The 55,891-nt window shown below is 59.7% G+C and carries 57 protein-coding genes, 1 tRNA gene, 1 rRNA gene and 3 pseudogenes (2 of these 62 only partly in view); 47 read left to right on the top strand and 15 right to left on the bottom strand.

The features are described 5' to 3' along the window. The 12 genes from ORD17_RS02080 to ORD17_RS02030 all read left to right on the top strand — a co-directional run. Positions 1-188, top strand: partial view of a cryptochrome/photolyase family protein gene (locus tag ORD17_RS02080; protein WP_308389259.1) — the 3' portion only. Its footprint begins 1,351 nt before the window's first position; the window shows 188 of its 1,539 coding nt (coding positions 1,352-1,539); its start codon lies off the left edge, out of view; its stop codon occupies positions 186-188. Between the two features lie 78 nt (positions 189-266). Beyond that, complete coding sequence (locus tag ORD17_RS02075) at positions 267-1,157, top strand: magnesium transporter CorA family protein (protein ID WP_308389258.1); 891 nt, start codon at positions 267-269, stop codon at positions 1,155-1,157. Further along, positions 1,154-2,089 (top strand): magnesium transporter CorA family protein, encoded by a 936-nt coding sequence (locus ORD17_RS02070; RefSeq protein ID WP_308389257.1) that lies wholly within the window; start codon positions 1,154-1,156, stop codon positions 2,087-2,089. Before ORD17_RS02075 ends, ORD17_RS02070 begins: the two co-directional genes overlap by 4 nt. Further along, entirely contained in the window at positions 2,080-3,027 is a 948-nt protein-coding gene (locus tag ORD17_RS02065; RefSeq protein ID WP_308389256.1) for a CorA family divalent cation transporter, read from the top strand. The genes ORD17_RS02070 and ORD17_RS02065 overlap by 10 nt, the downstream gene beginning before the upstream one ends. A 9-nt stretch (positions 3,028-3,036) precedes the next feature. After that, a complete protein-coding gene (locus ORD17_RS02060; protein WP_308389255.1) occupies positions 3,037-3,951 on the top strand; it encodes a CorA family divalent cation transporter in 915 nt (304 codons plus the stop codon). Between the two features lie 379 nt (positions 3,952-4,330). Further along, the gene (locus ORD17_RS02055; protein ID WP_308389254.1) at positions 4,331-5,476 is read left to right on the top strand and encodes an outer membrane beta-barrel protein; all 1,146 of its coding nucleotides are present in this window, start codon (positions 4,331-4,333) and stop codon (positions 5,474-5,476) included. 46 nt (positions 5,477-5,522) lie between these two features. Next, positions 5,523-6,740, top strand: a complete 1,218-nt coding sequence (locus ORD17_RS02050; protein ID WP_014003049.1) for an ISL3 family transposase — start codon at positions 5,523-5,525, stop codon at positions 6,738-6,740. A gap of 85 nt (positions 6,741-6,825) precedes the next feature. After that, entirely contained in the window at positions 6,826-8,409 is a 1,584-nt protein-coding gene (locus ORD17_RS02045; RefSeq protein ID WP_308389253.1) for an APC family permease, read from the top strand. Between the two features lie 559 nt (positions 8,410-8,968). After that, on the top strand, positions 8,969-9,130 hold the full coding sequence (locus tag ORD17_RS13415; protein ID WP_374693396.1) for an aldehyde dehydrogenase family protein: 162 nt from the start codon (positions 8,969-8,971) through the stop codon (positions 9,128-9,130). Positions 9,131-9,369: 239 nt separating this feature from the next. After that, positions 9,370-10,929, top strand: a complete 1,560-nt coding sequence (locus ORD17_RS02040) for an APC family permease (RefSeq protein ID WP_308389252.1) — start codon at positions 9,370-9,372, stop codon at positions 10,927-10,929. Positions 10,930-11,105: 176 nt separating this feature from the next. Further along, on the top strand, positions 11,106-11,258 hold the full coding sequence (locus tag ORD17_RS02035) for a type II CAAX prenyl endopeptidase Rce1 family protein (protein ID WP_308389251.1): 153 nt from the start codon (positions 11,106-11,108) through the stop codon (positions 11,256-11,258). Positions 11,259-11,339: 81 nt separating this feature from the next. Then, a complete protein-coding gene (locus tag ORD17_RS02030) occupies positions 11,340-12,959 on the top strand; it encodes a class I SAM-dependent DNA methyltransferase (protein ID WP_308389250.1) in 1,620 nt (539 codons plus the stop codon). A 126-nt stretch (positions 12,960-13,085) separates the two neighbouring features. On the opposite strand, the gene ORD17_RS02025 is transcribed toward ORD17_RS02030, so the two are convergent. The 5 genes from ORD17_RS02025 to ORD17_RS02005 all read right to left on the bottom strand — a co-directional run bounded on the left by ORD17_RS02025 (position 13,086) and on the right by ORD17_RS02005 (position 15,051). After that, the gene (locus ORD17_RS02025) at positions 13,086-13,370 is read right to left on the bottom strand and encodes a type II toxin-antitoxin system Phd/YefM family antitoxin (protein WP_308389249.1); all 285 of its coding nucleotides are present in this window, start codon (positions 13,368-13,370) and stop codon (positions 13,086-13,088) included. A 138-nt stretch (positions 13,371-13,508) separates the two neighbouring features. Further along, positions 13,509-14,006 (bottom strand): GNAT family N-acetyltransferase, encoded by a 498-nt coding sequence (locus ORD17_RS02020; RefSeq protein ID WP_308389248.1) that lies wholly within the window; start codon positions 14,004-14,006, stop codon positions 13,509-13,511. Beyond that, positions 14,003-14,284, bottom strand: coding sequence for a DUF1778 domain-containing protein (locus tag ORD17_RS02015; RefSeq protein WP_308389247.1), 282 nt, complete (start codon positions 14,282-14,284; stop codon positions 14,003-14,005). Before ORD17_RS02015 ends, ORD17_RS02020 begins: the two co-directional genes overlap by 4 nt. 74 nt (positions 14,285-14,358) lie before the next feature. Beyond that, positions 14,359-14,730 carry a transcriptional regulator gene (locus tag ORD17_RS02010; protein WP_308389246.1) on the bottom strand — a complete coding sequence of 124 codons (372 nt, stop codon included), beginning with the start codon at positions 14,728-14,730 and terminating at the stop codon, positions 14,359-14,361. An 18-nt stretch (positions 14,731-14,748) separates the two neighbouring features. After that, positions 14,749-15,051, bottom strand: a complete 303-nt coding sequence (locus ORD17_RS02005; RefSeq protein ID WP_374693381.1) for a type II toxin-antitoxin system HigB family toxin — start codon at positions 15,049-15,051, stop codon at positions 14,749-14,751. Positions 15,052-15,110: 59 nt separating this feature from the next. On the opposite strand from ORD17_RS02005, the gene ORD17_RS02000 reads away from it, so the two are divergent. From ORD17_RS02000 to dcd, 14 genes are all read left to right on the top strand, one after another. After that, entirely contained in the window at positions 15,111-15,290 is a 180-nt protein-coding gene (locus tag ORD17_RS02000) for a hypothetical protein (RefSeq protein WP_308389244.1), read from the top strand. Between the two features lie 144 nt (positions 15,291-15,434). Next, a complete protein-coding gene (locus ORD17_RS01995; protein WP_308389243.1) occupies positions 15,435-16,691 on the top strand; it encodes a restriction endonuclease subunit S in 1,257 nt (418 codons plus the stop codon). Next, the gene (locus ORD17_RS01990; RefSeq protein WP_308389242.1) at positions 16,684-17,724 is read left to right on the top strand and encodes a PDDEXK nuclease domain-containing protein; all 1,041 of its coding nucleotides are present in this window, start codon (positions 16,684-16,686) and stop codon (positions 17,722-17,724) included. Before ORD17_RS01995 ends, ORD17_RS01990 begins: the two co-directional genes overlap by 8 nt. Further along, positions 17,721-20,906, top strand: a complete 3,186-nt coding sequence (locus ORD17_RS01985; protein ID WP_308389241.1) for a type I restriction endonuclease subunit R — start codon at positions 17,721-17,723, stop codon at positions 20,904-20,906. The genes ORD17_RS01990 and ORD17_RS01985 overlap by 4 nt, the downstream gene beginning before the upstream one ends. A gap of 74 nt (positions 20,907-20,980) precedes the next feature. Further along, positions 20,981-21,217, top strand: coding sequence for a 50S ribosomal protein L28 (gene rpmB, locus ORD17_RS01980; RefSeq protein ID WP_308389240.1), 237 nt, complete (start codon positions 20,981-20,983; stop codon positions 21,215-21,217). Between the two features lie 10 nt (positions 21,218-21,227). Then, on the top strand, positions 21,228-21,383 hold the full coding sequence (gene rpmG, locus ORD17_RS01975) for a 50S ribosomal protein L33 (protein ID WP_308389239.1): 156 nt from the start codon (positions 21,228-21,230) through the stop codon (positions 21,381-21,383). 79 nt (positions 21,384-21,462) lie between these two features. Beyond that, positions 21,463-22,497: a heat-inducible transcriptional repressor HrcA gene (gene hrcA, locus ORD17_RS01970; RefSeq protein ID WP_308389238.1), complete on the top strand. Its 1,035-nt coding sequence runs from the start codon at positions 21,463-21,465 to the stop codon at positions 22,495-22,497. A 56-nt stretch (positions 22,498-22,553) separates the two neighbouring features. Beyond that, positions 22,554-23,075 (top strand): nucleotide exchange factor GrpE, encoded by a 522-nt coding sequence (gene grpE, locus ORD17_RS01965; RefSeq protein WP_308389237.1) that lies wholly within the window; start codon positions 22,554-22,556, stop codon positions 23,073-23,075. 42 nt (positions 23,076-23,117) lie between these two features. Then, a complete protein-coding gene (gene dnaK, locus ORD17_RS01960) occupies positions 23,118-25,025 on the top strand; it encodes a molecular chaperone DnaK (RefSeq protein ID WP_308389236.1) in 1,908 nt (635 codons plus the stop codon). A gap of 66 nt (positions 25,026-25,091) precedes the next feature. After that, positions 25,092-26,216: a molecular chaperone DnaJ gene (dnaJ, locus tag ORD17_RS01955; protein WP_308389235.1), complete on the top strand. Its 1,125-nt coding sequence runs from the start codon at positions 25,092-25,094 to the stop codon at positions 26,214-26,216. A gap of 1 nt (position 26,217) precedes the next feature. Further along, a complete protein-coding gene (dapB, locus tag ORD17_RS01950) occupies positions 26,218-27,042 on the top strand; it encodes a 4-hydroxy-tetrahydrodipicolinate reductase (RefSeq protein WP_308389234.1) in 825 nt (274 codons plus the stop codon). 30 nt (positions 27,043-27,072) lie between these two features. Further along, complete coding sequence (locus ORD17_RS01945) at positions 27,073-27,378, top strand: antibiotic biosynthesis monooxygenase (protein WP_308389233.1); 306 nt, start codon at positions 27,073-27,075, stop codon at positions 27,376-27,378. A gap of 28 nt (positions 27,379-27,406) precedes the next feature. After that, the gene (gene apbC / locus ORD17_RS01940) at positions 27,407-28,483 is read left to right on the top strand and encodes an iron-sulfur cluster carrier protein ApbC (RefSeq protein WP_308389232.1); all 1,077 of its coding nucleotides are present in this window, start codon (positions 27,407-27,409) and stop codon (positions 28,481-28,483) included. An 11-nt stretch (positions 28,484-28,494) separates the two neighbouring features. Next, a complete protein-coding gene (dcd, locus tag ORD17_RS01935) occupies positions 28,495-29,061 on the top strand; it encodes a dCTP deaminase (RefSeq protein WP_308389231.1) in 567 nt (188 codons plus the stop codon). Between the two features lie 29 nt (positions 29,062-29,090). Here the strand turns inward: dcd and ORD17_RS01930 are convergent, their stop codons facing one another. The 3 genes from ORD17_RS01930 to coaBC are packed head-to-tail and all read right to left on the bottom strand — an operon-like array spanning position 29,091 to position 31,319. Further along, complete coding sequence (locus tag ORD17_RS01930) at positions 29,091-29,684, bottom strand: YqhA family protein (RefSeq protein ID WP_308389230.1); 594 nt, start codon at positions 29,682-29,684, stop codon at positions 29,091-29,093. Further along, positions 29,662-30,114 carry a dUTP diphosphatase gene (gene dut, locus ORD17_RS01925; protein ID WP_374693380.1) on the bottom strand — a complete coding sequence of 151 codons (453 nt, stop codon included), beginning with the start codon at positions 30,112-30,114 and terminating at the stop codon, positions 29,662-29,664. The genes ORD17_RS01930 and dut overlap by 23 nt, the downstream gene beginning before the upstream one ends. Then, positions 30,114-31,319 carry a bifunctional phosphopantothenoylcysteine decarboxylase/phosphopantothenate--cysteine ligase CoaBC gene (coaBC, locus tag ORD17_RS01920; protein WP_308389229.1) on the bottom strand — a complete coding sequence of 402 codons (1,206 nt, stop codon included), beginning with the start codon at positions 31,317-31,319 and terminating at the stop codon, positions 30,114-30,116. The genes dut and coaBC overlap by 1 nt, the downstream gene beginning before the upstream one ends. Positions 31,320-31,374: 55 nt before the next feature. Between coaBC and radC the strand changes: the two genes are divergently transcribed. The 7 genes from radC to ORD17_RS01885 all read left to right on the top strand — a co-directional run bounded on the left by radC (position 31,375) and on the right by ORD17_RS01885 (position 35,098). Further along, the gene (gene radC, locus ORD17_RS01915) at positions 31,375-32,049 is read left to right on the top strand and encodes a DNA repair protein RadC (protein ID WP_308389228.1); all 675 of its coding nucleotides are present in this window, start codon (positions 31,375-31,377) and stop codon (positions 32,047-32,049) included. After that, positions 32,046-32,429: a diacylglycerol kinase gene (locus ORD17_RS01910; protein ID WP_308389227.1), complete on the top strand. Its 384-nt coding sequence runs from the start codon at positions 32,046-32,048 to the stop codon at positions 32,427-32,429. The genes radC and ORD17_RS01910 overlap by 4 nt, the downstream gene beginning before the upstream one ends. A gap of 42 nt (positions 32,430-32,471) precedes the next feature. After that, positions 32,472-32,825, top strand: coding sequence for a hypothetical protein (locus ORD17_RS01905; RefSeq protein WP_308389226.1), 354 nt, complete (start codon positions 32,472-32,474; stop codon positions 32,823-32,825). A 33-nt stretch (positions 32,826-32,858) separates the two neighbouring features. Continuing rightward, on the top strand, positions 32,859-33,224 hold the full coding sequence (locus tag ORD17_RS01900) for a YtxH domain-containing protein (protein WP_308389225.1): 366 nt from the start codon (positions 32,859-32,861) through the stop codon (positions 33,222-33,224). Between the two features lie 96 nt (positions 33,225-33,320). After that, on the top strand, positions 33,321-33,698 hold the full coding sequence (locus ORD17_RS01895) for a DsrE/DsrF/DrsH-like family protein (RefSeq protein ID WP_215873357.1): 378 nt from the start codon (positions 33,321-33,323) through the stop codon (positions 33,696-33,698). 9 nt (positions 33,699-33,707) lie between these two features. After that, positions 33,708-34,256 carry a hypoxanthine-guanine phosphoribosyltransferase gene (locus ORD17_RS01890; protein ID WP_308389224.1) on the top strand — a complete coding sequence of 183 codons (549 nt, stop codon included), beginning with the start codon at positions 33,708-33,710 and terminating at the stop codon, positions 34,254-34,256. After that, positions 34,253-35,098, top strand: coding sequence for an S-methyl-5'-thioinosine phosphorylase (locus tag ORD17_RS01885; protein WP_308389223.1), 846 nt, complete (start codon positions 34,253-34,255; stop codon positions 35,096-35,098). Before ORD17_RS01890 ends, ORD17_RS01885 begins: the two co-directional genes overlap by 4 nt. Before the next feature lies 1 nt (position 35,099). On the opposite strand, the gene gorA is transcribed toward ORD17_RS01885, so the two are convergent. From gorA to mfd, 5 genes and pseudogenes are all read right to left on the bottom strand, one after another. Continuing rightward, entirely contained in the window at positions 35,100-36,311 is a 1,212-nt protein-coding gene (gene gorA / locus ORD17_RS01880) for a glutathione-disulfide reductase (RefSeq protein ID WP_308389222.1), read from the bottom strand. A 59-nt stretch (positions 36,312-36,370) separates the two neighbouring features. Next, positions 36,371-36,457: pseudogene (locus ORD17_RS01875) on the bottom strand (hypothetical protein); the annotation flags it as partial. Positions 36,458-36,510: 53 nt separating this feature from the next. Further along, entirely contained in the window at positions 36,511-37,254 is a 744-nt protein-coding gene (locus ORD17_RS01870; protein WP_308389221.1) for a glutathione peroxidase, read from the bottom strand. Positions 37,255-37,339: 85 nt separating this feature from the next. Then, complete coding sequence (gene serB / locus ORD17_RS01865) at positions 37,340-38,452, bottom strand: phosphoserine phosphatase SerB (protein ID WP_308389220.1); 1,113 nt, start codon at positions 38,450-38,452, stop codon at positions 37,340-37,342. A 2-nt stretch (positions 38,453-38,454) separates the two neighbouring features. Beyond that, positions 38,455-41,907, bottom strand: a complete 3,453-nt coding sequence (mfd, locus tag ORD17_RS01860; protein WP_308390028.1) for a transcription-repair coupling factor — start codon at positions 41,905-41,907, stop codon at positions 38,455-38,457. A gap of 113 nt (positions 41,908-42,020) precedes the next feature. On the opposite strand from mfd, the gene ispD reads away from it, so the two are divergent. The 4 genes from ispD to ORD17_RS01840 all read left to right on the top strand — a co-directional run bounded on the left by ispD (position 42,021) and on the right by ORD17_RS01840 (position 44,801). Beyond that, on the top strand, positions 42,021-42,728 hold the full coding sequence (gene ispD, locus ORD17_RS01855) for a 2-C-methyl-D-erythritol 4-phosphate cytidylyltransferase (protein ID WP_308389219.1): 708 nt from the start codon (positions 42,021-42,023) through the stop codon (positions 42,726-42,728). A 10-nt stretch (positions 42,729-42,738) separates the two neighbouring features. Continuing rightward, positions 42,739-43,218 (top strand): 2-C-methyl-D-erythritol 2,4-cyclodiphosphate synthase, encoded by a 480-nt coding sequence (gene ispF / locus ORD17_RS01850; protein WP_308389218.1) that lies wholly within the window; start codon positions 42,739-42,741, stop codon positions 43,216-43,218. Beyond that, positions 43,211-44,272, top strand: coding sequence for a tRNA pseudouridine(13) synthase TruD (gene truD, locus ORD17_RS01845; protein WP_308389217.1), 1,062 nt, complete (start codon positions 43,211-43,213; stop codon positions 44,270-44,272). Before ispF ends, truD begins: the two co-directional genes overlap by 8 nt. 79 nt (positions 44,273-44,351) lie before the next feature. Next, entirely contained in the window at positions 44,352-44,801 is a 450-nt protein-coding gene (locus ORD17_RS01840) for a heavy metal-responsive transcriptional regulator (RefSeq protein ID WP_308389216.1), read from the top strand. A gap of 111 nt (positions 44,802-44,912) precedes the next feature. Here ORD17_RS01840 and ORD17_RS01835 read toward each other — a convergent pair. Both ORD17_RS01835 and trxB read right to left on the bottom strand, forming a co-directional pair. Next, positions 44,913-45,095 (bottom strand): annotated as a pseudogene (locus ORD17_RS01835) (Smr/MutS family protein); the annotation flags it as partial. A 306-nt stretch (positions 45,096-45,401) separates the two neighbouring features. Then, positions 45,402-46,355, bottom strand: coding sequence for a thioredoxin-disulfide reductase (trxB, locus tag ORD17_RS01830; protein WP_308389215.1), 954 nt, complete (start codon positions 46,353-46,355; stop codon positions 45,402-45,404). Positions 46,356-46,548: 193 nt separating this feature from the next. Here trxB and ORD17_RS13410 point away from each other — a divergent pair. The 10 genes and pseudogenes from ORD17_RS13410 to ORD17_RS01780 form a co-directional block, all read left to right on the top strand. After that, positions 46,549-47,654, top strand: a pseudogene (locus ORD17_RS13410) (DNA translocase FtsK 4TM domain-containing protein); the annotation flags it as partial. Positions 47,655-47,693: 39 nt separating this feature from the next. Continuing rightward, the gene (locus ORD17_RS13405; protein ID WP_374693395.1) at positions 47,694-48,878 is read left to right on the top strand and encodes a DNA translocase FtsK; all 1,185 of its coding nucleotides are present in this window, start codon (positions 47,694-47,696) and stop codon (positions 48,876-48,878) included. Beyond that, a complete protein-coding gene (gene lolA, locus ORD17_RS01815) occupies positions 48,853-49,518 on the top strand; it encodes an outer membrane lipoprotein chaperone LolA (RefSeq protein ID WP_308389213.1) in 666 nt (221 codons plus the stop codon). The genes ORD17_RS13405 and lolA overlap by 26 nt, the downstream gene beginning before the upstream one ends. A 12-nt stretch (positions 49,519-49,530) precedes the next feature. Next, positions 49,531-50,628, top strand: a complete 1,098-nt coding sequence (locus ORD17_RS01810; RefSeq protein WP_308389212.1) for an outer membrane protein transport protein — start codon at positions 49,531-49,533, stop codon at positions 50,626-50,628. 8 nt (positions 50,629-50,636) lie between these two features. Continuing rightward, positions 50,637-51,929, top strand: a complete 1,293-nt coding sequence (locus ORD17_RS01805) for a replication-associated recombination protein A (RefSeq protein WP_308389211.1) — start codon at positions 50,637-50,639, stop codon at positions 51,927-51,929. A gap of 3 nt (positions 51,930-51,932) precedes the next feature. Continuing rightward, positions 51,933-53,207, top strand: coding sequence for a serine--tRNA ligase (gene serS, locus ORD17_RS01800; RefSeq protein ID WP_308389210.1), 1,275 nt, complete (start codon positions 51,933-51,935; stop codon positions 53,205-53,207). Continuing rightward, positions 53,191-53,442 (top strand): Rho-binding antiterminator, encoded by a 252-nt coding sequence (locus ORD17_RS01795; protein ID WP_308389209.1) that lies wholly within the window; start codon positions 53,191-53,193, stop codon positions 53,440-53,442. The genes serS and ORD17_RS01795 overlap by 17 nt, the downstream gene beginning before the upstream one ends. Further along, positions 53,426-54,475: a L,D-transpeptidase family protein gene (locus ORD17_RS01790; protein WP_308389208.1), complete on the top strand. Its 1,050-nt coding sequence runs from the start codon at positions 53,426-53,428 to the stop codon at positions 54,473-54,475. The genes ORD17_RS01795 and ORD17_RS01790 overlap by 17 nt, the downstream gene beginning before the upstream one ends. Positions 54,476-54,603: 128 nt before the next feature. Continuing rightward, positions 54,604-54,680, top strand: a tRNA-Met gene (locus tag ORD17_RS01785). A gap of 149 nt (positions 54,681-54,829) precedes the next feature. Continuing rightward, a 16S ribosomal RNA gene (locus ORD17_RS01780) occupies positions 54,830-55,891 on the top strand; it runs 474 nt beyond the window's last position.

The raw sequence follows: 55,891 nt of genomic DNA, 5'->3' as shown, positions 1-55,891 counted from the left end.
CGACGGGCGCCGACGCCTGCCCCTTCACCACCTTGTACTGGGACTTCCTGCAACGCCACCAGGAGACATTCAGCAAGCATCCGCGTACCGCTCTGCAATGGCGCAACCTGGAGCGGAAATCCCCTGCCGAGCTGGCCGCTATCCGTGCGCAGGCGGCGGATCTGCGGGAACGCTACACCATCGTGTGAGCTAAGGCGTCGTCGCTGGCTTCCACTGTCGCCGGCGCCTGTGCTATAACCCAGCCGGATCGGCAAGGGTGGCGACGTATGGCGAGTACGATTCTGACGAGCAGCGGCGTAAGACAGCGCTGGTTCCATCACCCGGTACCATCGCCGGAGTTGCTGGCGACCCTGCTGCAGCAGCTCGATCTCCCCGATGACCTCTTCGACCAACTTCTCGAGCAAGACCAAAGCCCGCGCCTTGAGCGAGTTGGATCGTACCTGCTCCTGGTCATGCAGATTCCGTGGCGGCAGGAAGGCGTCGACGCGGAATGCGTGCTGCGGCCCCTGGCCCTGCTCTGGGGGGAAGATCGCTTATGGACCTTCAGCGAAGTGGAGTGGCCTTTTCTGCGTGAATGGAATGCGCGCAAGTTTCAGGACCCCCGCGTTACCTTGATTTGGCTGATGCAGCTACTCGCAACGAGTTATCTACGCACCGTCGAGCGTTTGCGTAAGGAAATTCTCGTCGTGGAAGCACGCCTGGACGAAACCCAGCGCACCGAGGACTTCTACGCCCTGCTAGCCCTCAGCAAGGCATTGACGCGCTTCTACGTGACCCTCGCCAGCAATATCGTCGCCATTTTCAAGGTGTCGCGCAGCGCCGCCGTGGGTTGGGACGAGGCTAACCGCTCTGCCCTCAACCTCGCCATCGCCGACCTGCAGCACGCCCGCGACCGCGCCGAGATCAGCGCCAACACCGCCAGCGACATGATGGATGCCTACGCCGGCATGGTACAGATCAACATCAACCACGGGCTCAAGGTGCTAACCGTGCTGGCCCTGGTACTCTATGTACCAAGCCTAGTGGCAACGATTTTTGGCGTTAATGTGCCGCTGCTGGAACAACACAGCCACTGGACGGTCTGGGTAGCGATTGGTGTGGCCTTTGGGATTTCCCTGCTCATGAGTGTGCATTTCAAACGGCGAGGTTGGCTATGAAAAATTCGCGGGCAGCACGTGTCATCGCCCTGCGCGGAGAGGGGCGACGCACCTATCACTGGACCAGCGTGACCTCTCCCGACCCGCAGCAGGTTGCCGAGCTGACCCAGCGCTTTCAGCTCTACGAGGAGTATTTTCAGGACGTGCAGGACCTCGACGAGCGTCCGCGTCTGGAAAAGGAGGCCAACAACATCCTGGTCATCCTCAAGATTCCCCTGGCGCGCCCGGATCCGGATTCCGGCCGCCCGAGTTTCTCGGTGCTGCCCCTGGGTATCGTCTTTGGCCGCGAGGAGATTCTTACTGTCAGTTCCGAGGAACTGCCCCTGCTGCGGGCTATCGAGGCGCAGCTACCCAAAGAAGTCGACGAGCTCGACCCGCGCTGGTTGACGGTGGAGATGATCCAGCGCATGGCCAGCGCCTTCCTCGATGCCCTCAAGGTGATCAACGAAGAGATCGTCCACACCGAAGAACGCCTGCACCATTCTCAGAGTAACGACGAATTCTTCAGTATGCTCAGTCTGAGCAAGATCCTCATCCGCTTTACCTCCGCCCTGCGCGGCAACATCGCCGTCCTGCAGCAATTGCTGCGGCTGCCGATCATCACCCAGGATGAAGAGGATTCCGAAGACCTCGCCGACGCCCTCGTCGATCTCCAGCAGGCGCGGGACATGACAGAAATCTACACCTCGACGGTCACCAACATGATGGATGCCTATGGCGGCGTGTTGCAGACCAACATCAGCAACACCCTGAAAGTCATTACCGGCTGGACGGTGATCATCGCCATTCCTGCAACCGTTGCCACCATCTACGGTATGAACGTGCCTTTGCCGCTGCAGAATTGGCATTACGCTTGGCCCACGCTAATGGGCGGCAGTTTTTCGCTTTCTCTGCTGGCGGTGCTGTGGTTTCGGAGGCGACATTGGATCTGAATCCCTGGCTGTGGACGGTATGGCGGAATCCCGCCGAGCTCCCCGCCACGGCCCCGGTGGAGGGTGCCTTCCTGCTCGGCGCCGATGCCGATGATGGCTGGAGCGGCTACGCTCGGGCCCTCGGCTTGCCCGAGTCCTGGTTTCGTCTGCAGCGTCCGGACGAGGATGTTGCCCAGCGCCTGGAGCTCCTCGCATCACAGGTCTGGCACCTGCGCCTCCCTTATGTACACGATCGACGCGATTTGGATGCGGGTATCGAGAGACTCTTGGAGGTCTCCCTTTCGGTCATCGTTGCCCCCGCTAGCCTTTGGGTGCTGGCGCCCGCCGCGAGTCTTGCCTCGGTGCAACGGGAAATCGAAGAGATGAGCAATGCCGAATCCCGGGAACAGGCCCTCCTGCGCCTGATCCTGGTTTGTATCCACAGCCACGACCTTGCGGCGCAGCGCATCGTCGCCCGTTTGCAGACCTTGCGTGCGGCGCTACGCCACGCCATGACCAACCGCGAGCTGCGGGAAATCGTCAAGCTCAACCGCAGTATGGGGGACCTCGTCGTCTCTCTACGCGATCTGGGTCACACCCTGCGTGCTTGGCTGCGCGAGGCAGAGGAAGAAAGCGCCTTGGTCGCCCCCCTCGAGGAGCTGCAGGCGGAACTGCGGCGGGTGGAAGAGGGCGTCAGCCTCGTCTGGGAGCGCTATACCTCGGTCACCAACTGCTATACCGGCATCGTGCAGAACAACTCGCACTCGGTGATGAAGGTCATGACCCTCTGGCTGGCCCTGCTGATGATTCCCATCGCCTTGATCATGCCCTTTCATATGGAAGTCCATCTGCCCCTTGGTCATTGGAAATTCACCTGGTACTTTCTGCTGACCTATGGCTTCGGGGCATCGCTGTATATCGCCTGGTGGGGGAGGAAACATGGTTTCTTCGAGATGTGAGGCCGGCCCATGTTGAGACGGATCGAAGGCGCCTTTCTCACTGGCAACGGGCGCGCTCGCGACTGGTTGCATCTCCTCGCCCCAAGTGCCGAGGAACTGGCCCAAGCGGCGGCGGATCTAGGAGTCCCGGAGCCGTTCCTGCGCCGCCGTCTGGAAGACAAGCCGGCGCGGCCCTTCGTGCGCGAGCAGGGCTTTCTGGCGCTGCAGTTTACCGTCCCGCACCACCATAGCCCGCATTCCAGCACCTTCGATCTGCTGCCTCTGACCTTGATCCTGGTGCCGGGATACCTCGTTACCCTCAGCAACGAACCAGTGCGTTTTCTGGATGCGCTCCTCGATCCCGCAGCGCCGCGCAAGCGCTACGAAGTGGTCCTGCAGATCGTGCACGAAATCGCCCGACGTTACGTGCGCATGTCTCGGGACGTGAGCCAGGACGTGGTCAAGGTAGAGAAAGACCTGCGGCGGGCGCAGACCATCCACGTCATTTATGCCGCCTTGGAAGTCAATGATCGCTTGCTTGACCTCAGCCTCGGCCTGTTGCAGATCGAACATCTCCTCGAGGAGTTGCGGCCCTGGTTACCGAGGGATTCCGCGGAATTTCTCGAATACCACGAAGACAGCCGCATCGAGCTGCGTCAGGCGCGGGAACAGGTCGATACCGAGCAGGAAACCATCAACAGCCTGCTCAATGCCTACACTTATGTGGTCAACAACAACGTCAACAACATCTTCAAGTTCATGGCGGCGGTGATCATTCTCGCCACCATCCCTCTATTCATCCCCGGCGCCGTGGCCATGAATGTCGATCTCGGCCCCATTCCCAATTGGCCCTATTCCTTTGTTACCATCGTCAGCGGCCTGCTTGCTGTAGAACTCGGCACGGCATTTCTTTTTTATCGCATCGGTTGGTTACGGCTGCGCTAGGGGCGCGCAGGGTCTCGCCTGCTGGCGTTCCGCATGTCCAAAAAGGTGCAAAACTGCCTCACTGTAGGGCAAAATTGGCACCCTGATTCGCCAAAGTTGTGCAGGGAGGGATTCCGCTTGAGGGAGCTGGGCGCCACCGCTGGTCGTATGTTCTCCAAAAGATCCGGTTTTATTTTTTTAAAATCATGCAGTTGTGATGGATTTTTTGGGTGTCCCGATGCACAGAGCTCAGGGAGATACGTAATTTGTCTTTTTGGTACAACAATTGCTAACATTGCGGAGCAACGTCCAGATTGTAGCAGCGCAGGTTTGCGCGATTACGCTTGGCGTCAGTGCCGCGCGGTTGTGTAATAAGTTTAACAAATTAGGAGAAAATAATATGACCCATCATCGCAAAATAGCTGTTTTGGTAACTTGCTTGTTTTCTGGCTCCGCGGGGGCGGCGGTTTTACCTGCCACGCCGCCCACCATCAACGTCGACGCCGGCCCTCTCGGTAAGTTGAGTGTGGGCGGGCTCTTGAGTGTCAACGGACGCGCGCAGAGTAATCGCTTCGATCAATCCGGTCCCGCTGGAAAGTATTTCAGTGCCGACGTTACCGATGGTTTGGTTTCCGTGGCCAAAACCAGCGGTCTGCTACAGTTCTACGTCGAAGCAGGTGCTTACAATTTTTATGGTATTGGCCAGCCAGCCAGTTCCACAGGCAGTACTATCAGTAGCACTTTTGGACCGTTGCCTTTGGCCTATTTGCAAATCACGCCGAGCAATGATTTCAACATACAAATTGGCAAACTGCCGGCCATCACCGGCATTACCCCGCTCACGGATCTCATCTCCAGCTCCTACAACATTCAGTTTGGCTTGGATGGTTGGCAGCAGCAGACGATCAGTCGCGGAATTCAAGCCAATTACAGTGCCGGTCCTTTTTCGGCATCAGTAGCCTGGACGGACGGCTATTACTCCAAGCGCTTCAACTGGGTGGTCGGCCAATTGAGTTATAATTTGAACTCTGCCAATTCTATAACGATACAGGGTGGTGGTAACGCCGGCCAAACTGACTATGCCGGTCCTCTGGACAACTCCGATTTCTATCTGCTCGGATATAACTATAGTGGCAGCAAGCTCAATATGTTTGCGTATCTGCAATATCAAAAACTGATCAATGGGCCACAGTTTGGTAATCCTACCGGCGACGGTGATCAGTACGGTGCCAGTATCGATGCCAACTATGCTTTTACTCCTCAGTATTCGCTGAGCACACGTTTGGATTACATGGCCTACAGCGACACTCCGAGCGTATATTATAATGGACAGAGTACTACCTTGGCGGGAAACGATCTCGGCTACGGTCCTGGGAGTCGAGCCGTGGGTCTGACCCTTACGCCGATCTACCAGACCAAGCACTGGTTCCTGGAGGGAGAGTTGAGCTACGTACATGTCTATCACTTCACTCCAGGTGATGCTTTTGGCCAGAATGGCAATCAACCCAATCAGTTTGTTGGGCTCCTCGACACATTGAGTGGGTAAGGCGGTATGATTGCTTTATGGGAAGGGCAGCGAGCTGAGGATAAGGATGGACCAAGGTAATCAACTGTTCACTCTGGCGTTGGGGTTGGTTCCGCCGTGGATGGTGGACGATGTGCGGTTCACGGTGGAGGAAAAGCGCCTGGACCTGCATGTGAACTTCCCAAGGGGTAGTCAGTTTCCCTGTCCGGTCTGCGGCCAGGACTGCCCGGTCTATGACACCCAGGAGAAGGTCTGGCGTCACCTCGACTTCTTCCAGCATGCGGCTTATCTCCATGCCCGCGTACCACGGGTCCATTGCCCGGAACACGGCGTGCATTTGGTATCCGTCCCTTGGGCGCGGGAAGGCTCGGGATTCACGCTGCTCTTTGAGGCTCTAGTCATGGCCATGGTCCGGGAGATGCCCGTGTTGACGGTCTCCCGCCTAGTGCGGGAGACGGACCAGCGACTCTGGCGGGTGCTCGATCATTACGTCGCCAAGGCCCGCGAGGCCGCGGACATGTCAGAGGTCCATTCCGTCGGTATCGATGAGACGAGCAGCCGGCGCGGCCATGATTACATCACCCTGTTTGTGGACCTCGTGGCGAAGCGCCTGCTGTTTGCCACACCCGGCAAGGATGCCGAGACTTTTGCGCAGTTCGCCGAAGATCTGCAGGCCCATGGCGGCAGCGCCGAGGCCATTACGGAGGTCAGCATGGACCTCTCGCCAGCCTTCCAAAAAGGGGCCGCAGAACACCTGCCCAACGCCCAGGTCACCTTCGATCGCTTTCACCTCATGAAGCTCGTCAATGAGGCCGTAGATGCCGTACGCAAGGGGGAAGCCCTCTCCCAACCAGACCTGAAAAAGAGCCGCTGGCTTTGGCTCAAGAACCCGGGAAAGCTCTCCGCCAAGCAAAGCGCCAGGCTCCGGGAGATCCTCAAGAACCAGAACCTCAAGACAGCACAGGCTTATCAGCTTCGCCTGACCTTCCAAGAAATCTTCACCGTCCAGAATCGCCACCAGGGCGCCACCCTGCTCAAGGCCTGGGTGGAAAACGTCAAGGACAGCGGATTACCGCCAATGGTCAAGGTCGCCTACACCGTCATGAATCACTGGGATGGTGTGCTCCGCTGGTTCGAGAGCCAGATCACCAACGGGATTCTGGAAGGCTTCAATAGCCTCCTCCAGTCCGCCAAGGCAAAAGCCCGTGGCTACCGTACCCACAAGAACTTTATCAACATGGCCTACCTGATCCTCGGTAAACTGGATCTCAGGCTACCCACATGAAACATCGAAGAACCGTTTGTTGCAATGATCAACACCGGATTTTTCCTCTGATACCTTCAGAGCCTAACGAACGAGGGAAAAAATCATGACCGGTAAATTAAAAAGAGAAGTCGGTTTTTCTGGTCTCATTTTTGCCAGCCTGGGAGGGATCATCGGTTCTGGCTGGCTTTTCGGGCCGCTTGACGCAGCCCAGATTGCCGGGCCGCTGAGTATCGGCTCGTGGATCATCGGCGCCGTTACCATCCTGTTGCTCGGCCTGACCTACGCGGAGGTGGGGCCACTCTTCCCCCGTGCCGGCGCTGCCGCGCACATTGCCAACGTGGTACATGGGAACCTTCTCGGCAAGATCTGGGCTTGGTTATTGTTCATGTTTTACATTGCCATTGCACCGGTAGAGGTGGTGGCGGTGCTGACCTATGCCAATAACTACATCCCCGGCCTCTTGCAAGGAAACACGGGACTGCTGAGCGGGATGGGTTTGATCGCTGCCGTTTTGCTGTTGGGGGTCATGTTCCTGCTGAATTTTCTCGGAATCCGGCGGGTAGCCATGGTGTTCTCCGGCCTTGGTTGGTGGAAACTGGCAGTTCCCATCCTCACCATCATCGTTTTGGTCAGCCAGAGCTACCATCCCGAAAACCTTCACGTCTTGCACTGGACCAGTAGCTTCCATGGCATGTTCGTGGCGGTCGCATCTTCGGGCATCGTCTTCAGTTACTTGGGCTTTCGTCAGGCCATCGAACTTGGTGGCGAGGCGAAAAATCCCGGTCGTCACATTCCCGGGGCTGTGATTGGTGCCATAGTGGTTGGTGCCATTATTTACATCGGTCTACAGTGGGCCTTTCTCGTGGCAATGCCACCTGATCAGGTGGCGCAGGGTTGGCAAAAATTGAATTTTCCAGGGCTCTTCGGGCCTTTTGCTGCAATTGCTACCTTGCTTGGTATCACCTGGCTGGCAGTATTGATCTATGCCGACGCCCTGATTTCCCCCGGTGGTACTGCTTTGGTCTATGCCACTTCCGCTGCTCGGGCGGTGGTCGCCAACGGCGAGGTCAAGGCTGGACCCAGTTTCTTTACCAAAATTAGCCCCAGCGGTGTACCCTGGGTCGGGGTGATCGTTGCGTACGTGATTGGCTGTCTATATTTTCTCCCGTTCCCGTCCTGGCAAAAGCTGGTCGGCTTCATTACCACCATCTCGGTCATTACCTATGGAATCGGGCCTATCGTGCTGTTACAGTTGCGGCATGCGGTTCCCGATCTGGAGCGGCCTTTTCGCTTGTGGGGAGCGCAAGTGATCGCCCCGATTGCGTTTATCCTTTCTTCTCTCGTGGCTTATTGGGGAGGTTTTCAGGCACTGACGTACATCTTTGGCGCCCTCTTTGGTATATTGATCGTGTATGGCGTCATTGCGTTGTTGCGTGGTAAACAGAGTGGCTTGTCCGGCTTCTACAATATCACCTGGATCTTTCCCTATTTCATCGGACTTTGGCTGTTGTCGTATTTCGGTCCGAAGGTCTTGGGAGGCACTGGTGATATCCCCTTCTTCTGGTCGATGCTGTTGGTCGCTATCCTCGCCTTGATTTCCATGTTCTGGGCACTGAAGGTCACGGTACCCGATGGTCGAGTCAACGACTATTTTGCAGCAATGAAGCAGGAAGGTATTGGTCTGTAATGAGTATCTTTGACACTCTTTAAAGCTGGCGCCCCGAGATTTGTTTGAGCTAAGACGGGGCGCCGTCGACTGGCGAACCAGATTATCGGCCAGTCCATGACTTTTGGGTAAGAACAATATGTAGACACAATGCTGCCTACATCTTGGACTCGCGCGGCATTTTCAATGCCCCATCATGCTGCGTGCTGTATGAGAGGCTCCAACTGGGACAGCGAAGTCAAACGCGCGCAAGAATTGGGCTTGGCTGACACGAATTGAGCTACCAGAGAAGTTTTCTACAGACGTTGGACCGGTAATCGACGCCGCGGCGCAGCAATGTATAGCGGCGCAACTCTCCCGACTCGAAGCCCAGGGGGGACGTCTGATAGCCCGTGGTCCAGCGTCCAGAGTCGATAAAGGCGATGTTTCGCTTGCCACGATGCAAATGGTAGATCACCTAGGGCGCACTGTATATTTTATCCTTCCCTCTTTGTATGAGGTAACTAGTGCGCAAATTCTCCAACAGGAGATATTCGCTCCAGTTGTGCAACTTGTTCGTTGGTCTGGTTCATGGTGAGCCATCGTCGAGCAAATCAATAGCTTCGGTTATGGCTTGACCCTGGGAATTGAAACACGACTTGGCAGTCGTGCTCAAGCCATCTGCCCCGCGGCGCAAGTGGGAAATGTCTATGTGAATCGGGGCATGACTGGTGCCGTAGTAGGCGTGCAACCATTTGGATGAATGGGCTTTTCTGTCACTGGACCGAAAGCTGGTGGGCCTCACATTCTTCCCCGTCTTTGTCAGGAACAATGCATTAGCGTTAGTACCGCTGCTGCCGGTGGAAACGCCGGTCTATTGAGCAGGAGTGGTTGGTAAAATAGTATTTTCGAAGATGTGATAAATATTGCTATCATCAAAATTTGCTTTGAGGAGTTCAATATGTTAGGTTGAAATTGGGATTGGAATGACAGGAGTTGAATATGACCCGCTCAAAAACATCCTTACGCCGTGAATTGACACAGCGCGACTTGATTATCATCGGAATCGGTGGGGCTGTAGGAACTGGTGTTTTATTTGGAACGGCAGGCATGGCCGCCGTCGCTGGTCCAGGTGTAATTGTTGCGTGGTTGCTTGGTGGCTTAATGTATCTCACAGTCGGTCTTACTTACATTGACCTCAACAGACTGTATCCAGAAGAGGGTGGTCCTTCTAGATACAGTTTGTATACCTTTGGGCATGTGACAAACATGCTCAATGCACTTTGCGACATCATATGGTATCTGTTTATCCCCCCTATTGAAGCTCTAGGGGTTGTTGAGGGATTGAATTTCTTTTACCCACATTTTGTAAATTCGTCAGGAAACCCAACGATGTTGGGAGCTATTCTTGGTGTCTTATTTATGTTGGCGTTTTTTCCGTTCAACTATTATGGTGTTAAATTTTTCTCAAAAAACACCAATTTTTATGGCGGATTAAAGCTGATTTTGTACTTGACAGTGGCATTGGGCTTCATCTCCTTCGGTCACTTCTCTAACTTTAGCGCCCACGGCGGCTTCGCACCATTCGGCATGTCAGGAATTTTTCTTGCCATTCCCCTAGGGATGTTTGGATTTGGTAGCCTTCGGGTGATACCTGATTATGCCGAAGAGGTCAAAGATGTCAGTGTGATTTCCAAGGCAATATTGTGGTCATTGCTTGGCCAGACTGTCTTGTATGTGCTTTTTGGAGTGGCCCTCGTTGCGGCATTGGATTGGCGAAACGTCAAGGTTGCCGTTGGGCATTGGGCTGGCCTTACCTCTATTCCCGGAAACCCTTTCCTGGTTATGGCAGAGCACTCGAATGTTCCCTGGTTAATCGGAATTGTAGTCGTCATCGCCATCATCGGCCCCTTTGTGACGGGGTATATTTACCAGGGTGGCGGCAGCAGAATTCTCTTCGCCATGGGTCGGTCAAAAATCGTTAGCAAAAAAATGACCGCTCTCAGTCGAGACCACGGTATCCCAGTACGCTCCTTGGTGGTGACTACTGTCGTCGGAGTCATCATCGCCTTCATTGCTGCGCCGGCGCCGTCGATTTATGCCTTGTTGGGAGACGCGGTAGTTGCCGGTTATCTGGGCTTTGCGGTCAACCCGCCGATCATGATCGCCTTACGCAAGCAGGGGACCACAGGTTATTTTCGTTCCCCAGTCGTCTCGCAGATTGTGGCCAGTCTCGCCTTTGCCTCGGCTTCACTCATCGTATACTGGAGCGGCTGGCCGTCTGTGCCTTACGCCAGTGTTTTGGTGTTTGCGCTGGCGATCATTCTCGCTGTTACCAACAATGTCAACAAAAACTTCATAAATTCAATATGGTATATCGGCTACATCTTGTTCCTGTCGGTCATGACCTACCTGGGCAGTGAGGGTGCATTGAAGGTCTTGAGCTTCGGCTGGGGGAGTATCATCGTGATCTTCGTTTCGGTTTTGATCTTCTTGCCTTGGGGTGTCGCTTCGCGCTTGGATGAAGCTCATCAACCCAAGTTTGTGGCGCCCGTCTCCTAAGCGCAAGAACGGTTGCAGAGTTGTGGGCATCGGTTCGGGTGCTGCAGAGCGCATAATCCGAGTCGGTGCCACCTCTCTCACTGAGATTGATGTGAAAGCAATTTTTTGAGTCTTGCCGCGCGGTGGGGCAGGCAACTGTGCCTGTCCTGATTGCAAACAGGGGGATCTGCTGTGTCATGGCACCCCTGGCCCTCTTGCCTGTCCTACTCCTCGCCGTTGCGCTGGTCTGGCTGCGCATGCGCTATCGTTCCCTGTGGCCGAGTATTTTTCTGCACCTGCTCTGGAATGGGGTGATCGTGGCGGTCGCCGTGCTGGCCCTGGGGAAGTAAAGCTTTGTAAGATGTCGGCTTCGTCGCCGCAGAGCGGCGTGACTTGGGCCTGCGCCCAAAGCAACGTCATACCGGAGACCTATGCACTGGAATGCCTCTAGCGAAAAAAATGCCGCCACTGCCACCCTCGAAAAGCGTCTTTGGGATGCTGCCGATCAGTTCCGCGCCAATTCCGGCCTCAAGGCGCAGGAGTACTCCGGTCCTATTCTGGGGCTGATTTTCCTGCGCTTTGCCGAGGTACGCTTTGCCGCCCGGCGCGCCGAATTGGAAGCTGCTGGAAGCTCGGCGCGACGTGGCAGTCGTGTGGATGACCCCGTCGCCTATCACGCCGCCAGCGTACTGTATCTGGCCCCGGAGGCGCGTTTTGACTACCTGCTTACCCTGCCCGAAGCGGAAGACATTGGTGCCAAGGTCAATGCCGCCATGCGCGAGGTGGAACGGCACAACCCACAGCTCGCTGGCGTGCTGCCCAAGACCTTCAATCTCTTCACTAGCACCTTGCTCAAAGAGCTGTTGAAGAAAATCTCCGAGATTCCCGCCAACCTCGATTTCGATGCCTTCGGCCGTATCTACGAATACTTTCTCGGCGAGTTCGCCATGAGCGAGGGGCAGGGCGGTGGCGAGTTCTACACCCCCGCCAGCATCGTGCAACTCCTGGTGCAGGTCATAGAGCCCTTTCATGGCCGTATCCTCGACCCTGCCTGCGGCTCTGGCGGCATGTTCGTGCAGTCGGCCCGTTTCGTTGCCGAGCATCACCAAAATCCCGGTGCGGAACTGGCCATCTGCGGTGTGGAAAAGACCGACGAAACCGGCCGCCTCGCTCGTCTGAATCTGGCCGTGCACGGTTTGGAGGGCGATATTCGCCACGGCGGCAACGTCAACAGCTACTACGACGATCCCCACCATGCCACTGGCGCTTTCGACTTCGTGCTCGCCAATCCGCCCTTCAACGTCAACGCCGTGGACAAGGAGCGCCTCAAGGATCAGGTCGGTCCTGGTCGGCGCTTCCCCTTTGGCCTGCCGCGCAGTGACAACGCCAACTACCTGTGGATCCAGCTCTTCTACTCGGCGCTTAGCGCCAAGGGGCGCGCCGGTTTCGTCATGGCCAACTCGGCCTCCGATGCGCGCAGCAGCGAGCAGGAGCTGCGGCAGAAGCTGATCGAGGCGCGGGCGGTGGATGTGATGGTGGCCGTCGGCCCCAACATGTTCTACACCGTCACCCTGCCTTGCACCCTATGGTTCCTTGACCGCGGCAAGGCCAGCACCGCGCGTGCCGACAAGGTGCTGTTCATCGACGCCCGCCACATCTACCGGCAGATAGACCGCGCCCACCGCGACTGGACACCGGCGCAGATCGGTTTTCTCGCCAATCTGGTGCGACTCTATCGCGGCGAAGCCCTCGACCTCACTGTGGGCGGCGAGGAGACCCTGGCCAAGCTGAAGGAGCTGTTCGGCGCCCAGCCCGCCTATGCCGACATCCCCGGCCTGTGCAAGGCGGCGAGTATCCAAGACATCGAGGCCCAGGGCTGGTCCCTCAACCCTGGCCGTTACGTGGGCGTGGCCCCCGGCGAGGAAGTGAGCGACGAAGATTTCCAGGCGCAACTGGAAGCGCTCAACGAGGAACTGGAAACCCTCAACGCCCAGGCGCGAGAGCTGGAAGCTACCATCGCCAAAAACGTCGCGGACATTCTTGCGAAATGAAAAAAGCACAAAACGCTGCTGGGTCGAGAATCCGCACACCTCGCCAAATTTCGAGGACAAGCAAATCCAAGTCGCTGGAAACCAGCATCGTGGCGCTCGTATCCAATACAACGCGCAAAGGACGGTTCAGCGTGCTTCCGCCACTAAGCGTTCCACATCCTCATCCGACAATTTTTGTGCCGCTGGTGACAATAGCTTGTCGCTGCGCGCAAAGAATTCCTGCAGTTCCTCCAGGGCACTTTGCTGCTTCTTCCGGGATTCCTGTAATGCCAGGAGAGACTCCAGTTCGCCCACAGAAATCATGACCGCGCTGGGTCTGCCGTGGCGTGTAATCACCACCGCTTCTCGTTGTGCTCTGTCCAGCAACTCGCCGAAGCGATTCTTGGCATCCGCGGATGTGATTTGCATCATCGCGCTTTCCCTCCATCAGCCAATTTGGCCATTATGGCTGATTTAGATAAGGTAGGCAGTCTCTCATGAGTCCTCCACATACCTCGTCATTGGCCGGGATACCCAGGTTCTTGCGCAGTCGGTAAGAACTGGCGAGCGTCACCAGCACGGAACGGTTGCCAGCGGCAAGAACAGGGTCAGCGGTGTATCCGGTAAGGCAATGAAGCCGTGATGCCGGTAAAACGCTGCCGCTGTTTCCTCCTTGGCGTCCACTACCAGGGCAAAAGCCGCAATTTCGGAACGGGCAGCGCGCTCGAGCGCGTCGGCCAGTAGCGCCCCGCCAAGTCCTTGTCCCTGGAAAGACCGATCGACGGCCAAGCGGCCCATACGAACGGCGGGTACCGTCGGATAGCGTGGAAGTTTCTTGCCCATGCTGGCGGGAAGATGGGCTAGCAGCAGGCTGGCCGAGGCCAAGGTGTAATAGCCCGCAATGCGGTTGCCGTCTGCCAAGGCGACGAAACAGGCCGTCACACGGCGGCGCATGTCCTGGAAGGCCTGCTCGCGCAGGTAGCGATTCAGGGGCTCCGAATCGCTTTGAAACCCGGTGCGGTCATGTGCTGCTTCCAGCAGCGCAAGCCGAAACGGTGCGCCGCTCATTCTGTGCGCAGCAGCTTACGACGGCGCGAAAAGGCGCGTTCCAAGGCTGGAGTGGGTTTTGGTGGCGACAGCAACGCCTGGGCAAAGCATTCCTGATCGGCCAGAGACAGGCGGATGACTTCGGCTTGCTCGATGGCGCGCTGCGCCGCTTCCTGCACCGCCGACACCACAAAATCGGTCATGGTGCGGCCCTGCAGTTCGGCGGCGCGCTTGAGCATCGCATGCAGGTCGCTACTGATGCGGGCTTCGAGACGGGCAGTGGGGTTGGCGCCGGGCATATGTTGGTTCCTCCTACTGCGACCGTACGGCAGATTGCCGCATAGGTCAAGAAGTCATGCCGAGAGTTCCTTGCTTACCCTACGGTCGTCTCTGCAATCAACACTTCGGCCGGGATACCCAGGCTCTTGTGCAGTCGCCGGATCATGGCTAGCGTCAGCGGGCGCTTGCGGTTCAGAACTTCATAGACACGGTTGCTTTTGCCGATCATCGGTTCTAAGTCTTTGACGGACAGGCCGCTCTGATCCATCCGAAATTTGATGGCTTCTACCGGATCAGGCGAAGTGATGGGCAGGTGCTTGGCTTCATAGGCTTGCACCAGCGTCGCCAGGATGTCCAGGCGATCGCCCGCCGGCGTGCCCAGATCAGGGTCGGACTCCATCAAGGCCGAAATCTCTTTGAGCGCGGCCTTATAGTCTGCTTCGGTATGAATAGGGCGGATGTCCATATTTTCCTCCGTGGCCGCTCAGGCCAATTCAACGGTTTCTGCGTCCACTGCGTCGTACTCCTTGTGGGTACCGACGAACTTCACGCAGACAATCTGCAACTTGTATGCAACAGCCACGATCAGCCGGTAGTCATTGCCTTTGATGTTGAAGACCACGCGACGGTTCTTCAGCACGCTGGCGCTGCGGTATTGCGCTTTGATGTCGGCAGGCTGGGACCAAGTCGCACTTGTGGCTTCCTCATACCAAGCTTTTAGCGGCTGCTCGGCATCGGGATGGCGTTCCCAGAATGCTCGAAGGGTGGACACGGCAATCACTCGCATTGGTCGCAGTATAGTCCCGTTTTGGGACTGTGGCAAATGCAGCCGCTGGAGTTGCCGGAATGCATCGCGCAGAATACTGCCACAGTGATGACGTAAGGGAAGCCGCCGTGAACCCCGAAACGATCGAAGAAATTCTCCTGCATTGGTCCCCGCAGCAGCGCGCCGAGCTGAATTATGACCGGGCCGACTCGGTTGCCGCGCGAGAGCTGCGAGCTGCAGCCAACGCTCTGTTGCGATGAACGATTATTCCGCCTGGGTCATAACAGCCCGCCACCGGCTGGCGTTTTGGGTGGGGCCAAGCGAAAAATGCAGGAGAGACTGATGCGGAAACAAGGGCAGATGATCGCCGCCGAGGCGGCGGGGATTTTGGAGGGGTGAGGGTGGTGAGCTGGCGCGACTGCAACCTAGGCGACTTGCTTGAAATCAAGCATGGCTACGCCTTTCTCGGTGAATATTTCGCCGACGTGGGAACGCACATCGTCCTAACGCCAGGCAATTTCTTCGACGAAGGAGGCTTCAAGCAAAAAGGCGATAAAGAGAAGTGGTATCGTGGGCCGATTCCATCCGGCTATGTGCTAAACGAGGGTGACCTCATCGTGGCGATGACCGAGCAGGCGGAAGGTTTGCTCGGAAGCAGCGCCATCATTCCTCGCTCGGGCATTTATCTACACAACCAACGTCTTGGCCTTGTCCAGCTTCGCGATGCAGGGCAGACGGATACACGTTTCGTCTACTACATTTTTAATTGGAAGCATGTTCGGCAGCAGATTCGAGCTTCTGCCAGTGGCACGAAAATTCGACACACAGCGCCATCGCGGATTGCTAGCGTAAAAGTCAGAGTTCCTTCGGTAGCGATCCAGCGCCGCATCGCGGGCATCCTGTCGGCTTACGACGAGCTGATCGAGAACAGCCAGCGGCGCATCAGGATTCTGGAGTCGATGGCCCGCGCCCTCTACCGCGAGTGGTTCGTCCACTTCCGCTTCCCTGGCCACGAGAGCATCCGCCGCGTCCCGTCCTCCCTCGGCGAGATTCCCCAGGGGTGGGAGGTGAAGCGTGTCGCGGACTCGTTCGAGATTTCTGGCGGTGGCACGCCTTCACGAAAAGAGGAAAGGTATTGGGACGGCGGCGCCATCCAGTGGTTTTCGCCCAGCGACCTCACCAGCGCTGGCACGATGTTCATGGATGATTCCAGCGACCACATCACCGCGCTTGGCCTCGTTGAGAGTTCCGCGCGTCTATTCCCTGCAATGAGCGTGATGCTCACCAGCCGTGCCACCATCGGTGCAATCGCGATCAACACCCGCGAAGCGTGCACTAATCAGGGTTTCATCACTTGCCTCCCGAACGATCGGGTGCCGCTCTACTTCCTCTTCCATTGGGTTACTGAGAGTGTGCCAACCTTCCAGCGGCTGGCATCGGGAGCGACGTTCAAGGAGATCAGTCGGGGCGTGTTCAAGACCATTGAGTTTCTGCAACCACCCGCGCAGTTGACTGAAGGGTTTGAAGCTGTCGTCGCGCCAATGGCAGGCCAGATTCTCGCTCTCCAACGCCAAATCCAAAATCTCCGCCGCACCCGCGACCTGCTGCTGCCGCGCCTGCTGTCCGGCCAGATTGACGTGGAGGCGCTGGACCATGCCTGAGATCGTCCCATTGCCCGCCGATTACGCCGCCTGGCTGACGGAGCTGAAGGCACGCATCCACAACGCCCAGCAGCGGGCGACGCTGGCGGTCAATCGCGAGCTGGTGCTGCTCTACTGGCAGATCGGCCGCGACATCCTGGCCCGACAGGACCGCGAGGGCTGGGGCGCAAAGGTGATTGAGCGGCTGGCGCAGGACTTGCGCAACGCCTTTCCCGACATGAAGGGCTTTTCGCCGCGCAACCTCAAGTACATGCGCGCCTTCGCCGAAGCGTGGCCGGAGGAGGAATTTGTGCAAGCGGTGCTTGCACAATTGCCGTGGTATCACCAACTGGCACTGCTCGACCGTTTGAAGTCCGCCGACGAGCGCCGCTGGTACGCGGCTAAAGCCATCGAGCACAACTGGTCACGCAATGTGCTGGTGATGCAGATCGAAACCCGCTTGCTGGCGCGGCAGGGGCAGGCGGTCACCAACTTTGCGCTCGCGCTGCCCAAGCCGCAATCGGATCTGGGCCGCGAGTCCTTGAAAGACCCCTATCGTTTCGATTTCCTCGGCTTGGGCGAAGAAGCGCAGGAACGCGAGATCGAGCACGCGCTGGTCAAGCATGTGACCGACTTTCTGCTGGAGCTGGGCGCGGGCTTCGCCTATGTCGGGCGACAGGTGTTGCTGAACGTCGGCGGCGACGACTTCTTCATCGATCTGCTTTTCTATCACCTGAAACTGCGCTGTTTCGTGGTGATCGAACTCAAGGCCGGTGCGTTCAAGCCGGAGCACCTGGGTCAGCTCGGGTTCTACCTAACCGCGGTGGATCGACAAGTCAAAAGCGAACATGACAACCCGAGCATCGGCTTGCTTCTATGCAAGAGCAAAAACAAGGTGGTGGCGGAATACGCCCTGGGCGACAAGACGCAGCCCATGGGCATTGCCGAATACCGCCTGGTGGAATCCCTGCCTGCCGAGCTGCAGACCAGCCTGCCCAGTATCGAACAGATCGAGCGGGCGCTGGCGGACGAGGCGGGAGACGACCCCGCATGAGCCCCCACGCCTACAGCGAAGACCAGCTTGTCGAGCAGCCCGCCATCGGGCTCTTTTCCGCGCTCGGCTGGCAGGCGCTGTCGGCGCAGGAAGAAACCCTCGGCCCCGGCGGGCTGCTGGGCCGCGAGACTCGGGGCGAGGTAGTGCTGGTGGAGCGCTTGCGTGCCGCCCTCGTCGCCCTTAACCCCGGCCTGCCGCCCGAAGCGATCCAGAGCGCCATCGACGAACTCGTGCGCGACCGCTCGGCCATGAGCCTGGTGGCCGCCAACCGCGAAATCTACCGGCTGCTCAAGGACGGCATTCCCGTCTCCATCCCCGACCGCGAGCACGGCGGCCAGAAGACCGAACGCCTGCGGGTGCTGGACTGGGCGCAGCCAGAGCGCAATGACTTCCTGCTCGTCAGCCAGTTTAGCGTGGTGGGCAGCCTCTATACCTGCCGCCCCGATCTGGTGGGCTTCGTCAACGGTCTGCCCTGGGTGGTGATCGAACTAAAGAAGCCCGCTGTGCCGGCGCGTGCGGCCTTCGATGAAAATCTGACTCATTACAAAAGAGAAGTCCCGCAACTCTTCTGGTACAACGCTTTCCTCATCGCCAGTAACGGCACCGACAGCCGCGTGGGTTCCCTTACCGCCGACTGGGAACGCTTTTTCGAGTGGAAGCGCATCGAACGCGAAGACGAGCCACGGCGCGTGTCGCTGGAGGTAATGCTGCGCGGCACCTGTGAGCGCAGCCGCCTGCTCGATCTCGTCGAAAACTTTACCCTCTTTTCCGAACACAAGGCCGGGCTGGTGAAGATTATCGGCCAGAACCATCAGTTTCTGGGCGTCAACAATGCCATCGCCTCGATGCTGCAAGCGCGCACCCTGGGCCATGGCCGCGGCGGCGTGTTCTGGCAGACCCAGGGCAGCGGCAAGAGCTTCTCGATGGCGTTCTTCGCGCAGAAGGTGCTGCGCAAGCTGGCCGGCAACTGGACCTTTGTGGTGGTTACCGACCGGGTGGAGCTGGACGCACAGATCGCCAAAACCTTCAAGTCTGTGGGCGCGGTGAGCGAAGTCGAGGGCGAGCGTTGCCATGCCAGCAGTGCTGCGCACCTGCGCGAGCTGCTGCGCGGCAACCATCGTTATGTGTTTACCCTGGTGCAGAAGTTCCAGACCCCGGAACTGCTCACCGACCGTGCCGATGTGATCGTACTGACTGACGAAGCACACCGCAGCCAGTACGATACCCTCGCCCTCAACATGCGTGCGGCGTTGCCGAAGGCGATGTTCCTGGCCTTTACCGGCACGCCCTTGATTGCGGGCGAGGAGCGCACCAAGGAGGTCTTTGGCGACTATGTCTCGATCTACGATTTCCAGCAGTCGGTGGAAGACGGCGCCACGGTGCCGCTCTTCTACGAAAACCGCACCCCCGAGCTGCAACTGGTCAACCCGAATCTCAACGACGACATCTATGCACTGATCGAAGACGCCGAGCTCGACGACGAACAGGAAGAAAAGCTCGATCAGGTGCTGGGGCGGCAATACCACCTCATCACCCGCGATGACCGGCTGGAGACGGTGGCCGCCGACATCGTGCGGCATTTTCTGGGGCGCGGCTTTGTGGGCAAGGCGATGGTGGTATCCATCGACAAGGCCACGGCCCTGAAGATGTACGACAAGGTACGTAAACATTGGGCGGCGGAGACGGAGCGGGTGCGGCAGGAGCTGGGTGCTCTGCACTATCCGACGGGGAACGGTATGACCCCGGAACAGGCGCGCCAGGAACGGCGCCGGGCGGAGCTGCAGCAGCGACTGGCCCTGCTGACCAGCACCGACATGGCAGTGATCGTCTCGCCAGGGCAAAACGAGGTCGAGCAGATGCGCAGTCTTGGCCTCGACATCGAGCCGCACCGCCGGCGCATGAACGAATCGCAGCCGAGCCTGGACGAACGCTTCAAGGATACCGACGACCCATTGCGTCTGGTCTTCGTCTGTGCCATGTGGCTGACGGGTTTCGACGCGCCAAGCTGTTCCACGGTGTACCTCGACAAGCCGATGCGCAACCACACCCTGATGCAGACCATTGCCCGCGCCAACCGCGTGTTTCCCGGCAAGTACAGCGGCGTGATTGTCGATTACGCCAATGTCTTCGCCTCGCTGGAGCAGGTGCTGGCAATCTATGGTGCCGGCAGGGATGGCGGCAATCCGGTGCAGGACAAGGCAGAGCTGGTGCGGATGCTGCGCGCTGCGGTGGACGTGGCGACCACTTTTTGCGCCGACCAAGGCGTCGATCTGACTGCTTTGGAGGCGATGCCCTTGGGCGGCATGGAGCGTCTGGCTGCCGTCGAGGACGCCATCGAGGCACTGATTGCCCCGGATACGCGGCGACGCGATTTTTTCGGCCACGCCAAGCTCGTCGATACCCTTTACACCGCGGTGAAGCCCGATGCCGCAGCCATCGAATTCTCTCTCCGGGTGTTGAGCATCGTTACCCTGGCGAGTGCCATCCGTGCCCGCCTGCAACCCGATCCACCGGACATTGCAACGATCCTGCGGCAGATCGACGGTCTGCTCGACGCCTCGATCACCGGTCACGAAATCCGCGAAGATGGGCCACCAGCCATCGATCTATCGCAAATCAACTTTGCGGCCCTGGCCGAGCGCTTTCGGCGTTCCGCGCACAAGAACACCGAACTTGAAGCCCTCAAGGCGGCCATTGCTGCCCGCCTCGAACGGCTCGTGCGTCAAAACCCCACCCGCACCGACTTTGCCGAGAAATTTGCGGCGCTGATCGAGAGCTACAACCACGGCAGCCGCAACATCGAGCAACTTTTTCAGGAACTGCTCCAGCTTTCGAATAGCCTCGACGAGGAACAGGAGCGTCACGTCCGCGAGCACCTGACGGAAGAGGAACTGGTGATTTTCGACATCCTGACGCGGCCTGCGCCGGCCTTGAGTACCGCTGAGCGCGACGAGGTCAAGAAGGTGGCCAGGGAGCTGCTCGCCCGCCTGCAGACGCTGCTGGTGCTCAACTGGCGGCAAAAATCGGCGGCGCGATCCAACGTCAAGCTGGAGATCGAAAATACCCTCGACACCCTGCCGGCGGCCTACGACCGCCCGCTCTTTGCGCAAAAATGTGCGGCGCTCTTCGAGCATGTCTACGAGAGTTACCCGGAGCGGAGTGCCGGCGTCCATGCCGGCTAAGACCCGGAAATGCCTCTGGCATTCTGCCGCCGGATTATGGTATAAAGCGCCTCTTTCTGTTGGGGATAGCGGTCATGTCCAGAGTTTGCAAGGTTACGGGCAAGAAGCCCATGGCGGGGAACAATGTTTCCCACGCCAACAACAAGACGCGTCGGCGCTTTTTGCCGAATCTGCAGTACAAGCGCTTTTGGGTGGCGAGCGAGAATCGTTGGGTGCGGCTGCGGGTGAGTACCCAAGCCATTCGCACCATCGACAAGAAAGGTATTGATGCTGTGTTGGCGGACCTGCGCGCCGCTGGCGAGAAAATCTGAGGGCTGAGCGATGCGCGACAAGATCAAACTGGTTTCCACCGCGGGCACCGGGCACTTCTATACCACCACCAAAAATAAGAAGAACACCCCGGACAAGCTCGAGTTTGTCAAGTACGACCCCAAGGCACGCAAGCACGTCGCCTATCGGGAAGACAAAATCAAGTAATTCTCTGGCCTCTTGGCACTCTCTGCGGTAGAGTGCTAACAAGACGCCCGGAGTGGGCGTGTCCAGGAGAGCTTGCAAAATGGATGCGCGTGCCCGCCATTTACTGAAATCCCTCATCGAGCAGCACATCAGCAGCGGCCAGCCAGTCGGCAGCCGCCAGCTGGCTCGTGAAGCGGGTCTGGCGATCAGTCCGGCTACCGTGCGCAACGTCATTGCTGACCTCGAAGAGGAGGGGTATGTCATTTCGCCGCACACTTCGGCTGGGCGGATCCCTACTTCCAGCGGTTACCGCTTCTTCGTCGATTCCCTCATCCATGTGACTCCGTTTTCGGGGACAGCGAAACGGGTGCTTCTGCAACGGATTGGCGCACGCGTGCCGGATGCGGAAGAGGTTCTGCATGCCGCCACCGAGGCTCTGTCGGAAATGACGCGTATGGTGGGCTTTATCCGCGTACCCAGGCGGGCAACACAGATCCTGCGCCATGTCGATTTCATCAGCCTGCGCGAGCGTGAGGTTCTGGCCATCTTTGTTACCGACAAGGGCGAAGTCGAGAACCGCCTCGTTCGCTTGCACGAATCTTTGAGTGCGGCAGCCCTGACGCAGGCTGCCAATCGCTTCAACGCCAGTTACGGTGGTCGTCCGCTGCAGGAGGTGATCGCTCTGCTCGACGACGATCTTCGCCAGTCGCGTGCCGAAATGGACCAGATTCTGCGCAATGCCATGGAGCTGGGGAAGGAAATGTTGGCCGCCGATCAGGAACGCATGCTCATCGAAGGGGAGCTGCAGCTCCTCGATCTGCCCGATTTTGCCGGCAGCGAGCGCCTGCGTGAGCTCCTCTCGGTGGTGCGGCAAAAGCGCGAGCTGGTGATGCTCCTCGACCAGAGCGTACGCGGTAGTGACGTCCGCATCTATATTGGCGGCGAGTCGGGTCTGGCACCGCTGAGCGAATTCACCCTCATCTCTGCACCGTACCACATCGACGGAGATCCTGTCGGCGTGATTGGCGTATTGGGTCCCATGCGCATGCCTTATCAGGAGATCATCCCCTTGGTGGATGGCGCCGCACGTCTGCTCGGACAGGCTCTGTCGCACAGTGAACTGTCTCCCTCTTGAAATGCAATCGTGCCTGCCCCCATCTACCGGTTGGAGCAAACTGGAGGAAGTATCCCATGAGTGAAACCGAACAGGATCCGCAGGCCACCGAAACAGCGAGTGCGGAGGCTGAGGCGTTACCAGAGACCGATTGGCGGGCCGAGGCGGACAAATTCCGCAACGAGTATCTGCGCTCGTTGGCCGACATGGAGAACCTGCGCAAGCGCACCGAAAAGCAGATGCTGGATGCGCGCAATTATGCTGTCGAACGCTTTGCCAGAGAGCTCCTGCCGGTGGTCGACAGTCTGGAAATGGCTCTCGCCACGTCCACCGGTGAAGATGAGGCCATGCGACAATTTCGGCAGGGTATCGAAAATACCTTGCAATTGTTGATCGGGGCGCTGGGCAACGCCGGTGTGCGGCCAGTGGATGTTGAAAACGGCCGCTTCGATCCCAATCTACATCAAGCGATTGCGATGGTGGAGGATCCGGGCGAGCCCAACCGAATTTTGGCGACTCACCAGAAAGGATATTTGATTCACGACCGCTTGTTGCGGCCAAGCATGGTATCGGTCTCCAAGGCCGCCACGTCGCAGTAACGATTGTGGGCAACGCACAGAGATTTTTGAGGAGATTACAGAATGGCTAAAGTTATTGGTATCGATTTGGGAACCACCAATTCCTGCGTTGCCGTCATGGAAGGCGACAAGGTAAAGGTGATCGAAAACAGCGAAGGCAAGCGCACGACGCCTTCCATCGTCGCTTTTAGTGAAGATGGCGAAGTCCTGGTGGGCGAGTCTGCCAAGCGGCAGGCGGTAACCAACCCGGAGAATACCATCTATGAGGTCAAGCGTCTGATTGGCCGCAAGTTTGACGATGCGGAAGTGCAAAAGGACATGAAGCACGTGCCGTACAAAATCGTCAAATCCGACAACGGTGATGCTTGGGTGGAGGCGCGTGGCAAAAAGTATTCGCCGCAGCAGATTTCCGCTTACATTCTCCAGAAAATGAAGAAAACCGCCGAAGATTATCTTGGTGAGACGGTTTCCGAGGCGGTTATCACCGTGCCTGCGTATTTCAACGATGCCCAGCGGCAGGCGACCAAGGATGCCGGGCGTATTGCCGGTCTGGAGGTCAAGCGCATCATCAACGAGCCGACGGCGGCAGCCCTGGCCTTCGGCGAGGACAAAAACCCCGGCGACAGCAAGGTCGCGGTCTATGACCTCGGTGGCGGTACCTTCGATATCTCCATCATCGAGATTGCCGAGATGGATGGGGAACATCAGTTCGAGGTGCTCTCCACGAACGGCGACACCTTCCTCGGCGGTGGCGATTTCGACAACCGGGTCATCAATTACCTGGCGGACTCCTTCAAGGCGGAGGCGGGGATCGACCTGCGCAATGACCGCCTCGCGATGCAGCGCCTCAAGGAGGCTGCGGAAAAGGCCAAGATCGAGCTGTCCTCCTCGGCGCAGACCGACGTCAATCTGCCCTTCATCACTGCCGACCAGTCGGGTCCCAAGCACCTCAATATGAAGCTGACCCGGGCCAAGCTGGAGTCGCTGGTGGAAGATCTGATCGACCGCAGCATGGCGCCCTGCAAGGTGGCGATGAAGGATGCCGATCTCTCCTCCAGCCAGATCTCCGACGTGATTCTGGTGGGTGGACAGACGCGCATGCCCAAGGTCCAGGACAAGGTGAAGGAGTTCTTTGGGAAAGAGCCGCGCAAGGACGTCAACCCCGACGAGGCAGTGGCCATTGGGGCGGCGGTGCAGGGTGCGGTGTTGTCCGGTGACAAGAAAGACGTGTTGTTGATGGATGTTACCCCCCTCTCTCTGGGAATCGAGACCCTGGGCGGAGTGATGACCAAGCTCATCGAGAAGAACACCACCATCCCGACGCGCAAGTCGCAGATCTTCTCGACGGCGGAAGACAACCAGTCGGCGGTCACCGTGCATGTGCTGCAAGGCGAGCGCGAACTGGCGCGGGACAACAAGTCGCTGGCGCGCTTCGATCTGACGGACATTCGTCCGGCACCGCGCGGTATGCCGCAGATCGAAGTTACCTTTGACATCGACGCCAACGGCATTCTCCATGTCTCCGCGAAGGACAAGGAGACCAACAAGGAGCAGTCGATCAAGATCACCGCAAGCTCCGGCCTCTCCGAGGCGGAGATCCAGCGCATGATCAAGGAGGCGGAAGCCAATGCTGCCGAGGACAAGAAGGCGCGTGCCCTGATCGAGGCGCGTAACGAGGCTGATGGCAGTGTGCATGGGGCGCGCAAGGCGCTGACGGAGCATGCCAGTGCCCCGGCGGATGCCAAGGCCAAGGTCGAGAATGCCATCAGCGCCGTCGAGTCGGCGGCCAAGGGTGAGGACCCGGAAGCCATCAAGGGGGCAGTGGCGACCCTGATGGCCGCCATGTCCGAGCTGCTGCAGCATGCGGGTCCGAGCGGTCAGGCTGGTCCTGCCGACGGCGCTGGTGCCGGTAGCCAAAGCAAGGACGACGACGTGGTCGAGGCGGAGTTCGAGGAAGTCGACAAGAAGTAAGGCCTTGATCCACTGCAAAGGGCAGGGGAATATCCCTGCCCTTGTCCGTTGTTGGGAATGGAGAGCATGAGCAAACGGGATTACTACGAAATTCTGGAAGTGTCGCGCACGGTGGACGATGGCGAGCTGAAAAAGTCCTATCGTCGCCTTGCCATGCGCTATCACCCCGACCGCAACCCAGGCGACAGCAGTGCCGAAGAACGCTTCAAGGAAATCAACGAAGCTTACGAAGTCCTCTCCGATCCGCAAAAACGGCGCGCCTACGACCAGTACGGCCATGCCGGTGTGCAGGGAGGTGCCGGCGGGGGCGGTGCGGGATTCGGAGGCTTTGGTGGCGCTGGCGGTTTTGGCGATATCTTCGAACAGTTCACCCGTGGCGGCTTCGGTTTTCAGCAGGACCCGGGCCGTGGCAGTGACCTGCGCTATCGCCTGGATCTGACTCTCGAGGAGGCCGCTTCGGGAAAGACCGTGGAGCTCGAGATCCCCAGCTCGGTGATGTGTGAAGCATGTCATGGCACGGGCGCGGAGCCTGGTAGTGAAGTCGAAGATTGCCGGACCTGCGGCGGGCACGGGCAGGTCCGCATGGCGCAGGGGTTCTTCTCGGTTACGCGTCCCTGTCCCGCATGCGGCGGTAGCGGTAAGGTAATCAAAAACCCCTGCAAATCCTGTAAAGGTCAAGGACGCGTCAAGAAAAACCGGCAGGTGGAGGTCAAAATCCCGGCCGGAGTCGATACCGGTGACCGCATCCGCCTGACCGGCGAGGGTGAAGCGGGCGAGCGGGGCGGCGCAGCCGGAGATCTCTATGTCGAGATCCAGGTGAGACCCCACAGTCTCTTTGAGCGCGACGGTGATGATCTCCATTGTGCTGTGCCGGTGAGTTTCACCACCCTGGCCCTGGGTGGTGAACTGGAGGTGCCTACCCTAAGCGGGCGCGTCAAGATCCAAATCCCGGCTGGTACTCAGTCAGGGAGAGTCTTTTTGCTGCGGGGCAAGGGGATCCAGGGGGTGCGCAGCCGGATGGCAGGTGATCTGCATTGTCGTGTGCAGGTGGAAGTGCCGGTCAAACTCAGCGAGCGGCAACGGGAACTCCTGCAGGAGTTTGCCGCAGAAACCGGCGAGCTCGCCCAGCATCCGCAGCAGGAGAGCTGGTGGGCCAAGGCCAAGGATTTTTTTGAACGCATGGGGATCTGAGATGGCCATTCGCGTGGCATTGGCAGCAGCGGCCGGTAAGATGGGCAAAGCGATCATCGCGGCTCTGTGCGAGCAACCTGATCTACAACTGGTAGCGGCATTGGGTCGGCCCGGGGCGGAAAATCTCGGCGAGGATGTTGGTCGAATCGCGGGCGTAGCCGAGCTGGGTGTCCCGCTTTCCGCGCAGTTGGCGCAGGCCCTCGCCCAGGCCGATATCCTCGTCGACTTCAGCCCGGCGGATGCCGCCCTCTGCCATCTGCGTGCCGCCGCCCAGGCACAGCTTCCGGTGGTATTGGGAAGCACGGGGTTCAGTGCCGATCAGCAAACAGAGCTGGAAGAGTTGAGCGCTCGCATCCCGCTCGTCGCCGCCGCCAACATGAGTGTCGGGATCAATGTGTTGCTGTCGCTGCTACCGCAAGTGGTGGCGGCGCTCGGTGAGGACTATGACATCGAGATCATCGAGGCCCACCACAATCAGAAACGTGATGCCCCCTCGGGCACTGCCCTGGCTTTGGGGCGCGCGGCGGCGGCAGGGCGCAAGGTCGAGCTCGATGCGGTGGCCTGCTGGGATCGCAACGGCAATAACGGATTGCGAGCCAAGGGCAGCATTGGCTTCGCCACCCTGCGTGCCGCCGATGTGGTGGGTGAGCATAGCGTATGGCTGGCGGGCGCTGGGGAGCGTCTGGAGCTTACCCATCGTGCCAGTAGCCGCCGCAATTTCGCTGAGGGAGCCTTGCGTGCGGTGCGCTGGGTACAGGGTCGGGCACCCGGACTGTACGATATGCAGGATGTTCTTGGTCTGCGCAGCACGCCTGCCGTAGAATAGGAAAATTCAGAGGTTCTTCTGGAGACAGTCATGCAATACGTAGTGGCCAACCGCGTTCCCGTAAAGCCGGAATTTCATCAGGAGTTTGAGGAGCGCTTCCGCCGGCGCGCCGGTGAAGTGGAAAAGCAGCCAGGATTCGTGCGCATGGAGATCCTGCGTCCCGTCGCTGAGGATGGCATGTATATCGTGCTCACCCATTGGCAGGACAAAGACGCCTTTCAGGCTTGGCTGCGCAGTGACGACTTCAAGGCGGCGCACCAGAATCCTTTGCCCAAGGAAGCCTTTGGCGCAGGCGGCGGCATCGAGCAGCACGAGGTCATCATTTCTGCCGGTTGATTCCGGACGACGGAGAAGGTAATTGCCCATGGCAGAGTTACAGAGGCAGCAGGTCGAACAGGCACTCGGGAGCATTCAGGACCCCTATCTCGGCAAGGATCTGGCCAGTGCCGGTGTGTTGAAAAACGTGGAGGGTCAGCGAGTTCGGCTCGAACTGCCTTACCCAGCGCAAGGGGTCGCGGGCAAGCTTGGCGACGAGATCGTCGCTGCAGTGCACAAGGTCACCGGCATCCGGCCAGAGGTCGAAATTGATCAGAACATCCGCACCCATCAGGCACAACGCGGCGTCAAGTTGCTGGAGGGCATCAAGAACATCATCGCTGTCGCTTCCGGCAAGGGCGGTGTAGGCAAGTCCACCACCGCCGTCAATCTGGCCCTCGCCTTGGCGCAGGAAGGCGCGCGGGTAGGGATCCTTGATGCCGATATCTACGGGCCCAGCCAGCCGCGCATGCTCGGCATCGAGGGCAAACCGACCAGCAAAGATGGCAAGAAGATGGAGCCCATGGAGGGGCATGGCATCAAGGCCATGTCGATCGGTTTTCTCATCGACGAGGAAACCCCCATGGTCTGGCGCGGCCCGATGGTCATGCAGGCCCTGGAGCAACTCCTCTCCGACACCCGCTGGGGCGAGCTCGATTACTTGGTCATTGACCTGCCCCCAGGTACTGGCGACACCCAGCTCACTCTGGCCCAGAAGGTGCCGGTTTCGGGGGCAGTCATTGTCACCACGCCCCAGGACATCGCCCTCCTCGATGCGCGCAAGGGACTGAAGATGTTCGAGAAGGTCGGCGTGCCCATCCTCGGTATCATCGAGAACATGAGCTTCTACATTTGCCCCAAGTGCGGCAACGAAGACGACATCTTTGGTCATGGCGGCGGTGCTGCGATGGCAGAGCAGTACGGGGTGGAATTCCTCGGCGCTGTGCCTCTGGATCGCAGTATCCGCAACGAAGCCGATAGCGGGGCACCGACGGTGGTGGCGGCACCCGATTCTCCCCTGGCGAAGATCTATCGGGAGTTGGCGCGTCATGTGGCGGGTCGCATTGCCCTGCAGGCGGTGGACCACAGCCATAAGTTTCCCAAAATCGTCATCGAGAACCGTTAGGAGTTTTGCCCATGGCCATCAAATCCGATCGCTGGATCCGGCAAATGGCCGCGGAAAAGGGGATGATCGAGCCCTTCTCTGCGCAGCAAGTGCGCCAGATCGAAGGGCAGCCGATCATCTCCTACGGTCTCTCTTCCTACGGCTACGACATCCGCTGTGCGGGTGAATTCAAGGTGTTCACCAATGTGCGCAGCGCCATTGTCGATCCGAAGAATTTCAGCGAGGACTCCTTCGTGGAATTCAGCGGCGACACCTGCATCATCCCTCCCAATTCCTTTGCCTTGGCACGCACCGTTGAGTATTTCCGCATTCCGCGCAACGTGCTGACCATTTGCCTGGGCAAATCCACCTACGCGCGCTGCGGCATTATCGTCAACGTCACCCCTTTCGAGCCGGAATGGGAGGGCTACGTTACCCTGGAGTTTTCCAACACCACCCCGTTACCGGCAAAAATCTATGCCAATGAAGGGGTGGCCCAGGTGCTTTTTCTTGAGTCTGACGAGGTCTGCGAGGTCTCCTACGCCGACCGCAAGGGCAAGTATCAGGGGCAACACGGCGTTACCCTGCCGCGCGCCTGAGGCGGTAGGCAGCGCTTGTCCCTCGCTGCCTAATGTTCGCCCTCGTTGGACGCCTCCGCCTCGGCCCGTGCATGACCGCCCCTGTGAGTAAGGTAGAGCGCCAGGGCAACCAAGGCGATGCCCAGGGCCAGATAGAGGAGGTCGAGGAAGTTACTTACGTGCATCGACAGGGAACGCTCGAAGAAGCTGACGATGAGGATCATGAGAATGACCTTGGCGAGGCGGTCTTTTAGGTCATCCAGGCTGCGGATGAAGAGTACCCGGGAGCCTTTCGATTCGCCGGCCACGTCGATCTTGCTGATGAACAACTCATATAGACCCAAAGCGAAGATCAGCAAAATGGTTGCCAGCAGGTAGCCATCCACGATGCCCACCGCATGGGCCACGACTTGCAGATGAAAATTTTCTCGGGCAGCACTGGTGAGAGAGGGGTCGGCGTAGGCGAGGATGTGGGAGACCAGATGCCAAGCATCTACAGAAGTCATGAAAAAGACGGCAAAAGCGACAAAGAGGCTAGCGATCACCGCAAAGAGTACGGCAAAGCGACTGTTCCAGAGCAACCATTCAAATGCCGCTTCAATCTTCTTGACCATATGCCCCTCAATGTCTACCGGTACTGCCAAAGCCGCCTTCACCGCGATCCGTGGCGATAAAGTCCTGCACCACCTCCACCTCTGGGCGCAATACGGGGATCAGGATCATTTGCGCCACCCGCTCGCCGACGGCAATGGAAAAAGGTTCTGGACCCCGGTTCCACAAAGATACTTTGAGCGGTCCTTGGTAGTCGGCATCGATGAGGCCTACTAAGTTGCCTAGGACCAGACCGCGGTGCCCGAGCCCAGAGCGCGGCAGGAGCAGGGCGGTAACAGCTGGATCGCCTATGTGCATGGCAAAACCGGTAGAGATTAGTGCCGCTTCTCCCGGCGCTAGGGTCAGGGGTGCCTCGATACAGGCGCGCAGGTCCATGCCCGCCGCGGCGTCGCTGGCGTAGTGGGGCAAGGGCCATTCCTGGCCGAGGCGGGGGTCGAGAATGCGAATGGCAAGTTTGTCCATCAGGTGCTTCCATGCAGGCAGGTGTCGAGATGATGCAACAGGGCGCGCGCCAGGTCGAGCTTGGCTTGCGGTGCCAAGGCGTAGCGTTGTCCTTGGCAAAAGAGCACGACGGCGTTTTCTTCGCCGCCCATTGCGCCCTTGCGCAGATCGTTGATGGCGGCAAAATCCGCCCCTTTGGCGTGTAGTTTCGTTACCGCTCGTCCTTCGTCACCGTGGGTCTCGGCGGCAAAGGCAAGGATCCAGCGCGGGCGCCGAGGGTCTCGGTGCAGGCTGTGGACGATGTCGGGATTGGCCACGAGCTGGAGTTGGGGAGGGAGTTCCTGCTTGCCCTGTTTGCTGCTCAGGACGGTAGCGGGCCGATGGTCGGCAACGGCGGCGTTGGCGATGAAGAGATTGATGGTTTCGGTCCGCAGGAGATCCTGACAGGCCACCAACATCTCCCGTGCCGACTCAACTTCTACCCGCTGTATCCCAGCGGGGCAGGACAGGGCCGTAGGACCGCTCACCAGGGTCACCTGGGCGCCGCGCTCCGCCGCCGCCTGTGCCAAGGCATAGCCTTGGCGACCGCTGGCGCGATTACTCAGGCCGCGCACTGGGTCCCAGGCCTCCCAGGTGGGGCCGGCAGTGACCAGGACGCGCCAACCCGACCAAGGGTGCGGTGCGAGGGCGAGGCGCAGATGCTCGACGATGCTGCTGAGTTCCTGCAAACGCCCCGTCCCCGTCTCGCCGCAGGCGAGGCTGCCACTCTCGGGTTCGAGGATCTGCGCCCCGTAGGCAGCCAATTGCTGCAGGTTACGCTGGGTGGCCGGATGCTCCCACATGGCCGTATTCATCGCGGGCGCCAGAAAGAGCGGCGCGCGGCTGGCGAGAACGATGGCTCCCGGCAAGTCCTCGGCGAGGCCCTGGGCAAGACGGGCAAGCCCCGCCGCCGACACCGGTGCGTAGAGCAGGGCATCGGCCCAGCGTGCCAGGGCGATATGATCCATGGCGGCTTCTTCGGCCGGTGAGAAGAGGGACAGGCGCGGTACCTGGCCGCTCACCGCCTGCAGCGCCAGGGGCGAGACGAAGTCACTGGCATGGGGGCTCAGCGCAATGCGCAATTCTGCCCCCGCAGCACGCAGCAGGCGGACCAGTTCCGGCGTCTTGTAGGCGGCGATGCTGCCGCCAATCAACAGGAGAATTTTTTTGCCCGCCAGTGGGTCCATGTTTGCGCTCTTTTCGCTACAATCTGTGCAGTAGCATACGAAAAAGAGGGAGCGCATGGCTATTTCCGATTGGCCCGAGGCAGAACGTCCGCGGGAGCGATTGTTGACGAAGGGGGCGGAGAGTCTGTCCGATGCGGAATTGCTGGCAATTTTTTTGCGGGTAGGAGTGCGTGGCAAAAGCGCCGTCGAACTGGCGCGTGACCTCCTGCAGCGCTTTGGCGGGTTGCGGGGGTTGTTGACGGCCTCGCAAGAGACCTTCTGCAGGGAGCATGGGCTCGGTAGTGCCAAATTCGCGCAGTTGCAAGCCGTTTTGGAGATGGCGCGGCGACATCTGGCGGAAAGTTGGCAACGGGGCGAGACTCTCGAATCCCCACGCCGGGTGGCGGAATACCTGCGCGTCAGTCTTCGGGATCGGGCACGGGAGGTCTTTGCGGTGCTCTTTCTGGACCAACGTCATCGCGTTCTGCGCTTTGAAGAAATGTTCCAGGGCACCATCGACAGCGCCACCGTCCATGTGCGCGAAATCGCCAAGCGCGCCCTTGAGCTCAATGCCGCCGCTCTGATCGTCGCCCACAACCACCCGTCCGGGGTGGCTGAGCCGAGTACCGCGGATCGGCAACTCACCCGCCGGCTGGAGGATGCCCTGCGCCTATTGGAGCTACGCCTGCTCGATCACTTCATCGTCGGTGATGGCGAGCCTGTCTCTCTGCGCGAGGCCGGTGGTTGGTGAGAAAGAACGCCCCTCTCTGGCGCCGTGGACGCTATGCGCTGGCCGGTCTGAAAAGTGCCGTGCGGGGGGAGGCGAGCTTTCGTACCGAGCTGGGTGCTGCATTCTTGGGGATTGTTCTCTTGGTTCTCACCGGCGCGCCGCTTTTATGGTGGGCGCTGTTCATCCTGCTGATGGCGGCTATCCTGGCCGCCGAGTTACTCAACACAGCAATCGAAACCCTGGCCGATCGTGTCGAACCAGAACGAGATCCGTTCATTGGCCGGGCTAAGGATCTCGGGGCGGCAGCGGTATTCGTGTTGAGCCTGGCGGCCATCCTATTGGCGGTCTGTTTGCTATTAGCCTTTTTTCAGGGAGGGGCGGATTTTGCACCACCTTTCTGATCCGTCTATAGTGAACAAGGGAATTTTGGGATAACGCACGCTATGGGTATCAACGCCTCCATCACGATCATCGCGATAGTGTCCATTTTTTCGCTCGTCATTTTGGCTGCGGTAGCTGGCGTGGTTATTCGTACCTTTCTGCGTCTGGAACGAGTCCTCGCCAGAGCGGAGCAGGAAGTTGGGCCGCTCCTCTTCGACCTGAAGCTCGCAATCGGCGAGCTTCAGAAGATCATCCGCGGTGGTGGCAGGCAGCTACAGCATGCCGAGGCGACGTTACGTTATATCGATCGGGAACTGCGTGATACCGTCGATACGCTCACTGTGCCGATTCAGGAGCTTGGGCTCTGGGTACGGGCTGTACGTGCCGGTTGGCGCTACTTTGCTCGCCGTCGCTAGGATTTTCGTTTTCGCTAATCACTGGAGGTTTGCATGAGAAATTCAGCAGCAGGTTTCGTGATGGGCTTACTCGTTGGCGCCGCCGCTGGCGTCTTGCTCGCCCCGGCCAGCGGTGTGGAGACCCGCGACGATCTGCGCCGCAGGATGCAACGGGGCAAGGAGCAATTGCGCGAACTGGAGGTTCTGGCCGAGGAGCGGATCTCCCGGCTGCTGGACGAAATTCAGGAAAAGACGCAACAACTGTTGGCCTCCGGCAGTGAATTGGTGGATGCCAAGCGGCAAGATCTACTGGAAGCCATTCAGGTGGCGAAGAGGGCATTGGCAGAAGAGCGCGAAATCATGCTGCGCTCCCGTCGCGAACGTCAGATCGAAGCGGAATCCGGAGAGTCTGAGGACTGACCGCGCAGTTTTTTATGCGGTAATCAATCAAATCATGGTGCAAGGGGCTCTTGGCGCCGCTAAGATAACGGCAGTTTTCTGTCGAGGAGTAATGAAATGGCTGATAAATTGTTGATGGTCATGGTCAACACCGATCCTTCCAACCCCCAGGAGTTGGGTGCGCCCTTCTTCCAGGCGACGGTGGCTGCGGCAATGGACTTTGAAGTGGAAGTCGTGCTCACCGCCCGTGCTGGCGAACTGGCCAAGAAGGGTGTGGCAGAGAAGATGCACGTCATGCCGGGCAGCCCCAAGAGTGTTCACGATTTCATCAAGGATGCGCACGAGGCAGGTGTGAAGTTCTTCGTGTGTACTCCCACTCTCGAACTGTGGGATTGCACCAAGGAAGATCTGATCCCCGAGGTGTCGGATGTGGTCGGTGGCGCCTATGTCATTGAGCAGGCCATGGACGACGATGTCGTCACCTTCACCTACTAAGTCCATACCATGACGCCTACCCACCTGGGGCCGGCTGAACAGTTGTTCAGTGCGGAGGCGGTGCACGCGGCCATCCATCGGATGGCCGTTGCCATTAATGCGGATCTCGAACCGTTGGTGCCGCACCGCCCGGTCATCGTGCTGACAGTCTTGTCTGGTGCCATCGTCGTTGTCGGCCAGTTGCTCCCTCTGCTGCATTTTCCCTTGCATCTGGACTGTGTACAGGTCAGTCGCTATGGTGACAAAATCCGCGGAGGTGATCTTTTGTGGCGTCTGACGCCGCGGGAGAATCTGCTGGATGCCACCGTACTCATCGTCGATGACATCCTCGATGAAGGAGTCACTTTGCTGGCTCTGCAGGACTATTGCCGTGCCCAGGGGGCGGCAGCGGTGCGCACGGCGGTGATGGTGCGCAAGGAGCGCGAACGTCCCTGTGCAGTGCCCGTGGATTACGTGGGCCTTGAAGTTCCGGACCGTTTCATCTTTGGTTTCGGCCTCGATGCCCGGGGGCTCGGTCGTAACGCCCCCGGAATTTTCGCACTCGCGGAGGAATCATGAGCAGCGTTGGAATCCTCGGTGGTAGCGGTCTCACTAAGCTCAAAAATCTGGAAATTCGCCATCGCCGCATCATTCGTACGCCTTTTGGCGAGGCTTCGGGTCCTCTGACCTTTGGTGTTCTCAATGGTCAGGAAATCGTTTTTCTGGCCCGTCATGGCTATGGTCATACCATCCCGCCCCACCGGGTCAACTACCGCGCCAACATCTGGGCCTTGCATCATGTGGGGGTCAGCCATCTGATCGCGGTGACCGCCGTCGGCGGAATCACGCCGGCGATGCAGTCCGGTGTCTTGCTAGTCCCGGATCAGCTGATCGATTACACCCACGGTCGCCCCAGCACCTTCTTTGAAGGGGGAGAGGCGCAGCAGGTGATTCACATCGACTTTTCCGAACCCTACTGCGCCAATGTGCGGCAACGTCTCCTGCAGGGAGCCGAAAAAGCCGGAATCCCCGTGCACCCGGAAGGCACCTACGCCGCGACCCAGGGACCGCGTCTGGAGACCGCTGCAGAAATCCTCCGGATCGAGCGGGATGGCGGCGATGTGGTGGGCATGACTGGCTGTCCCGAAGCCGTGCTGGCGCGGGAGATTGGGCTTTGTTATGCGCCATTGTCCCTTGTGGTGAACCCCGCGGCGGGGAAGTCGACGGAACCGATTACCATGGAAGGGATCGATGCGGTGATGCATGAGGGCATGGCGCGAGTGCGTGCGGTGCTCGCGGCCGCGGTCCCCTTGCTGGCCGACTGCCCGCCCTGTGATTGTGGCACGGCGGTGGGTCCGGAGGCGCTCAAGGCGCTGCATAAGGCACCACTGGCGCGAAAAACAGGAACTCCCTCCGCCTGATTCAGCGCAGGGTCACGAACTCTTCGCTGCTCGTTGGGTGGATGGCGATGGTGTCATCGAAGTCCCGTTTGCGAGCGCCCATGCGGATGGCCACGGCAAAGCCCTGGAGCATTTCCTCTACCCCATCGCCAATGGCGTGCAGCCCGACGATGCGCTCCTCGTGCCCGACGGTTACCAGTTTCATGGCAGTCCGTTCTGGATCGTTTTGAAAAGCGCGCAGTAATGGCACGAAACGGGTCTGGTAGCATTTCACCTGATCGTCGCCATAGCGCTCCCGGGCTTCGATCTCGCTCATCCCGACCGTGGCGATGGGCGGATGACTGAAGATCACCGTGGGCGTCAGGTTAGTGTCCAGGTGCCGTTCGCTCTGGCCGCCAAAGAGTCGATCAGCCAGACGGCGTCCCGCGGCGATGGCAACGGGGGTCAGAGCTGGCGCGCGCGTGATATCGCCTACGGCGTAGATACCCTCCACCGCGGTGTTCTGATAGGGGTCGACCTCCAGATAACCATCGCTAGCAGCCGTCAGCCCCGCTTCTTCGAGGCCGAGATCGCGCGTAAGCGGACGGCGGCCAATGGCCCAGAGCACGGCATCGAGGCCGCCGAGGCAGTCTCCTTGCGCAAAGTCGAGACAGAGCCCACCCTCCTCGCGCCGGAGTTGCCGCACCTGACGCTGAGCGAGGAGGTTGATGCCCTGCGCTTGCATGGTTTCCATCAAATGTTCCCGCAACATGGGCTCAAAGCCATGGAGAAAGTGATTGCGCCGCATCACCAGCGAGACATCACTGCCTAACGCACGCAAGACGCCAGCCAGTTCGACGGCAATATAGCCGGCGCCGACCACGGCCACCCGCTGCGGCTGCTCGCCCAGGGCGAAAAACCCATCGGAATCGATGCCGAGCTCGGCCCCGGGGATCTCTGGCCAGATCGGTGCTCCACCCGTTGCCAGGAGGATCTTCGGTGCCGTGAGCAGGTATTCGTCATCGACGCTGACCTGATCCTTGCCGCGCAGACGCCCATGGCCGCGAAAAAGCGTCACTCGATTATTCTGCAGTCCCTCGGCGTAGCGCCCGTTGAGGCGCTGGACATAAGTGTCGCGACGGCTTTTGAAGCGGTTCCAGGAGAAGTCCCAGGGGGTTGCCGCAAAGCCATAGCCTTGCGCGAGCTCATGACTACCTCCCAAATGGGCGGCGTTCCAGAAGAGCTTTTTGGGCACACAGCCCACATTGACGCAGGTACCCCCAGGGGTCCCTTCGCCACCAAGGCGACGCGGGCGCCATAGGCGGCGGCGCGGTTGGCGCTGGCAATGCCGCCGCTACCGCCGCCGATGACGATGAAATCGAAGTCGGTTGTCGCGCTCACGAGTAAGCTCCTTACGGCGTCAGGGAGACGCCGTGTTGCAGATCAGTTTGCAGTTAGTGGGCGCCGAGATAGCTGGCAAGATCGTCAGCACCACCGATGTGTTTGCCGCCAATGAAGACCTGCGGCACCGTGGAGCGCCCCGAAACGGCGCGCACGGTGCGCGAGCTGATTCCGGTACCCATGCCGGTATGTACCTCCTCGAAGGGAAGGTTGCGCTCCTGCAGCATCGCCTTGGCGCGGGCACAGTGCGGACAGCCTTCACGGGTGAAGAGCGTGATGAAGGCCGGATCCTCAGCATTGGGATTGATGTACCGGAGCATGGTGTCAGCATCGGAGACCTCAAAGGGATCGCCGGGCTTGTCGGGTTCGATGAACATCTTTTCGACAATGCCATCCTTCACCAGCATAGAGTAGCGCCAGGAGCGCCGTCCAAAACCCAGGTCTGCCTTGTCCACCAGCATACCCATACCGGCAGTGAACTCGGCATTGCCATCGGGGATCAGACGCACATTCTCTACCGCAAGCTCCTTGGCCCAGGCCTCCATGACAAAGGCGTCATTCACCGAGATACAGAGAATGCTGTCGACGCCATTTTCGCGAAAGACTGGCGCCAGCTCGTTATAGCGCGGCAAATGGCTGGAAGAACAGGTGGGCGTGAAGGCGCCAGGCAAAGCAAAGACTACAACCGTTTTGCCGGCGAAGAGTTCCTTCGTGCTGACATCTTTCCACTGATTGTTCTCCCGGGTGCGAAAAGTGACCTGGGGTACTGCTTTCCCTTCCATATTGCTGAGTTTCATGGATCGATCCTCGATGGCTTCATCGAAATTGATGAAGCCTCATTTTAGACAATGTCTAAAACATTTGCAAATGCCGCTGAGGGCCTCAGGGTAGACCGAGAATGCTGCTGGCAAATTCAAGTCCGCCCTGACGGATCTGATAATTCGCCTGGGCGCGGACAGCAGGCTTGGCACGGTAGGCGATACCAACCCCCGCCTTGCGCAGCATGGGAAGATCGTTGGCGCCATCGCCGATGGCGACGCATTGGCTGGCATCGGTGCCTGCGGCAATAGCGAGTAAGTCCAGGATGTCAGCCTTGGCCTCGGCATCGATGATATCGCCGATGACCTCGCCGGTGAGCTTGCCATCGCGAATGTCGAGCTGGTTGGCAAAGGCGTAGTCGAGATCGAGTTCTTCCTGGACATGCCGCGTGAACTGGGTGAAGCCGCCAGAAACGACCGCGGTCTCCATACCCGCACGCTTGGCGGCGGCGATCAGCTCGCGGGCGCCCGGGCTGAATTGTAGACGCTCCCGGATGACGGCGTCGATGGCGCTGACCGGAGTGCCGGCAAGCAGGCGCACGCGCTCGCGCAGAGAACTGCGGAAATCCAGCTCGCCGGCCATGGAGCGTTCGGTGATCGTTGCGATCTTGCTTTTCAGGCCGAGATGCGCGCCGAGCTCGTCGATGCATTCAATGGCGATCAGGGTGGAGTCCATGTCACTGATCAACAGGCGAAACTGGCCGCTTCTCCAGTGTGGTGTGAGGGCAACGTCGACGGGAAACTCCATCAATGCCTCCACAAGTTGGTGGTTGGCGAGGGGCAGGGCAGTGGCATCGCCCCAGATCTCGATCGCCAGTTCATTGCCCTGGGCGAGCAACACCCGGCCCGGCAGAAAGGCGCGTAGTTGCAGACTGGTCAGTGCCCGGCGCAGGATCTGCGGGCTCAGGGCACCGCGCAAAACCAGGCGTAGAGGTTCTTCCGCGTCTGTTGCCGGCCCCCAGAGGACCTCCCGCTCCTGTAGCAGCCCCTGGCGCGCTAGCTCCTCCAGAAAGGGTCGCAGCTCGGCAAAGCCGGCGGGCAGGCGCCAGCTCTGCAGCCAGCTCCCGGCAATTTCCCGCTGTTCGGTCTCTCCAGCAACGATTTGGCCCATGCTGGCGGGCAAGGTCATGCGTCCCTGTTGGGCGGGACTCACAATGGCGAGGCGAGTGGCAGGCATGTCTACTCCTTGATTCGGTCAGGACCGTTGAGTTCGTCGATGAGCGCAAGAATGGCTTCGCAACGCGCCTGCCCGGCGGGCAGGGTACGGCGGATGCGCAGGCGGTCCTGACCCTCGAGCTGGAAAGTCTGCGATTCCTTTTGGATCTTCTGTAACAGGCGCTCCACCGGCAGGCGATGCTGCGGACTCAGGGTCAGGCGTGCCCCCTGCGGTCCCGCATCGATGGCGGCAATGCCCAGGCCCTCGGCCAGGATGCGCAGTTGTGTCTGGCAAAGCAGAGTTTTGACGGCGTCCGGCAGGGCGCCAAAGCGATCCACCATTTCCACCATGATCTCACCGATTCCTTCGCTCTTGCGCAGATTGGCCAGGCGTTTATAGAGCTGCAGGCGCAGTTGCACATCGGGCAGATAATCAGCGGGGATGAGCGCCGGAGTGTTGAGATGGATCTGTGGCCCCTCCGCCTGTTTTTCTGCAAGACTCTGCGGATCCTTACCGGCACGGATGGCGGCGACGGCGTCGTTCAGCCATTCCATGAACAGGGTGAAGCCCACTTCATCCATGTGTCCGCTCTGGGCATCGCCCAGGAGCTCGCCGGCGCCACGAATTTCCAGATCGTGGCTGGCCAGGGCAAAACCGACGCCGAGCTCCTCCAGGGACTGGATGGCATCGAGGCGACGTTTGGCGTCGTCGGTCATGGCGCGCGGATCGGGAGTGAAAAGATAGCAGTAGGCCCGCTGATGTCCGCGACCTACGCGTCCACGTAGCTGATGAAGCTGGGCCAGGCCGAAGCGGTCGGCGCGATCGATGAGCATGGTATTGGCACGGGGATTGTCGATGCCTGATTCGATGATCGTGGTGCAGAGCAACAGGTCGAAGCGCTGATGGTAAAAGTCGAGCATCACCGCCTCCAGTTCGGTCTCCGGCATCTGCCCGTGGGCGATGCGGATGCGTGCCTCGGGCAACAGGCGTTGCAGCAATTTGGCGCTGCGCTCGATATCCTGCACCTCGTTGTGCAGATAATAAATCTGTCCACCCCGATGCAGTTCGCGTTGGCAAGCCTCGCGGATGGTGTCTGCGGAAAATTCCTGCACAAAGGTGCGTACTGGTTGCCGGCGCTGCGGCGGCGTGGCAATCAGCGACAGGTCCCGCAGGCCGGCCAGAGAAAGATTCAGCGTGCGGGGGATGGGTGTTGCCGTCAGGGTGAGTACATCCACCTCACTGCGCAGCGTCTTGATCTTTTCTTTATGCCGCACGCCGAAACGATGCTCCTCATCGAGAATCAGGAGCCCCAGATCGGCAAATTGCACATCACCCTGCAGCAGCCGATGCGTGCCAATCAGAATCTGAATGTTGCCGGCGGCGGTATCGGTGAGGATCGCGCTGCGTTCCTTGCCTTTCTGGAAGCGCGAGAGCGTGGCCACGCGGATAGGGAGGCCTGCGAAGCGATCACGAAAGTTCTCGAAATGTTGCTGAGCGAGGAGGGTGGTGGGCACGAGAATGGCAACCTGAGCGCCGCTATGAGCGACCAGGAAAGCAGCACGCATGGCCACTTCGGTCTTGCCAAAACCGACATCGCCGCAGACCAGGCGGTCCATGGGATGCGGTCGTTGCAGATCATCGATGACGGCATCGATGGCTGCTTGCTGATCTGGTGTTTCCTCGAAGGGGAAACGGGAAACAAAGTCCCAGTAGGCGTCATCCGGTGCCGGGAAGCTCCGTCCTGGGCGCGCGGCGCGGCGCGCATAGATATCGAGCAGCTCGCTGGCGGCATCGATCGCCTTCTGCCGCGCCTTGGCCTTGGCCTTGCTCCAGCGCGCATTCCCCAGCCGCGAAAGCTCGACTTCTTCGCCATTGCCGACAAAGCGGCTGACGCGATCGAGCTGTTCCACTGGCACGTAGACCTTGGCATCGCCGGCATAGGCAATGCTCATGTATTCGTTGACATCCCCTTGTGCCGCGAAGGGAGTGTTCAGCGCCAGAAAGCGACCGATGCCGTAATCTTCATGGACCACCACATCGCCTGGCTGTAGTTCTCCCAGGTCGCGCAGCAGGTTTTCCATGCTCCGCTGTCGTGCCCTTCCGCCACGGCGCTGGGCAAAAATCCGATCGCCAAAGATCTGCGCTTCCGAGATCAACGCCAGATCGATGCGTCCCCGCTGTTGATGCAACAGTCCCCGCTCCAGCGGCGCCACCGCGAGGGCCAAGGCCATCTTGCCGGCGGAGAATTCGGACCAATCTTGCACCCGCTCGACCTTGATGCCCAAGCGTTGCAGGTGCTCGCCCACCGCTTCGGCGCGCCCTGCAGATTCTGCGGCCAAGACTACCCGGGCGCTGCCCGCTAGCTCCTGGAGAAAGCGCTCGAGACCATGCAGGGGATTTTCACTGTTGCCCTGCAGGGAAGGTGGAGGGAGGAAGCCCTGCGCCTCGCCTTGCGCCTGTTCGCTGAGCTCCAAAATGGGATGGGCCGCCAGCCGTTCCTGCCAGGAGTCCTCACTCAGCAACAGTTCACTGGGGCGCAGAATGGGATGGGCACGATCGCTGCTGCGCTCGGCATAGCGTTCTTGCCACTCTCGGCGCAATTGCTGGACGGCGGCAGCAAGGCCGGACTCCTCCAGCACAATACTGTCTTTTGGCAGGTAATCGAAGATGTCGCCGCAAGCTTCAAAAAACAGGGGTAGGTATTGCTCGGCACCCGCCGGTACGCTGTTGCGACTGGCGGCACGATAGACCTCCGCCTGCTGCGGATCGCCGCTGAAGCGGGCGCGAAACCGTGCGCGAAAGCGCTGCAAATCTTCGTTGGCAATCGGTACTTCGCGTGCCGGCAGGAGCTCTACCTTCTCTACTTTACCCAGACTCCGCTGCGTCTCCACGTCGAAGGCACGAATACTTTCGATTTCGTCACCGAACAGTTCGATCCGGTAGGGAGCTGGGCTGCCGCTCGGGAAAATATCGATGATGCCACCGCGCCAGGCAATTTCCCCCGCCTCCGAAACCTCGCTCACGCTTTGATAACCGGCATCGATGGCGCGCTGGCGGAAGGATTCGAGCGGTAAGCGCGCCCCCGGGTGCAGCCACAACGCATGACGATCGAGATGGCTTGGCGGTGGTAGATACTGCAGCACGGCGCTAGCGGGAGCGATGATCAGTCCACGCCAGTGCGGCAGTGCTGCCAGGGTCGCCAGTCGCGCGGTGCTGATCTCGGCGGGAGGATTCAAGCGATCGTAGGGGAGCACTTCCCGATCGGGAAAGACCAACGGAGTCGGCAATTCTGCTGCGAAAAACTGCCACTCTCGCTGCCATTCCTCTATCGTGCGGGTGGCATTGACGATCAATAGGATCGGGCGTTGCAAGCGGCGTTGCAGGGTTGCCGCCACGAGGGCCTGGGCGGCGCCCGGGCTCGGCGGCAGGGTTACGGTTTTTCCAGGTTGGGGGACCAGTGACCCGAGCCAATCCATCAGCAAGACAGCGTATCCTCAACAAGTCAGGGCGACAGTCTATGCAGGGGAATAAAAAACTGCAAAAGTCCCGGTCATTCGGGTATGCTGGCGCAGCGCTCAGGAGGATGTACATGGAACAGGTTTGGGCCTTGATTCCCGCCGGTGGACGCGGGCAGCGATTTGGCGGTGCCGTTGCCAAACAGTATCTACAGTTGCGTGGCCGCCCGGTGCTTGCCCACGCCCTGCAGCCGTTTTTGACCGAGCCCCGTATCCGTGGCGTACAACTGGTGCTGCCGGGGGCAGACTTGGCCACCGGAGCCTGGCGTGAGCTTCTCGGTCCGCAAAGCCGGAGCTTTCTGCCCCCGGTGGTGGGTGGGGCCCAGCGCCAGGACTCGGTGCGACACGGCCTGCGCGCACTTCTCGAGCAGGGTGCCCTGCCGCAGGACTGGGTGCTGGTCCACGATGCCGCGCGTCCTTGCCTGCAACGGGGCGATCTGCACGTGCTCCTGGATACCTTGCCCAGAGCCCCTCAAGGGGCCTTGCTGGCCTTGCCGGTGGCCGATACGCTCAAGCGCGCCGAGGGCGAGCATGCGGTGGCCACTGTCGAGCGTAGACATCTCTGGCGTGCCCTGACTCCCCAGGCCTTCCCACTGGGTGCGCTGCTCGAGGCCCTTGACGATGCCGAGCAGCAGGGTGCCCCGGTGACCGATGAGGCCTCGGCCATGGAACGGCGCGGCTGGCGTCCCCTTTTGGTGCAGGGCCACGCCGATAACCTCAAAATCACCTACCCCGAAGATTTGCCCTTGGCTGAGGCCATTTTGGCGGCGCGTGAGTCGTAACAGGAGAACTATGGATATTCGCGTAGGACAAGGTTTTGACGTGCATGCACTGGTGGTAGATCGCCCCCTGATTCTGGGCGGGGTGCGGGTGCCGTATGAGCTTGGCCTGGCCGGTCATTCCGATGCCGATGTCCTCATCCATGCCATTTGCGACGCCTTGCTCGGCGCAGCGGCCTTGGGTGATATCGGCAAACACTTTCCGGACACTGACCCAAGCTTTGCCGGTGCTGATTCGCGTCTACTGCTCCGGCACTGTGCCAATTTGCTGCAGCAGGAGGGGTATCGCATCGTCAACGTCGATTCGACGCTCATCTGTCAGCGCCCCAAATTGGCGCCGCACATTCCCCAGATGCGGGAACATCTCGCCAGCGATCTGCAGATTCCCCTCAGTGCCATGAGCGTCAAGGCGACGACGACGGAGCAGTTGGGCTTTACCGGACGTGGCGAAGGCATCGCCGCTCAGGCCATCTGCCTCATACAGGATGTCTGAGATCCCTGAGCGCTATTATCCAGAACTGGCGGTTGCCCGCCCGATAGGCGTCTTTCGTTCCTCCCCCGAAACTTTTTTTGTGGAAGAGCTGTTGCCTTTTGCTGCCGATGGCGAAGGCGACCACGCCTGGCTCTGGATCGAGAAGACGCAGCGCCACACCGAGGAAGTTGCCCGGCTACTCGCCCGTTATGCGGGCGTCCCAGCGCGGGATGTAGGCTACGCGGGTCTGAAAGACTACCATGCCTGTACCCGCCAAGCCTTTACCGTGCCGCTCGCCGGACGTGAAGAACCCGATTGGGGCCAGTTCGCGGCTGAGGGCGTGCAGATCCTCGCCATCGACCGGCATCGGCGCAAGCTGCGCCGCGGTGTGCATCGCGGCAATCGCTTCCAGATTCACCTGCACGAAGCTGGAGATTTCGATGCTTGGGAGAACGCCATGCAGGCCTTGGCGCAACAAGGGTTTCCCAACTATTTTGGGGCGCAGCGCTTCGGACGCGACAATTTGCCTGCCGCAGGACGCTTGCTGGCTGACGGGCGGCGTGGGCGCATGCCGCATCACCTGCGTGCGCTGCTGTGGTCGACGGCCCGCTCCACGCTATTTAATGTAATCCTCGCCGAGCGGGTGCGACAGAAAAGCTGGAACCGCATCCTGCCCGGCGAGATCATCCAGTTGGCCGGGTCGCATAGTCAGTTTCGGGCTGGCGCCGAAGAACTCGCGGAGCTGCAGGCCCGCGCCGAGGCCTGGGACCTGCATCCCACCGGGCCACTGCCGGGCAAAGCTGCGGGGCGAAGTAAGGGGCTGGCGGGCGAACTGGAAGCCGAGATCCTCGCCAATTGGTCCGGTGGGGACGATTCTCCGGGCAACGGCATGGCCTGGGCAGCGGCACTGGCCAATCAGGGCTTGGACGCAGCACGACGCGCCTTGCGTTGCCGCCCACAGGATGTATCCGTCCATGCGCCGCAGGCCGGGGACATCGTTCTGAAGTTCTCTCTGCCGCAAGGTTCCTATGCCACGGTGTTACTGGAAGCCCTTGGGGTGAAAGCGGAAAAATGAGTCCCGCCCCTTGTCCGTAGCAAGTACATACTTTACGATAAACTACTCGTTTGCAGGGCAAAAACCAGGAAGGACCGATATGAAAATCCACGTGACCATTGGGCGTTTGGCGCGCGAGGCGGGGTTGGCGGCTGAGACTCTGCGGTATTATGAACGAATCGGGCTGATTCGCCCGGTGCAACGGACCCAGTCCAACTACCGACTATACGACAACGAGGCGGAAGCACGATTGCGTTTTATTCGCCGGGCGCAGAATCTCGGTTTTTCCCTCGCGGAGGTCAAGGAGCTGCTGGACATCAACAGTCATCCGGAAAACGACATGGCGGCGGTGAAGCAGATTACCGAGGGTAAGATCGCCGACATCGAGGAAAAAATCGCCGATCTGGAGCGGATGCGGTCGGCCCTGCGCGAGGTCAGTGAGCGTTGCCCTGGCCACGGTTCTGTCGATGCTTGCCCGATCTTGGCCTCGCTCGCTGGGGTAGAGCGCGCCCCCGACTTGCCGTCTGCCCAGGCCGCTCAGGCGCGCTGAAAAAACTTCCCGGGCATCAGCGACGGAGCTCGCCCAGCAAGACCCGCAGGGCCCGGAGCCGCCCTCGGCGGGTCCTGCCTGCAAAAAGGCCAGCACTTCGCGGTGGCGTTGCAGCCAATGTCCCACCAAGCGTTTCAGAACCGGCACCTGCCCTGGTGAACCATGGCCTTTGCCGTGCACGATGCGTACACAGGTCCAGCGGTGACGGCGAGCCTCGGCCAGAAACTCGGCGACGGCCGCACGAGCCTCCTCCACGCGCAGCCCATGTAGATCGAGGTCGGCCTGTACGCGCATTTTTCCGCGTCGCAAGACCCGCAAGAGTCGCTCGGGCAGACCGGGGCGCAGATACACCCATTCGTCACCCGTCCACCAGTCACTTTCTTCTTCACCGCCATGCGCAAGATCCGCCAGGACGGCGAGCTCATCTGCCTCGGCTTGACGCGCCTCAGGGGCGGGGGCTGGCGTGCGCGGCGGCGGCGCTGGGGCCGCGAGCGGCCGCACATCCCTCAGAGCGGCGCGAAACTCCTCTCTTTCGACATCGGCAAGAAGAAGTTCGGGATCAGCTCTTGCCTTTCGCTGTGCCGAGCGCCGCGCCACGCATCAGGCGCTGGCCTGCTCCAGCCAGCGTTCCGCATCCAAGGCGGCCATGCAGCCCGTGCCGGCACTGGTCACGGCTTGGCGGTAGACATGATCCTGCACGTCGCCAGCAGCAAACACGCCCGCGATGCTGGTCATGGTCGCAAACCCTTCACGCCCGCCTTTGGTGATCAGGTAGCCGGTTTCGTCCATCTCCAGCTGTCCTTTGAAGAGCTGCGTGTTGGGCTGATGGCCGATGGCAATGAAGGCGCCGGTTACGGCAATGTCTTGCGTCCTGTCGTCCGTTGCGGATGCCAAACGCAATCCGGTAACCCCCGAGGCGTCACCCAGCACCTCGCTCACTTGATGATCCCAGATCACTTTCACGTTTTCTTTGGCGAAGAGCTTGTCTTGCAAAATCTTTTCCGCCCGGAATTTGTCACGCCGATGGATGACGGTGACAGTTTTGGCGATGTTGCTGAGGTACAGAGCTTCTTCGACCGCAGTATTACCCCCACCGACGACGGCGACATCCTGATTACGATAGAAAAATCCGTCACAGGTGGCGCAGGCAGAAACTCCTTTGCCGCGATACTTTTCTTCACTCTCCAGGCCCAGATATTTGGCTGAGGCGCCGGTGGCGATGATCAGAGAGTCGCAGGTATAGTTCCCCTGATCCCCCTGCAGGCGAAAGGGCCGTTCCCCGAGACTGGCCTTGCCGATATGATCGAAGATGATCTCTGTATCGAAGCGGCGCGCTTGCTTTTCGAGTTCCGCCATCAACTCCGGACCGAGAATGCCTTCGGCCGCTCCTGGCCAGTTATCCACATCGGTGGTCGTCATTAGCTGGCCCCCGGGTTCCATTCCCTGAATGAGCACCGGTTGCAGATTGGCCCGAGCGGCATAGATCGCCGCAGTGTAGCCAGCCGGACCGGAACCAAGAATGAGTAAGCGCGCGTGCTTGCTGTCGTCTGCCATGACCGCTCCTATCGATTGGGGTACGCGCAATTGTAGCATTCCTTGCTGGCTCACGGCAGAGCCCGAAGCACAATGACAGATGGAATTATGGGTTTCTCGGTGCTACCGGATATCTCTTTCGCTTTCAGAATATTACTAAAGAGTCAGTCTTAATCCCTTGACAAAAAAGGGAAGTCTCGGCTAGCTTGCGAGCATGTCGAAAGCACGTAGCGCAGCAGTAGCGAATGGTTCGGTGCGCGAGAACCAGCCGAAGCGGAGCGGATATCCCTGGCGTCGGGAGCTCCTGCTCTTTGCCCTGCTGCTCTCGAGCCTTTTCGCACTCCTCTCTCTGCTCAGTTTTCACCCCCTTGACCCGAGCTGGTTTACCAGTGGTCGGGGGGAGCCTGCGCGCAATTGGGGGGGGAGCTGGGTGCAGAGTTGGCGGCATTCCTGGTACAGATTTTTGGGATTGCTGCGTGGTTGCTTCCCTTCGCGTTCCTGGCCTTCTGTTGGCTCTGGCTACGGCGCTTGCACTGGCAGCATCCGCTGCCGCGCCTACGCATTCTCGGCGGGATCCTGTTTTTCCCGGCTTTCAGCGTGCTTCTGGCCCTGCTCTGGCCGCTCCTGTGGTGGCCGATAAAGGGACAGAGTCCCGGCGGAATCATCGGGTCCGGTCTACTGGCATTGTTGGCACCCGTCTTGGGTAGCGTGGGTACCGGGTTCCTTTTCTTTGCCTTGCTGTTGTTGAGCATAGCTCTCCTGACGCGGACGAGTCCGGCACATTGGGTCAGCCATCTGCGCGTTCTGCGGATCCCCCGCTTTTCCTTGTCCCGCGTGCCGGGCTTCGCTCTGCGCCTGCCCCGCTGGCGGCGAGGGGCTGCGGCAAAGGATGAGGCGAATGATGCCGCGGCTAGCGAATTGACCGCGCGGCCATCCGCCGACCCGCAAGCGCTGGAGCCGGAGCGCCCGATTCCCTTGCGCCGGAAGGCTTCCCCATCACCGTCGAAGGTGGCGACCGCCAGTAAGGAGCAGCTACCCTTACCCGCGCCACTAGGACCGCCGCGCGCCGACGGCTTGCCCGAACTCTTTTTGCTGGACGCGCCCGAAGCCAATGACCCGGCTTTGGTTCCCTCGGCCGAAGAGCTGGCGGCGCGTTCCCGTTTTCTGGAAGAAAAATTCGCGGATTTTGGTGTCAGTGCCCAGGTTGTCGATGCGCACCCCGGCCCGGTCATCACCCGCTACGAGATTGAACCTGCGGCTGGTGTCAAGGTGAGTCAGGTCGCCGGCCTGAGCAAGGATCTGGCGCGCGTCCTCACCGCCCGGGTACGGGTAGTCGAAGCGATTCCCGGTAAGGCGACGATGGGTATCGAAGTCCCCAATCCCAAGCGGCGTGTGGTCCGTCTCTCCGAAATTCTCGGCAGCGCGGCCTTCGCGCAGAGCAAAAGCCTGTTGACCCTGGCCTTGGGGCAGGATATCGGCGGCCAGCCGATTGTCGCGGATCTGGCGCGGATGCCCCATCTCTTGGTGGCTGGCACTACTGGCGCCGGGAAATCCGTTGGCGTCAATGCCATGATCCTGAGCATTTTGTATAAGGCCACGGCGCAGGAAGTGCGCCTGATTCTGGTCGATCCCAAGATGCTGGAACTGTCAGTATACGAAGGCATCCCACACCTGCTCGCGCCTGTGGTCACCGACATGCAGGAGGCCGCCAATGCGTTGCGCTGGTGCGTCGCGGAAATGGAACGGCGTTACAAGTGGATGGCGCATGCCGGCGTGCGCAACTTGGCGGGCTACAACCAGAAGTTGAAAGAGGCTGAGGCGCGCGGTGAGATCCTGCCGGGACCTGATAAAGACTTCAATGACGTGCCGATTGCATTGCGCCCGCTGCCGGCCATCGTCGTCGTCATCGATGAATTTGCCGACTTGATGATGGTTGTCGGCAAACAGGTGGAAACCCTGATCACGCGTCTGGCACAGAAAGCGCGAGCGGCAGGTCTGCATCTGATCATGGCGACCCAGCGTCCATCGGTAGATGTCATTACCGGCCTGATCAAGGCCAACATCCCCACACGCATTGCCTTTCAGGTGTCGTCGCGCATCGATTCACGTACGATTCTCGACCAGATGGGAGCGGAAACCCTGCTGGGGCAGGGCGACATGCTGTATCTGCCCCCTGGCAGTGGCTATCCTTTGCGCGTGCATGGTGCCTACGTTAGTGACGACGAGGTGCATCGGGTGGTCGAGAGCCTGCGGCAACTGGGCGCTCCGGAATATGACGAAGATATTCTCTCGGGCTCTGGCGATGATGTGGGAACGGGAGAGAGCGGCGACAACGATGCGGAGAGTGATCCGCTCTACGATCAGGCGGTCGCGATCGTCACCAGTAGCCGCAAGGCAAGCATCTCCTATGTGCAGCGCCAGCTCAAAGTCGGTTATAATCGGGCGGCTCGAATGATCGAGGAAATGGAGAGGGTGGGCATCGTTGGTCCCCTACAAAGCAATGGTAGTCGAGAAGTGTATGCTGCTGCCCCGCCGCGCGACTGAGCTCGTGCGACTTTATATTTCCGCCGTTTTGGGATTGTTTCTGATCGTCGGCGCGAATCCGCCGTTGTTGGCTGCCGAGCCTAGCGCGCTGCTGGAAAAATTCTTCCAGTCCAGCAAGACCGTGACCGCTGATTTTCAGCAGGAAGTCCTCAACCATGGCGGCGTCGTCGAACAGCGCGCCAGCGGGCAACTCTGGATCGCCAGGCCTGGTCGCTTCCGCTGGAATTACGCCGGCAAAAATGGGCAAATGATTGTCTCCGACGGTCATCAGGTCTGGCTCTATGAGCCCGCCCTGCAGCAGGTCACGGTGCAGCCGTTGGGCAAGGTTCTCGGTAGTACCCCGGCAGCGCTGATCGCCGGGCGCGACGTTCTGCCGACAGACTTCCAGATCAGCTCGCTGCCCGTGAAAAATGGGCTGCAATGGGTTCTGCTCAAACCCAAAAAAGGGCAAAACCAAGGCTTTACATCCATCCAGATGGGCTTTGACAACGCCGGCCAGTTGCGCGAAATGCTGATGGAAGATGCCTTCCAGCAGGAAACGGTGTTGCATTTCGAGCATGTCCGCGTGAATGTCCCCATTTCAGACAAGATCTTTCATTTTACTCCGCCAGCCGGGGTAGACATTCTCAAAAATCCCTAGACTGGAGTAGTCATGCGTAAGACCTTGGTTTTCGTCGCACTCAGCGCGCTGGTCCAAATGGCCGGTATTCATTCCGCTTTTGCTGATTCCTTTGCCGTGCCGACCGGCGTTGCGGCCCTATCGGAGGCTGGGGCGGTGGTAGCTGATGGGCAACCGGTCAGTGATTATTCCTATAACCCGGCAGGTATGGCTTTTTTCTCCGGAAATCGGGTATCCATTGATCTGTTGGCGCAGCGCCCTTCCTACAATTACGCCAGCGGCAGCACCGACATCGGTGCGCAGACCAACACCAGTATCCTTGCCGACCTCTATTATACCCATCGCTTCGACAGCATGCCGCTGGCGCTGGGTATTGGGGTCACCTCGCCCTATATCCTGCGTGATAGTTGGGCGCCTAATGCGCTGTATGAGGGAAGTCCGTACCTCCAGAATCAGCTGCGCATTATCGATATCAATCCGAGCATCGCCTACTTGGTATTGCCCGATCTCAGTGTGGCGGTTGGACTCGATTATTACCAAAGCATCGGCGGAAAATTCGGTACTCTCTCCGCGGATGGTGGCGGCGTCGGTGGTCGCATTGGCCTGCTCTACAGCACTGAGGGCTACAACGTTGGATTGAGCTATATCTCTCCGGCCAGTATCAGTGCCGGTGGCGGCAAGATTCAGCTGCCAGGCCGGCTACAGGCCGGCTTTCGCTACCGCTGGACACCCTCCTTCGCCACGGAGCTCGATGTCGACTGGACCAATTGGGCGAACGCCCAACTGCCGTACTACGGCAACCTGGGCTGGAAGTCCGCCCTGGCCTATCGTGTGGGCCTGAGTTACCACCTGAATCAGGACCTCGAAATCCGTGGTGGTATTGCCCATGCCGACAGCCCGGCGGGAGGGGAAGCGGTGCAGCTCGCGGTGCCGGCAACGGCCTCCAACTCGGCATCCTTCGGCTTGGGGATTGGTCTTGGACCTTGGCACTACGACATCGGCGCGAGCTACGCCTTGTCCGGGTCGGCTGGCGGCGCGCCATTCACCCTTCCGGATGCCGGCACGGTACCCGGCGGGTCCTATAAGGCCAGCGCCTTCACCCTTGGGGTGGCCTTGGCGCGTAGCTTCTGATGTCCTGAATGCCTGATCGACGCCCTCTGGCCGCGCGCATGCGGCCCAGCAGCCTTGCCGAGTTCGTTGGTCAGCCTCAGCTACTGGGGGTAGGTGGTAGCCTCAGGGCCGTTCTTGATGAACGTGGCAAGATCCCCTCTCTTCTCCTGTGGGGCCCTCCGGGTTCGGGCAAAACCACCCTCGCTCGTCTGCTGGCAGCTCAGTCCAAGGCAGAGTTCGTTACGCTCTCGGCTGTTGAAAGCGGCGTCAAGGAGTTGCGCGCGGTCGCCGAAAAGGCGCGACAGCTGCGGGAGTGTGGGCAGGCCTCGTTGCTTTTCGTCGACGAAATCCATCGCTTCAACCGCGCGCAACAGGATGCCCTGTTGCCCTATGTCGAGGACGGCATTTTCACCCTGATCGGGGCAACTACGGAAAACCCCAGCTTTGCCCTGGTCTCTGCCTTGTTGTCTCGGGCACGTGTGTACGTTCTGCAACCTTTGGATGCCCCCAGCCTGGGAGAGATCCTCGACCGTGCGTTGCACGATGCAGAGAGGGGCTTGGGGGAGCAGAATCTGGTTCTGAGCGCTGCTGCGCGTGCGTTGCTCATCAACGCCGCCGATGGCGACGCCCGGCGCATGCTCGGCATTCTCGAGTTGGCCGCCAACGGGCGCGAAAACAGCGAAATCTCACTGGAGCAGGTACAGCAGGCTATCGGCGAGAATTGGCGGCAGTTCGATAGCCACGGGGAACAGTTCTACGACCAGATCTCGGCCTTTCACAAATCCCTGCGTGGCTCGGATGCCAACGCCGCTCTGTACTGGCTGGCGCGGATGCTTGATGGTGGCGCTGATCCGCTGTATCTGGCCCGGCGTATGGTGCGTATGGCCAGCGAGGACGTTGGCCTGGCGGATCCGCGCGCCCTGAGCATCGCCATCGCTGCGCGTGACGCCTATACATTTCTCGGCAGTCCCGAGGGGGAACTCGCTCTGGCTGAGGCTGCCATCTACCTTGCCAGCGCTCCCAAGAGCAATCACCTAGAACTGGCTTGGAACGCGGTACGTGCGCAGATTCGCCGCGAGCCTAGCCGGCCGGTCCCGCTGCACCTGCGCAATGCCCCTACGCGGCTCCTGCGGGAGCTGGATTATGGCCGCGAATATCAATACGATCACGATTTTCCCGATGCCATTGCGCCAGGGCAGTCCTATCTGCCGCAAGGCATGGCGGACGGCTGCTGGTATACCCCCACGGAGCGGGGATTTGAGAGGACCATGGGCGAGCGCCTGGCCTGGATCGCCGCTCATCGGAAAAGATCAGGAGGCTGAAGCATGCTTGACCCGAATCTGTTACGCACCCAGACGACCGTGGTGGCCGCAGCGCTTGCCCGGCGCGGGTATGTTCTGGATGCGCCGGCATTGCAGTCCCTGGACCAGCAGCGGAAAACCTTGCAGGTTGATCTGGAGGCGTTGCGCAATGACCGCAATGTTTTGTCCAAAGCCATTGGCGTGGCGCGTCGAGAAGGGCGGGACACGCAGGCTGAGCAGGCCCGCGCCGTGGAAATCGCCGCCGCAGTCAGCGAGAAGGAGGAACAGCTGGCTGCTGTCCTGGCGCAGTGGGAGGAATGGGTGCGCACGCTGCCCAATTTGCCCCAGGCGGATGTTCCCGATGGCGCGGATGAAAGCGGCAATGTCTGCGTGCGCAGTTGGGGCGAGATTCCAGGTTTTGACTTTCCGATCAAGGACCATGTGGATCTGGGCAGCGATTTGGGTATCCTCGATTTTGCTGCGGGTAGCAAGCTTGCCGGTGCACGGTTTGTGGTACTCCGGGGCGCGGGTGCACGCCTGGAGCGGGCGCTGACCCAATTCATGTTGGATCTGCACACGCAGGAACATGGCTATGAAGAGATCGCGCCGCCCTTTCTGGCCAATCCTCAGTCGTTGCTGGGTACAGGACAACTCCCCAAGTTCGAGGAGGATCTCTTTGCGCTGCGCGATGACGACTTTTATCTGATTCCTACCGCCGAGGTCCCGCTCACCAATCTGCTGCGTGAGGAGATCGTTTCCGCTCTGCCACAGAAGTATTGCGCGTATACGCCTTGTTTTCGGCGGGAGGCGGGTTCTGCCGGACGCGATACCCGCGGCATGATCCGGCAGCATCAATTCGACAAGGTCGAGCTGGTGCAGATCGTGCGCCCGGAGGACTCCGCAGCCGCGCTCGAAGAGCTTACCGCCCACGCCGCGAAAGTCCTGGAGCTGCTGGAGCTGCCCTACCGCGTCATGCTGCTCTGTGCTGGCGATATGGGATTCTCGGCCGCCAAGACCTACGACCTGGAAGTCTGGCTGCCGAGCCAGAACTGCTATCGCGAAATCAGCTCCTGCAGTAATACCGAGAGCTTCCAGGCACGTCGACTACAACTGCGGTATCGTGACAGTGAGGGTAAGCCGCAGCTGGCGCACACCCTCAACGGCTCGGCGCTGGCGGTGGGACGCACCCTGGTCGCTTTATTGGAAAACCATCAGCAGGCTGACGGCCGCGTGCGCATTCCCCGCGCCCTACGACCGTATCTCCGCGGTGAAGAATTTCTCGATGTCCGCGCAAGCTGAGCCGTACGTGCCGATATCCTGTGCGCTGCACAGCGAACTGGAACTGGCCGCCATGCGCCGTCGACCGCTGCAGCTGCAGCTCAAAGATGGCCGTACCTTTCGTGCGATGATCATGGACGTTTGGACGGCACATGGGCGGGAGTGGTCGCTGCTCTCGGTGCAGCCGGAATCTTTCGGATCTTATTATTTACTCGATTTGACAGAGGTAGAGGGAGCGCATGCAGTTCCATCCTAAAAAATGGCTCGGAGTACTCGTCCTGGCGGCGGTGACCATTTTGCCCGGCAGGGCGTTGTTGGCGGCAGAGTTTCCCCTGCCACCGGCCGGCACGAACATGGTCGGCCAATTGCGTGTCGTGCTTTCTCGGCAGCAGGATACCTTGCTCGACATTGCCCGCCACTACGACGTGGGTTACAACGAGATCCGCGAGGCCAACCCAGGTGTCGACCCCTGGCTACCGGGCAAAGGCACCCGGGTGCTCGTGCCCACCCAGTACATTCTTCCACCGCCGCCCTGGCAGGGCATCGTCATCGATATTCCGGCACGCCGTCTCTACTACTTCCCCGCTGGGCAAAAGGTGGTTTATACCTATCCCATCGGCATCTTCCGCCCCAAATGGCCGGATCCGTTGGGTAGCACACGCATTATCGCCAAGGTCAAAAATCCCAGTTGGACAGTACCGAAAAACATCCAAGAAGAGCACGCCAAGGCCGGAGAGCCGATTCCTGCCTATTTCCCCCCGGGCCCGGACAATCCCATGGGCGAGTTGGCATTGGAAACCGGCTGGTCGCAGATCTACATTCACGGTACCAACAAACCTTGGGGTGTAGGTATGCGGGTCAGTCATGGCTGCTTCCATGTCTACCCGGAAAATGAGGTTCAGCTGTTCAAGATGGTGAAGGTGGGGACGCCCGTGCGTAGCATCGACGAGCCCTATCTGGTGGGCACGAACGGTGATGGGCGCTTCTACCTGCAGACCTTTGCCCCCATCGAAGCCTACAAAAATCCTCTGTCCCCGCAGCAACGGGCGGTCAATGCGATTGCTGCGTATCAGAGTGCGCAGCACACTCAGTTCGTGGTCGATTGGCAGCGGGTGATTGACCTAGTACAGAAACCGAACACCATCCCGACCCCCATAGACGTCAATTCGCCGAGCTTGCGCGAGATCGTCGACGGCCTGCCGGCCGAGCCCTACCGTTTCCCCCCCTACGGTGCCGATGCCAACCAAGCCACACCGCCGGGCGCGAAGGCTCCCCCTGCCGCATCTTGAGGGGCTTGCCAAGAGGTAAGCACGTAGGTATAGTTCGCTCCTCGCCGCGGTACGGCGAGGGTGGACAAGAAAGAAAGTCGCTGGGTATTGACTAGAAAATCTTCTTCACGTTACCATGCAAGACCCGGTGCGGGGTGGAGCAGCCAGGCAGCTCGTCGGGCTCATAACCCGAAGGTCGTAGGTTCAAATCCTACCCCCGCTACCAAATATTCGCAGTATGCTGTTTCGTTCTTTCCCAACCGAGTGGAGATGTGTGGGGTTTAGGCCCTGAAGCTGTGTATGTGCTGTGGTGCCATGCGAGAGTATGGTGTTATGGGGCATACATGGTTGTAGAAGTTTTGAATGGAATGGATTGAACGAGAGAGTTTGATCCTGGCTCAGATTGAACGCTGGCGGCATGCCTAACACATGCAAGTCGAACGGCAGCACGGGCTTCGGCCTGGTGGCGAGTGGCGGACGGGTGAGTAAAGCGTAGGAACCTGTCCAATAGTTTGGGACAACCCAGGGAAACTTGGGCTAATACCGGATACGTCCTGAGGGAGAAAGCGGGGGATCTTCGGACCTCGTGCTATTGGAGGGGCCTACGTCCGATTAGCTAGTTGGTAGGGTAAAGGCCTACCAAGGCGACGATCGGTAGCTGGTCTGAGAGGACGATCAGCCACACTGGGACTGAGACACGGCCCAGACTCCTACGGGAGGCAGCAGTGGGGAATTTTTCGCAATGGGGGCAACCCTGACGAAGCAATGCCGCGTGAATGAAGAAGGCCTTCGGGTTGTAAAGTTCTTTCGTGGGAGACGAAAAGGTGATCGCTAATACCGGTTGCTGTTGACGTGAACCCAAGAAGAAGCACCGGCTAACTCCGTGCCAGCAGCCGCGGTAATACGGAGGGTGCGAGCGTTAATCGGAATTACTGGGCGTAAAGGGCGCGTAGGCGGTTGGTTACGTCTGCCGTGAAATCCCCGGGCTCAACCTGGGAATGGCGGTGGAAACGGGCGGACTAGAGTATGGGAGAGGGTGATGGAATTCCAGGTGTAGCGGTGAAATGCGTAGAGATCTGGAGGAACATCAGTGGCGAAGGCGGTCACCTGGCCCAATACTGACGCTGAGGCGCGAAAGCGTGGGGAGCAAACAGGATTAGATACCCTGGTAGTCCACGCCCTAAACGATGGATACTAGATGTTTGGTGCCTTAGGTGCTGAGTGTCGTAGCTAACGTGATAAGTATCCCGCCTGGGAAGTACGGCCGCAAGGTTAAAACTCAAAGGAATTGACGGGGGCCCGCACAAGCGGTGGAGCATGTGGTTTAATTCGATGCAACGCGCAGAACCTTACCTGGGCTTGACATCCAGAGAATCCTGCAGAGATGTGGGAGTGCCTTCGGGAACTCTGAGACAGGTGCTGCATGGCTGTCGTCAG

Origin of the sequence: Acidithiobacillus sp. AMEEHan, from assembly GCF_030996345.1 — a bacterium.
Lineage (GTDB): Bacteria > Pseudomonadota > Gammaproteobacteria > Acidithiobacillales > Acidithiobacillaceae > Igneacidithiobacillus.
The sequence above is the reverse complement of the archived record's forward strand: the minus strand, read 5'-3'. Positions and strand labels throughout refer to the sequence as shown.

Bases quoted from the DNA above. Each gene is read 5' to 3' on its own strand.
- ORD17_RS02075 (WP_308389258.1), top strand. From the start codon at position 267: ATGGCGAGTACGATTCTGACGAGCAGCGGCGTAAGACAGCGCTGGTTC.
- ORD17_RS02070 (WP_308389257.1), top strand. From the start codon at position 1,154: ATGAAAAATTCGCGGGCAGCACGTGTCATCGCCCTGCGCGGAGAGGGG.
- ORD17_RS02060 (WP_308389255.1), top strand. From the start codon at position 3,037: ATGTTGAGACGGATCGAAGGCGCCTTTCTCACTGGCAACGGGCGCGCT.
- ORD17_RS02055 (WP_308389254.1), top strand. From the start codon at position 4,331: ATGACCCATCATCGCAAAATAGCTGTTTTGGTAACTTGCTTGTTTTCT.
- ORD17_RS02050 (WP_014003049.1), top strand. From the start codon at position 5,523: ATGGACCAAGGTAATCAACTGTTCACTCTGGCGTTGGGGTTGGTTCCG.
- ORD17_RS02045 (WP_308389253.1), top strand. From the start codon at position 6,826: ATGACCGGTAAATTAAAAAGAGAAGTCGGTTTTTCTGGTCTCATTTTT.
- ORD17_RS02040 (WP_308389252.1), top strand. From the start codon at position 9,370: ATGACCCGCTCAAAAACATCCTTACGCCGTGAATTGACACAGCGCGAC.
- ORD17_RS02035 (WP_308389251.1), top strand. From the start codon at position 11,106: ATGGCACCCCTGGCCCTCTTGCCTGTCCTACTCCTCGCCGTTGCGCTG.
- ORD17_RS02030 (WP_308389250.1), top strand. From the start codon at position 11,340: ATGCACTGGAATGCCTCTAGCGAAAAAAATGCCGCCACTGCCACCCTC.
- ORD17_RS02025 (WP_308389249.1), bottom strand. From the start codon at position 13,370: ATGATGCAAATCACATCCGCGGATGCCAAGAATCGCTTCGGCGAGTTG.
- ORD17_RS02020 (WP_308389248.1), bottom strand. From the start codon at position 14,006: ATGAGCGGCGCACCGTTTCGGCTTGCGCTGCTGGAAGCAGCACATGAC.
- ORD17_RS02015 (WP_308389247.1), bottom strand. From the start codon at position 14,284: ATGCCCGGCGCCAACCCCACTGCCCGTCTCGAAGCCCGCATCAGTAGC.
- ORD17_RS02010 (WP_308389246.1), bottom strand. From the start codon at position 14,730: ATGGACATCCGCCCTATTCATACCGAAGCAGACTATAAGGCCGCGCTC.
- ORD17_RS02005 (WP_374693381.1), bottom strand. From the start codon at position 15,051: ATGCGAGTGATTGCCGTGTCCACCCTTCGAGCATTCTGGGAACGCCAT.
- ORD17_RS02000 (WP_308389244.1), top strand. From the start codon at position 15,111: ATGCATCGCGCAGAATACTGCCACAGTGATGACGTAAGGGAAGCCGCC.
- ORD17_RS01990 (WP_308389242.1), top strand. From the start codon at position 16,684: ATGCCTGAGATCGTCCCATTGCCCGCCGATTACGCCGCCTGGCTGACG.
- ORD17_RS01985 (WP_308389241.1), top strand. From the start codon at position 17,721: ATGAGCCCCCACGCCTACAGCGAAGACCAGCTTGTCGAGCAGCCCGCC.
- rpmB (WP_308389240.1), top strand. From the start codon at position 20,981: ATGTCCAGAGTTTGCAAGGTTACGGGCAAGAAGCCCATGGCGGGGAAC.
- rpmG (WP_308389239.1), top strand. From the start codon at position 21,228: ATGCGCGACAAGATCAAACTGGTTTCCACCGCGGGCACCGGGCACTTC.
- hrcA (WP_308389238.1), top strand. From the start codon at position 21,463: ATGGATGCGCGTGCCCGCCATTTACTGAAATCCCTCATCGAGCAGCAC.
- grpE (WP_308389237.1), top strand. From the start codon at position 22,554: ATGAGTGAAACCGAACAGGATCCGCAGGCCACCGAAACAGCGAGTGCG.
- dnaK (WP_308389236.1), top strand. From the start codon at position 23,118: ATGGCTAAAGTTATTGGTATCGATTTGGGAACCACCAATTCCTGCGTT.
- dnaJ (WP_308389235.1), top strand. From the start codon at position 25,092: ATGAGCAAACGGGATTACTACGAAATTCTGGAAGTGTCGCGCACGGTG.
- dapB (WP_308389234.1), top strand. From the start codon at position 26,218: ATGGCCATTCGCGTGGCATTGGCAGCAGCGGCCGGTAAGATGGGCAAA.
- ORD17_RS01945 (WP_308389233.1), top strand. From the start codon at position 27,073: ATGCAATACGTAGTGGCCAACCGCGTTCCCGTAAAGCCGGAATTTCAT.
- apbC (WP_308389232.1), top strand. From the start codon at position 27,407: ATGGCAGAGTTACAGAGGCAGCAGGTCGAACAGGCACTCGGGAGCATT.
- dcd (WP_308389231.1), top strand. From the start codon at position 28,495: ATGGCCATCAAATCCGATCGCTGGATCCGGCAAATGGCCGCGGAAAAG.
- dut (WP_374693380.1), bottom strand. From the start codon at position 30,114: ATGGACAAACTTGCCATTCGCATTCTCGACCCCCGCCTCGGCCAGGAA.
- coaBC (WP_308389229.1), bottom strand. From the start codon at position 31,319: ATGGACCCACTGGCGGGCAAAAAAATTCTCCTGTTGATTGGCGGCAGC.
- radC (WP_308389228.1), top strand. From the start codon at position 31,375: ATGGCTATTTCCGATTGGCCCGAGGCAGAACGTCCGCGGGAGCGATTG.
- ORD17_RS01905 (WP_308389226.1), top strand. From the start codon at position 32,472: ATGGGTATCAACGCCTCCATCACGATCATCGCGATAGTGTCCATTTTT.
- ORD17_RS01900 (WP_308389225.1), top strand. From the start codon at position 32,859: ATGAGAAATTCAGCAGCAGGTTTCGTGATGGGCTTACTCGTTGGCGCC.
- ORD17_RS01895 (WP_215873357.1), top strand. From the start codon at position 33,321: ATGGCTGATAAATTGTTGATGGTCATGGTCAACACCGATCCTTCCAAC.
- ORD17_RS01890 (WP_308389224.1), top strand. From the start codon at position 33,708: ATGACGCCTACCCACCTGGGGCCGGCTGAACAGTTGTTCAGTGCGGAG.
- ORD17_RS01885 (WP_308389223.1), top strand. From the start codon at position 34,253: ATGAGCAGCGTTGGAATCCTCGGTGGTAGCGGTCTCACTAAGCTCAAA.
- ORD17_RS01870 (WP_308389221.1), bottom strand. From the start codon at position 37,254: ATGAAACTCAGCAATATGGAAGGGAAAGCAGTACCCCAGGTCACTTTT.
- serB (WP_308389220.1), bottom strand. From the start codon at position 38,452: ATGCCTGCCACTCGCCTCGCCATTGTGAGTCCCGCCCAACAGGGACGC.
- mfd (WP_308390028.1), bottom strand. From the start codon at position 41,907: ATGGATTGGCTCGGGTCACTGGTCCCCCAACCTGGAAAAACCGTAACC.
- ispD (WP_308389219.1), top strand. From the start codon at position 42,021: ATGGAACAGGTTTGGGCCTTGATTCCCGCCGGTGGACGCGGGCAGCGA.
- ispF (WP_308389218.1), top strand. From the start codon at position 42,739: ATGGATATTCGCGTAGGACAAGGTTTTGACGTGCATGCACTGGTGGTA.
- truD (WP_308389217.1), top strand. From the start codon at position 43,211: ATGTCTGAGATCCCTGAGCGCTATTATCCAGAACTGGCGGTTGCCCGC.
- ORD17_RS01840 (WP_308389216.1), top strand. From the start codon at position 44,352: ATGAAAATCCACGTGACCATTGGGCGTTTGGCGCGCGAGGCGGGGTTG.
- trxB (WP_308389215.1), bottom strand. From the start codon at position 46,355: ATGGCAGACGACAGCAAGCACGCGCGCTTACTCATTCTTGGTTCCGGT.
- ORD17_RS13405 (WP_374693395.1), top strand. From the start codon at position 47,694: ATGGGTATCGAAGTCCCCAATCCCAAGCGGCGTGTGGTCCGTCTCTCC.
- lolA (WP_308389213.1), top strand. From the start codon at position 48,853: ATGCTGCTGCCCCGCCGCGCGACTGAGCTCGTGCGACTTTATATTTCC.
- ORD17_RS01810 (WP_308389212.1), top strand. From the start codon at position 49,531: ATGCGTAAGACCTTGGTTTTCGTCGCACTCAGCGCGCTGGTCCAAATG.
- ORD17_RS01805 (WP_308389211.1), top strand. From the start codon at position 50,637: ATGCCTGATCGACGCCCTCTGGCCGCGCGCATGCGGCCCAGCAGCCTT.
- serS (WP_308389210.1), top strand. From the start codon at position 51,933: ATGCTTGACCCGAATCTGTTACGCACCCAGACGACCGTGGTGGCCGCA.
- ORD17_RS01795 (WP_308389209.1), top strand. From the start codon at position 53,191: ATGTCCGCGCAAGCTGAGCCGTACGTGCCGATATCCTGTGCGCTGCAC.
- ORD17_RS01790 (WP_308389208.1), top strand. From the start codon at position 53,426: ATGCAGTTCCATCCTAAAAAATGGCTCGGAGTACTCGTCCTGGCGGCG.